The following is a 54,426-nucleotide window of genomic DNA, read 5'->3' on the forward strand; positions in this document are numbered from 1 at the left end:
AGTTCCACGTCCTCCACCAGCAGGATGTCGAGGGAGGGCATCTCTTCCTCCTGCTCCGGCAATAGGGGTTCGGCGCAGGCCACTTCCAGCTCGGCGGTAAAGCAGGAGCCCTCCCCCGGTTCGCTGTCCACATAGAGCTGACCACCCATGGCCTGCACCAGCTGACGGGATACCGCGAGGCCGATGCCGGTACCGGTGGCGTGTTTCTGACCCTGCACCTGATAGTACATGGCGAAGATCTTCTCCTGCTGGGCACGGGGGATGCCGACTCCGGTGTCTTCCACCTCGAAGTGCAGCGCCAGCTTGCCCGGTTCGTCCGCCGGATGGGAGAGGCAGCGCACCGTCACCCCCCCCTCATCGGTAAACTTGACCGCATTGCCCACCAGGTTCCACAGCACCTGACGTAGCCTGGTACCGTCTGCCATCACGAATTGCGGCATGTCTCCATCCCGATCGAAGTGGAGATAGAGCCCCTTCTGCTCCGCCTGGATACGCGATAGAGTCTCCAGCTCATCAAGGAAGGCGGGCAGGTCCAGACGGGCCGGGGCAATCTCCAGCCGACGTCGGTCCAGTTTGTCGAGATCTATGATGTCGTTGAAGATGTTGCCAAGGGTCACGGCGCTCAGGTGGATGGTCTTGAGCTGCTGATGCTGCTTGGGATCGAGCGGCGTATCCATCAGCATGCGGCTCAGGCCCACGATGCCGTTGAGCGGGGTGCGCAGCTCGTGGCTGATGGTGGAGATGAAGGTGGTCTTGTCGCGGCTCGCCTTCTCCAGCTTGTCCTGATACTGCTTGCGCTCGGTGATGTCACGACCAAAACCTAGCAGACCGAGCCGCTTGCCGAACCGGTCGAAGAAGGGCACCTTGCGCAGCTCGAAGTAGGCTTTGCGGCCATCGGGATACTCCAGCCACTGTTCGTAGGTGAGAGGCTCGTTGCTGGCGAAGACCAGCTTGTCGGTCTCCACCACCTTGTTGGCGATCTCCTGCTTGTAGACGTCGAACGGGGTCAGACCGATGAGCTCGGCCTCCGCCTTGCCGGTCAGCTCTTCCATGGCGCGGTTGCAGCCGGAGAACTGTTCGTCTTCGTTGCGGTAGTAGACCAGATCGGGGGAGCAGTCGATGAAGGAGCGCAGCAGGGCGGTGCGCTCCCCGAGATGAAGCTGGGCTTTTTCGCGCTGGAACACTTCGTTTTCCAGATCCTCAATGGCTTGCAGACGCAGGCTCTCGGCCCGGTTGGTCTCGGCAATCTGGGCGTTGAGACGACTGATGTTCTCTTGCAGCTGGCTGTTTAGCTCGAGATCCCGCTCGCGCATATCCTGCAGCTTGCGCACCATGCGGCTCAGCCGCTGACGGGAGTCCTCCAGCTGATCCACCACGATGGAGAGAAAATAGACGGCCCAGGGGGTGACCAGCAGGCCAAAAAAGACCGAACGGACAAAGTCGATGACATCGATATTGCCGCGCAAGAAGAGGGTAACCCCCATCTGGATGGCGACGGCCAGCACGATAATGCCGGCGGCCAGGAACATGCTGAAGCGCACCAGTCCCAGCTTGGTCATCAGGTCGACGTAATATTGTGCCCAGGATTTGATCTGTTTCATCTTATTGTTATCCCCCGATATGCGCGGTACAGAATACCAGCACAACCCGGTGAACTCTTCTTATCTCGCTCAATTAATTAATGATTCCCTGAATAAAGAAGTAGGCTAGGATATTTGACCCGATTCAGTCAGTTGCCATTAAGGCTGGGTTTCTATAATCCCCGCCACTTAATTAAAAATCGTTTAATTTGGGAGCTATTTGATGCGTAACACTAGCCTGCTCGGCCTGGGTCTACTGGTAGCCAACAGTGCGTATGCAGATCTCGGGACCATCCCCAAGGAGTCCGGCTGGTCCGGTTTCCTGCTCGGCGGGGTCAATGTCATCAACTACGAATCCAACTTCGCCAGCAGTGATGATGACCATCGTCGCATTCATGGTCTGGGCAGCGCCGACAGCACCCAGAGCGTCAACCCCTTGCTCAATGCCGATATTCGCTACACCTTTGCCGATACCCGCACCCAGGTGTTCCTCGGCAACCTGATCCAGGATGCCATCCGCTTCGACTTCACCCAGCAGCTTGGCATTCGCCAGGAGATGGGGGACAAGGGCATAGTGGCCGGCTCCGTGGTGTTCAACGTTCTGCCCATTGAGCAGTGGAGCGATCCCTTTGCCATCGGGGTGGATCGTCAATCCACCGACATCAAGTCCAAAGGTGTACGTTTTGCCTGGGACAACATCTGGAGCAGCAACTTCTACGGCAGCCTGACCACCCGCGAGATCGAGGTGGATGAAGAGCGCAGCGGCAGCCAGTATGGTGCCGATACCGCCGCCAAGCTGGATCGCAACGGCAAGATCCACGCCATGGAACTCTCCTACAAGTGGCACCTGGCGCCGGGCCAGATCCTCGAACCGGCCTTCATCTATCGTCAGGCCGATCTCGACGGCAGCGCCCAGAGCTACGAGAGCAACGGTCTGCAGCTGACCTATGGCAAGCGCGCAGCCCAATGGTCATTCGTCAGCAACCTCTATCTGGGTCAGACCAAGTATGACGAAGCCAACCCGATCTTTGGCCGCAGCGCCGATTCCGACGAGTTTGCCGTGAGCGGTACCTTCTTCTGGCATCGCCTGTTCGGTATCGAGCCACTCTCGGCGACCTTCACCGCCGGTTACTCCAAATCCGACTCCGATATCGACTTCTACGACAGCAATGCCGTGCTGTTCAACACCGGCCTGCTCTACAACTTCTGATAGCAAAGCCCGACAATGCAGAAGGCCACCCGAGGGTGGCCTTCTTGTTTTCTGGCTGGCACCGATTCAGATGCCGAGGGAGTCCAGCAGGTCATCATGATCGTTGCCGGCGGCTGGCGCCGGAGCAGATGCCGGTTTGGCAGCCCCCTGTTTGGCCTGGGCGATCAGGGCATCCGGATCCAGCTCCTCCTCATCCATGCCGTCGCTGTGGATACGGATGAACTCGGTTTTGTCCATCGCCAGCTCCAGATAGAAGATGTTATTGCGGGCGGTGAAGAAGGTTACCCGGCGCGATTCCGGGTTGTCGAGGTTGGTATCGACACTCAGCATCACCTGCTTGTTCAGGGCCAGCATCTTGGGCTGGTTCTGGGTGATGTGGGTCTGCATGTCGCGCCCTACCTTGACGGTGAAGCTGCCGACGATCTGGTTCATCAGCTCGCCCATCACGTTGCTCACCTCATCCGAGGTGTGGGAGATGGCGAGATCTTCCTTGGAGAGCCCCATGCTGAGCATGTAGCTCTCGTACAGCTCCATGGCGGCCGCGGCGGAGAAGTTGATCACCACCAGGCCGGAAAAACCGCCATCAAACAGCACGAAACAGCCGATATCCGGCTTGAGGCAGGTCTTGCTGATCCGTTGCACCATACCGGAAAACCGCACCTGGCTCATGGTCGCGGCACTCAAGACATCCGTTACCGAGTTGCACAGGCTGAGCAGCACATCCTCTGTGGTCAATACGGCATCGTCATCGGCTCTTGTTACTATCATGGGACCTTCCTGAACATCGAAAATGGGCTTATCTATACCATAACTCTAACAGATAGCGCTGGCCGGGGACTGAAATAGCGACGTGCCTCTCAGTTGACTCCGTTATCAGTAGTCAAAGGGGTAAAACCGGTCAGCCTGGCGAGTCGGGCACGCCATATATCGGCCTGTTGCTGCAAAACTTGTGGTTCATAAGGCACTGATGGGTGAGCTCCCCAAATAGGACCCGGCCAGGCCTTGTCGGTAGTGAAACGGGCGACATGGTGCACATGGAGTTGCGGTACCAGATTACCGAGTGCCCCTATGTTGATCTTGTCCGGATTGAGTGCCTGTTCCATCAGGCTCGCTACCGCGCAGGACTCCTGCATCAGCTGCTGTTGCTGCTCTGGCGCCAGGTGGTGGATCTCCCGCAGATTGGCCACACGGGGGACCAGAATAAGCCAGGGATACTGGCTGTCCTTGGCCAGCAGGACACGGCAGAGGGGCAGATCCCCGAGCTGCCGGGTATCCGCCACAAGGCGGGAATGCAGTTCAAACATGAAGACCTCGTTGCATAAGGAGGGGCGCAAGGCACGCCGCAAGCCCCTCACGTTACTGCAACGGGGGGCAAACTTAAAGCTGCGGCACGGCCCAGCCGATGAAGCGCTTGCGAAGGACCGGGTCGGCCTGCAGGAACAGCTGCTGCAATTGCCCTTCAAGCTCGCTCTGCGGGAGCACAGGCGCGCTCGCGGCCGTCGCTCCACCGGGGACAACAACAGCACCACCGGGCGCAGCAACACGCAGCGCCGCCTTGCCACCACTACGGTTGTACTCCACGAGTCTGGCGTTCCAGTCCATGCCGATCAGCATGCCACGGGTCACCAGCGCATCCTGCGCTATCTGCAGCGGCTGACCACCGGCCTGCAGCGCGATGACGGGCTCCCTGGCATAGACCTCCATCCCCTGCTCTTTGTCCGGCACCTTGGCGCTCAGTTGCAAGGACTGATTGTCGGCCCGATAGCGCAGGACCTGCGGCTCGGAGCGGATCTGGCGATCGTTCTCGCTGCTGTTTCGACTGGGGATAACCCCTTCGAAACGCACCAGCAATTGCTGTTCTCCATCGGCCAAGGTGGCGTGCTGCTCGTCGTGCAGCCTGCCCTCGCTCACCGCCAGGATCCGGAAATCCTCGGGTACCGTCACCTCAACCGCGGCCTGCACCGTCCCCGTTCCCACTACCACGCCCAGCAGCGCCAAATTACGCCTATTCTGATAGCCACTCATCTTCTTTCATCTTCCTTATCCCTACGATGGGCGCAGGGTAACAAGGAAAGATGACAAAAAAATAACCAGGCTGGCAGGTAGTAGCTTGTCGTCACGGCAATAAAAACGGGCCCCGCTCTGGGGCCCGTCGACTTGTTATATAGCTGCTTCATTTCGCCACCAGCAAACGTTTGTTTGTTGGCAGCAAAAAAAGAGCAAGACTCCTAGTCGATCAGACCGTACTGATCGCGCAGGACATCGATGATCTCCTGTTTCGGATTGGCAGCGCGCTCCAGCGGGTGGCCGATGACCTTCTCGGCAATCCCCACGTAGGTGTGGGAGATATCCATCATCACCTCGGTCGGCAGCTTGTTGTCACGGGCCAGGGCGAAACGTTCCGGCATGCGGTTCTTGTTGAGCAGGATATCCGGATCCGGGAAGTGGTTAAGCAGCCACTGGCGGAAACCCTCTTTGGACTTCTCGACGATCTGGCCGTCGCGCAGGGCGGGGCCATCCCAGATACGGGAGCTGTCGGGGGTACCTACTTCGTCCATGTAGATCAGCTTCTCGTGGCCAGCGGCATCCTGGACATAGCCAAACTCGAACTTGGTGTCGACGAAGACCTGATCCAGCTCGGCCAGGGCGTCACTGATCACGTTGAAGCCCTCTTTGAGCAGCACTTCGTAGCGATCGATGTCAGCCGGCGAGCGGAAGCCAAAGGCCTGGTAGTGGCGTTCGATGTCGGCACGGGAGACATTGACGTCGTCCGCTTCTGGCACGCCATCCAGGCCTTTCAGTATGCCTTTGGTGGAAGGGGTGATGAGAATTTCCGGCAGCTTCTGATCCTTCTCGAGCCCTTCCGGCAGAGTGATGCCGCAGAATTCGCGCTCGCCATCCTGGTAGGCACGCCACATGGAGCCTGTGATGTACTGACGGGCGATCGCCTCGATCAGCACGGGGCGGGCTTTTTGCACGATCCAGACGAACGGATGGGGAATATCCAGGATGTGGCTGTCGGCCAGCCCCTTCTCCTTGAACAACTTGAACCAGTGACTGGAGATGGCGTTGAGCGCAGCCCCCTTGCCCGGCACGCCGTTCAGCCCGTCCACACCTTGCCAGATGCAGTCGAAAGCCGAGATGCGATCACTGATCACCATGAGGGCGAGGGGCGCATCGGCGGGCACATCGTAGCCTTTTTCCTGAATGAGTCGGGCACTGTCTGCCGGGGTCAACCAGTAGACGCTGCGCACTTTGCCGGAATGGACAGGTTTATCGGTGCGGATCGGCAAATCGTCGTTCACCGCCAATACTTGATCTGCAAGACTCATGGCTAATAACACTTCCTGTTTGTGGGAGTAATGAAACAAGAGCGCCGGGCTCCTGCTTCCGGGGATTAACATATCAAGCGCTTCAGCCCCTGTATTGACAGGGGGATCAACCTAACAAAACAGGGGCACTAGGCCCCTGTTGTTATTCTGCGTTTGCAGCCTGGTCGGCCAAGCCCTTGGCAAAGGCCTCGGACAGGCTGATATACATCTGGGAGATGACACCGGACGACACCGGTTTCTTGTCCTTGTCGAACAGGGTGATGGAGGTCTTGCCCCCGGCCATCTCGCCCAGCTGGAAGCGGTACTTTTCCTCGTCCAGCTTGAACGGTTCGCTACCCTTGGCCTGCCAGAACTCGGCACCTGGTTCTTCATACTCGACATCGATCCAGCCCAGCGACTGCTGGGTATCCTTGATGATGAAACCGTACTTCGGCAGTACCTGATTGAGACGGCGCCATACCTGTTCAAAGGAACCGTTGGCGACCCAGGCAGCGAGTTCGTTGTTGTCCAGACCCAGCTCAAGCCCCATGCCATCACTGGCCTTGTGCTGTTCGCGAGCCTTGAGCTGGCTATCGTAGTAGAGGGAGAACTGGTTGAGCACCCGCGCGGCATAGCGCTGGGCCTCGGCCTCGCTCATCCGGTTGCTGGTCTCACCGTCGATGGTTTCTTCGTGATCCAGCACCCGTACCGACATGTTGACGGCATGGCGCTGCTCATCGTTGCGAACCGTGAACTGGTAGCGCTGACGGATTTTGAAGTCTTCGTCATCTTCAGCCCAGCCATCGAGGGCGACTGTGTTGTCAAACCAGCCGGTCTGCAACACGCCGGTCTGCTGATCCAGCTTCTCGGTGGAGACTTTGTACTTGGCCAGGAAGTTCATCAGGAACGACCAGGTATCGCGCTCCACGCTCTGGCCAGAGCTCAGGGCATAGTAGGCGATGGTGGGTTCGCTGGCATTGGGCACTACCTGGCTGCCCGGTACCACGGTCAGCAGCTGGGCAGGGGGACGCACGTCAACTTTGGCCCCGAGGGCGCCTTCACGGCTGCTTTCGGGAAGCGGCGGGATATCGAACTGGCTGTTGAAGGTGGGGGCACTCAATCCGGCGGGGATCAAGAAAGCACGGCCCTCGAGACGGGCATCTTCATATTCGAAACCACGGTTGGCCATCTTGCGATCCTGGGGGGTACTGCACCCCGCCAGCACGGCAACGGTCGCGACACTCAGCACCAGACGGGCTCTATTTCCCTTTCCATTTGATTTAAACACTCGCCATCAACTCCGCAGTGGTCAGTGCTTGCGCCATCGCTTGTTCGCCCTCGGCAGTGAGGTCAACCAGCGGCAGACGCAAGGTGGCCGTTGCAATCAGTCCCAGTCGGGCGCAGGCCCATTTCACCGGGGTCGGACTCGGTTCGCAGAACAGAGTCTTGTGCAACGGCATCAAGAGATTGTCGATGTCATGAGCCAGACCGGCATCACCGGCCAGCGCAGCACGACACATGTCGGCCATCCGGGCCGCTGCAATGTTGGTGGTGACTGAAATGACGCCATCGCCACCTTGCAGCATAAAATCACAACCAGTGGCATCGTCGCCACTGTAAAGCGCAAAATCCGGGCCACACAGTTCACGCAACAGCGGGGTGCGGCTCAAATCGCCAGTCGCCTCTTTCAAACCTATGATGCCGGGCACCCTGGCCAGACGGGCCACAGTCTCCGGCTTGAGATCACAACAGGTGCGACCGGGCACATTATAAAGAATTTGGGGCAGACCACTAGCCTCGGCGATCGCACAATAGTGGCGATAGAGACCCTCCTGGGTGGGCTTGTTGTAGTAAGGTGTCACCGATAGGCCCGCCACCACGCCGGTTTTGGCCAGCCGTTTGGCCAACTCGATGGCATGGGCGGTATTGTTGGAGCCACAACCGGCAATAACCGGGATGCGACCTGCGGCGTATTCAACGGTTTTTTCAACAACGGCGATGTGTTCCTGTTCGCTCAGGGTCACCGACTCCCCTGTCGTGCCAACTGCCACGATTGCGCTGGTACCTGCGCTGACATGATAGTCGACCAATCTGGCCAGGCTGGCCCAGTCAACTTCACCCGAAGTCAGCATGGGGGTAACGAGCGCAACAATACTACCGCGTAACATGGATAATTCTCCCGATTTTCAGGGGCGTAATGGTAAAGCTGCCCCCTTTGAAAAACAAGGGAGAGAGGGGGCGAGCCGTGTTACCATCCGGTTCCAAACGCCATGAACGAAAGCCGGCACCGCCTGTCAGGGAAGCGTCATTTGACCAGCGCATCGGTGGCCTAGCGGCGCTTTCGCAACATATAACGGACGAGAGAAGATTTATGACTCACTACCTGGTCGTAACGGCCATCGGCACGGACAGGCCCGGCATCGTCAATGAGGTCACCCGCCACGTCAGTGGCTGTGGTTGCAACATAGTGGATAGCCGCCTTGGCATCTTCGGCAATGAATTCACCTTTATCATGCTGCTGTCCGGTGACTGGAACAGCCTGATGCAGCTCGAGATAAGCCTGCCCCTGCGCAGTCAGGAGTGGGACCTCATCACCATGATGAAACGCACCGAACGTCATCAGTCACTGCAGTACGATGTTGGGGCCAACGCCGAGATCCTGATCCGTGACGAGCATGGCATCGTCAGCCAGTGCACCCAGTTTTTCAGCGACCACGGCTGGGATATCCAGGCGATGCAGACCATGACCCTGGAACAGCAGCCATTCAACCTGCTCAAAGCGAGTTTCCAACTCAATCTGGCCAAACAGGGAGAACCGGAAGGCTCCCAGGCGGCCTTCGCCGAATTCTGTCGTGAACTGGGTGCCGAGTCGTTCGAGTTTATCGTCAATCGCAAACACGCCTGAGGGCGTTTATTCGAGGAGATCCCATGCAACCCTTACAAGCAGGTAGCACCGCCCCCGATTTCACCCTGCCGGACCAGAATGGCAACCCGGTTCGCCTGGCCGATCTGCGCGGCAAGAAGGTGCTGATCTATTTCTATCCCAAGGCGATGACCCCGGGCTGTACCACCCAGGCTTGCAGCCTGCGCGACGTCAACGCCGAGCTGGCGGCTCTCAATGTGGTCGTGCTCGGCATCAGCCCGGACAGCGCCAAACGGTTGAAGAAATTTGAAGAGCGCGATCAGCTCAACTTCACCCTGCTGGCGGACGAAGATCATGCCGTGGCTGACGCCTTCGGCGTCTGGGGTCCGAAGAAATTCATGGGCAAGGAGTATGACGGCATCCATCGCCAGAGCTTCCTCATCGATGAAAAGGGCAAGGTTGCCCATCACTTCACCAAGTTCAAGACCAGCGATCACCATCAGGTGGTACTGGCATTCCTCAAGGGGTAATCCCCCCACTTCGGGGCCTGCAACCGCAGGCCTCATTGCTCTCGGCCGCCCCGGCATTTAGCACCGTTTTTCTCGCCAACTGCCCCGCCAGATCAAAAAATTCATTCTAGATATGGGTTAACGTGACCCCAGTGTCATCTTCCAGTGAGATATCCCATGAACATCAGTAATGCAGAGCGTTTGATCCTGAGCAACCAGTACGAAATCCTGGCCAAGCTCAATCCGGAAAAGGCGGCCTTCTATCAGCGTGCCAGCACCATCATTGAGCGCGGCTACTGCCTGCAACTCCTCGAGCTGGAAAAGCACTTCGGCTACCTGGATCAGGCCACCTGCCAGGAGGTGATCGACACCCTGGAACTGCATCACGCGCTGGCCATCTCCTGGGGCAACCTGGAGGCTGCCGAACAGGCCGAGATCGCGGCCAGCCGGCTGGAATTCAACGGCTACAGCCGAAGCCAGGAGCGTGAGCTGGCGGACTATGTCTGCTTCCTGCTGGAGGTGGACAAGCGCTTCCCCGAGCTCAAGTGCCCGTGCGACGAGCTCTCCAGCGACATCGCCATGCGCGGCAAATACCAGCGCATGCTGGTGGAGTGGCGCCAGTGCCCGCGCCAGTACAAGCTCTCCATCCAGGAGATCCGCAAGGTGCTGGCGGCCTGATGGTCGATATGCCCAACAAAAACAAAGGCGCCCTTGGCGCCTTTATTTTGCTTGCGGTGCATTATTCGTAGAGGAAGGATTTATCCAACTGCTGGAAGGCGGCCTTGAGAGTATCGGCCAGCTCTTCATAACGGGGTTGTGCAACCAGCTGGCGACGCCCGCCCTGCTCATTCATTTTGCCGTTGATCTCGCGATACCAACTGGCCAGCGAGGGGGGCAGACGAGTATCGGCGCGTTTGCCGAGCCAGTAGAAACCTTGCAATGGCAGGCTGAACAGAAACAGGACGGAAGTGATAACGGAAGGCCAGTAGTGCTGCTCGCCAAACTGGAACTGCAGCATGACGCTGAGCACTGCCAGCGCGGGGATGATCTTGAGGGCAAACTCGGTGGCCTTGATCACCCGATTTTCCGGAAACATCGAATTGAGCTCGGGACGACGGGGCCAAAGCGTCATATAATGGTGGCCTTGCTGTAACTTAGTTCCAAAAATGTTCATGCTCATACAACCTCCGAGCGCTTTTTGAACGCACTGACGGCAAAACCTCGACAATTTTTGATGCAAAGTAACAAAGGTTGAGGATGACTTTGTTATTTTTCAACAATCGGGTTATCCTTTGTACGCCCATTTTTGCGTCAACCGCATCTTGCTGTTGGCCTGTCAGGGACGTCTGGACTCCGGGTCTTGTATCACTATACAAGGGGCAAGCAACAGATTGCCAACCCTCATAAGGATAAGTTGAAAGTTTTTGGACGCCCTGCGCCCAACACCATCCGCCTACACAACCCAATCTGCGATAGGATTTATTCATGAGTAAGCTGGTTCTTGTTCTTAACTGTGGCAGCTCTTCCCTGAAGTTCGCCGTCATTGACGCAACCACCGGTGATGACCTGCTGTCCGGCCTGGCCGAATGCTTCAACCTCGACGATGCACGCATCAAGTGGAAACTGAACGGCGAGAAAGGCAATGCCGATCTGGGCGCCGGTGCTGCTCACCAGGAAGCGCTGGACTTCATCGTCAACAAGATCCTGCCGCTCAATCCGGAACTGGCCAAGAACCTGATCGCCATCGGTCACCGTGTAGTTCACGGTGGCGAGCGCTTCACCTCCTCCGTCGTGATCTGCGACGACGTGATCGCCGGCATCGAAGCCGCCGTACCGTACGCACCGCTGCACAACCCGGCGCACCTGATCGGTATTCGTGAAGCCCGTCGCGTGTTCCCGGCCCTGGCCGACAAGAACGTCGCCGTGTTCGACACCGCCTTCCACCAGACCATGCCGGAAGAAGCCTTCCTGTACGCCCTGCCGTACAAGCTCTACAAAGAGAACGGCATCCGTCGCTACGGCGCCCACGGCACCAGCCACTACTACATCAGCCTGGAAGCGGCCAAGCAGCTGAACAAGCCGGTGGAAGAGCTGAACATCATCAACTGCCACCTGGGCAACGGCGGCTCCGTCTGCGCCATCAAGAACGGCCAGTCCGTCGACACCTCCATGGGTCTGACCCCGCTGGAAGGCCTGGTGATGGGTACCCGCTCCGGCGATCTGGACCCGGCCATCATCTTCTTCCTGCATGACAAGCTGGGCATGAGCGTTGAGCAGATCAACACCATGCTGACCAAGGAATCCGGCCTGCTGGGCCTGACCGAAGTGACCTCCGACTGCCGTTTTGTTGAAGACAACTACGACAGCAAGGAAGAAGCCAAGCGCGCCATGGACGTCTACTGCTATCGCCTGGCCAAGTACATCGGTGCCTACGCCGCCGCCATGGACGGTCGTCTGGACGCTGTGGTCTTCACCGGTGGTATCGGTGAGAACTCCGCCCCGATCCGTGAAATCACCCTGGGCAAACTGGGCCTGCTGGGCTTTGACGTCGACCACGACGCCAACCTGGCCGCCCGTTTCGGCAAGGGTGGCGAGATCACCAAGGCTGGCTCCACCAAGGCTCTGGTTATCCCGACCAACGAAGAGTGGGTTATCGCCCACGATGCGCTGGAACTGGTCGGCGCCTAATTTCGCTGTAAAGCAAGGCCGCCCTCGGGCGGCCTTTTCCTGATCCCAAAAAATGAACAAGGGGTATAAAGTGGCACGCACTATTATGCTTATCCCGGTCGGCACTGGTGTCGGCGTAACGTCCGTGAGTCTTGGCGTGGTTCGCGCCATGGAACGTCATGGTGTCAATGTCAGCTTCTTCAAACCGGTTGCCCAGCCGCGTCCGGGTGAAACCGGTCCTGAGCGTTCTACCGCCGTTATCCGCGCCGCTGCCAACATCAATCCGCCCGAGCCGTTCGCCCTCTCCTACGCCGAGAACATGATCACCACCAGCAATACCGACATCCTGCTGGAAGAGATCGTGGCCCGCTTCGAAGAGCACGTGAAAGCGAGCGGGGCCGAAGTGCTGGTGGTCGAAGGCATGGTGCCGACCGACAAGCAGCCGTTTGCCAACAAGCTGAACTACGACGTGGCCAAAGCGCTGGACGCCGACATGGTGTTCGTGACCCACCCGGGCCACGATTCCAGCCAGAAGCTCAAAGAGCGCATCGAGCTGGCCTGCTCCAACTTCGGTGGTGTCAACAACCCGCGCATCGTGGGCTGTGTCATCAACAAGGTTGGCGCGCCGGTTGACGAGCACGGTGTGACCCGTCCCGACCTGACCGAGATGTTCGAAGCGCACCACCATGGCGCCGACACCGGCCACAACCTGGAAGTGCTGCAGGTCTTTGGCAAGAGCCCGCTGCGTATCCTGGGCTGCATCCCCTGGAATACCCAGCTGATTGCCCCGCGCGCCAAGGACCTCGCCAAGCACCTGGCCGCCAAGATCCTGCACCAGGGCGAACTGGACAGCCGTCGTCTGCAGACCGTGACTTTCTGTGCCCGCTCCATCCACAACATGATCGAGCACTTCCGCCCGGGCAGCCTGTTGGTGACCTCCGGCGACCGCTCCGATGTCATCGTCTCCGCCTGCCTGTCCGCCATGAACGGCGTCAAGCTGGGTGCCCTGCTGCTGACCGGCAACTACCATCCGGAACCCCAGGTGATGGCCCTGTGCCAACAGGCCATGGCCACCGGCCTGCCGATCATGATCACCGGTACCAACACCTGGCAGACCGCCGTCAGCCTGCAGAACTTCAACGTCGATATTCCGGAAGATGATCGCGAGCGTATCGAGCTGGTACAGGACTACGTGGCCGGCCACATCGACAAGCACTGGATCGAGTCTCTGACCGTCAGCTCCACCCGTTCCCGTCGCCTGAGCCCGCCGGCTTTCCGTTACCAGCTGACCGAGCTGGCCCGTCAGGCCAACAAGCGCGTCGTGCTGCCGGAAGGGGAAGAGCCGCGTACCATCAAGGCTGCCGCCATCTGTGCCGAACGTGGCATCGCCCGTCCGGTACTGCTGGGTAACCCGGAAGAGATCCGCCGTGTCGCCGAGCAGCAGGGCGTGGTACTGACCGACCGCGTCGAGATCATCGATCCGGTTGCCGTACGCGAGCGCTATGTGGCCCGTCTGGTCGAGCTGCGCAAGAACAAGGGTATGACCGAAGTGGTCGCCCGCGAACAGCTGGAAGACAACGTGGTACTGGGTACCATGATGCTGGAGCGCAACGAAGTCGACGGTCTGGTATCCGGCGCGGTGCACACCACTGCCAACACCATCCGTCCGCCGATGCAGATCATCAAGACCGCTCCGGGTTCTTCCCTGATCTCCTCCATCTTCTTCATGCTGCTGCCGGATCAGGTGCTGGTCTACGGTGACTGCGCGATCAACCCGGATCCCACTGCCGAGCAGCTGGCCGAGATCGCCATCCAGTCCGCCGACTCCGCTGCCGCCTTCGGCATCGAGCCGCGTGTGGCCATGATCTCCTACTCCACCGGTACCTCTGGCGCCGGCGCCGACGTAGAGAAAGTGCGTGAAGCGACCGAGCTGGCCAAGGCCAAGCGCCCCGACCTCATCATCGACGGCCCGCTGCAGTACGACGCGGCCATCATGGAGAACGTGGCCAAGTCCAAGGCGCCGAACTCCCCGGTTGCCGGCAAGGCCACCGTGTTTGTGTTCCCGGATCTGAACACCGGCAACACCACCTACAAGGCGGTACAGCGCTCCGCCGAGCTGGTCTCCATCGGCCCCATGCTGCAAGGCATGCGCAAGCCGGTCAACGACCTGTCCCGTGGCGCCCTGGTGGACGACATCGTCTACACCATCGCCCTGACCGGTATTCAGGCGGCTCAGGCCGAGTAATCGTCCGCCCTCTGAAAAAACCGATCATTAAGGCTGCTCACCCAAGGTGGGCAGCCTTTTTTATTGGTTCTCTTTTGACAACCAGTGAAAGATACCAACAACGCTTATTTCCACCAGTGAAACCCCGTATCTGCTGCCTCATGAATACTCGCAAGGGATTAATATGGATCCCAATAATTCAAATTCAAGAGCTTCAGTAAAAACAGATTGAAATTAGTCAGTTAAATCAATATCAGGCAACTTCCAGAACGCTTATAGCAAACCTTCAAAAAGGGTGCTGGATAACTCCGCTGTCATTTATCACAGTGACGCATTCTACTGCTGCGCTATCTATCAATATGCTGATACAAACAGTCATTGAAGGAAGAAGCAAAATGCAGATACACAAGTTCGCCGCCGTGATGTTGCTCTCAACCCTGCCCCTGTTCAGCCAGCCCTCGCTGGCAGCCGAACAGACGCAGACCAAGCAAACCACTACCACAACCGCCGCCAAGGAGAGTGGCAAACTCAACCTCAATACGGCCACCCTGGCCGAGCTCACTACCCTCAAGGGTATTGGCGAGAAGAAGGCTCAGGCCATCCTCGAATATCGTGAGAAACAGGGGAAATTTACCTCTGTAGATCAATTGGCAGATGTCACGGGGATCGGCCCGGCCACGCTGGAAGCCAACAGGGATATGATGATGGTCAAATAACGTCCGATGAAAAAGCTACAAACGGGGCGGCTTATGGCTGCCCCATTTTTCTTCGGGTATCATGACCCCACTTTATTCCTCCTGGACACCTCTCCATGAAAAAGACACCTCTCGTTGTTCGCAAGGCCGTGCTGCCGGTAGCCGGTCTGGGCACCCGCATGCTGCCAGCCACCAAGGCCATCCCGAAAGAGATGCTGCCGGTGGTCGACAAGCCCCTGATCCAGTACGTGGTACGTGAGGCGATCGCGGCCGGTATCAAGGAGATTGTGCTGGTCACCCACTCCAGCAAGAACTCCATCGAAAACCACTTCGACAAGAGCTTCGAACTGGAGGCGACCCTCGAGAAGCGGGTCAAGCGTCAACTGCTGGAAGAGGTGCAACAGATCTGTCCCAAGGACGTCACCATCATGCACGTGCGCCAGGGCGAGGCCAAAGGCCTGGGCCATGCAGTGCTCTGCGCCCGTCCGCTGATCGGAGACAACCCCTTCGCCGTGCTGTTGCCGGACGTGCTGATCGACGAGGCCGCCAGCGACCCGAAACAGGACAACCTGACCGAGATGGTGCACATGTTCGAAGAGAACCAGATCAGCCAGATCATGGTGGAAGCGGTTCCCGAAAGCGAAGTGGACAAATACGGCATCGCCGATATCAAGGGTGAAGAGCTGAGTGCTGGCATGTCACTGCCGATGCAGGCCATCGTCGAGAAACCGCCCCGTGACGAGGCCCCTTCCAACCTGGCCGTGGTCGGCCGTTATGTACTCTCTGCCAACATCTGGCCGCTGCTGGAAAAAACCCCGGCCGGTGCCGGCGACGAGATCCAGCTGACCGACGCCATCGCCATGCTGATGGAGCGCGAACAGGTCAACGCCTACTTCATGAAGGGCAAGAGCCACGATTGCGGCAGCAAATTGGGCTATATGAAGGCGAATGTGGAATATGCCGTACGCCATCACGAACTGGACGGCGAATTCATCGGCTGGCTGAAGCAGTTCGTCAAGCAGTTGTAATCGCTGATAAATCTCTTATCTACAGACAAATTAAAGGAGCATCAAACGATGCTCCTTTTTCATTTCAGCAACACTTTCTCAATCTTTGATAAATAAAACCCCATCAAATCATAATGTTGTAATTTATCTACGCATGTTCTATAAGGATTAAGGCGTGTTTCTCGCCCTTGCATAAAAAACTTAAAAAAATATAAGACACAGGTGGAAGTTCCAATGAATAACCCGTCAAAAGGGACCTTTTTAGGTCACCCTAAAGGGCTTTTTTTGCTCTTTAGTACCGAACTGTGGGAGAGATTCTCCTACTACGGCATGCGTGCCGTACTGGTACTCTATCTGACCGACCTGACTGCCAACGGTGGTCTGGGCTGGAATCAGGCAGATGCCCTCAAGCTCTACGGTATCTATACCGGTCTGGTTTATATCACTCCGCTCATCGGTGGCTGGCTGGCTGACACCTTCCTGGGGCAACGCCGCGCCATTCTGATCGGCGCCGTCCTGATGGCGCTCGGCCAATTCACGCTGGCACTGCCGCACAGCATGTTCCCGGATCAGGTGGTAACCGTCTTCTACGCCGGTCTGGCTCTGCTGATCATCGGTAACGGCCTGTTCAAGCCGAACATCTCCACCATGGTGGGCGACCTCTATGAAGAGGGCGATCACCGCCGTGATGGTGCCTTCACCATCTTCTACATGGGGATCAACCTGGGTTCCCTGCTGACCGGCGTGATCTGCGGTGCCGCTGCCACGGCCTATGGCTGGCAAGCTGCCTTCGTCGGCGCCGGTATCGGCATGCTGATCTCCCTAGTGTTGCAGGCAACCCTGGCCCAACGTTTCCTCGGCGATATCGGCCGCATCCCTGCCGCCAAGCGCGCAGCCGCCCTGCGCGACAAGGGCCAGAAGGCCCCGCTGACCAAGCAGGAAGTGGATCGCATCAAGGTTATCCTGGTGCTGGGCCTGTTCACCATCATCTTCTGGGCTGGCTTCGAGCAGGCTGGTGGTCTGATGAACCTCTACACCCAGGAGTACACTGACCGGATGATCGGCGGCTTCGAAGTGCCTACCGCCTGGTTCCAGTCCCTGAATCCCTTCTTCATCATCACCTTGGCACCGATCGTGGCAGCCATCTGGGTCAAGCTCGGCAAAAAAGAGCCGAACTCGCCGGTCAAATTTGCCATGGGTCTGTTGTTCCTGGCCATCGGCTTCCTGTTCATGGTGGGTGCCGTGTTGGAGCAGGGCGGAGATCAGAGCGTCAAGACCTCCATGTTCTGGCTGGTGGGCGCCTACCTGTTCCATACCCTGGGCGAGCTCTGCCTCTCTCCGATCGGCCTCTCCATGGTGACCAAGCTGGCTCCGCTGCGCCTAGCCTCCCTGATGATGGGAGCCTGGCTTGGCTTCATCGCGGTTGCCAACTACGCAGCCGGCCTTATCGGTTCCTTTATTGGCGAGTCCGGCCCCTTGGCCATCTTCGGTGGTATCGCGCTTGCTGCCATCATCAGTGCCCTGATCCTGCTGGCCATGGCCAACCGCCTGGTCTACTGGATGCATGGCGCCGAAGGTCCGGCCAAAGAGCCGCACACAAGCGACGAGAAACTGCAATCTGCCACTGCCTGACAGGCTGGCATCACGCATGTAAAGAGGGCGTCCCACGGGACGCCCTCTCTTATTGGAGCAAGCTCGCTTTCACTCAGTGATGATGAACCTGCACCAGGAGTGAGCAGCCACTCTCATTGCGAAATTGCAGCTCGAACGGTTCATGCCAGCTGCGCCTGTGCAAGGCATAGCGACTGCTGCGCATCAACCCCAGGGGCAAGCCGCCGGCTCGCATCAACCAATGAGGGGAGGTTAACCCGGCATTGGCAAAGACCAGACCATCTTCCTGATCGAACAGCAGGGCCGCCATGGCCAGCGAGTGGCGCAGGCCGGACTCCATCAGCTGGTGATTGAGGTAGTCGAGCAGCCTGTGTGGCTGCTCCAGCAACTGACTCTCCTCGCGCTGAAACTGGCGGTAAGGTACGTTCATCAAAGAACGCACCAGGGCGCCGCAAAACGCCGCATCCGCCCCCGCCACCGGCAATTCGATGATCAGCATCAGCAGCTTGTCCGCCACCTTGAAGGTATCGGAGAGAAACAGCGCCCCCCTCCCCTTGAATGTTACCTGCCAAGGGCCCCACTCCTGCACACCCGGCGACTTGAGACCCGCCAGCAGGCGGGTCGCCGCCCTGTCATGAGCCCGAAAATAGTCGACATGGTCCATCAGTTCCAGCTGTGGACTGCGTGCGACACTGCCGTGCAGACACTCGGAAATACTGCGCTCGAGCTGGACATAATTGTCGAGCGGCTTGATCAGATAATCCCGGGCACCGGCACGCAGGGCAGCAGCTACCGCCTCCATGGTGCTCTGGGCCGAGATCACGATCACCGGAATATCCGGGCTGCGAGCCGAGAGACAGGCGATCACCTCATGGCCATCCATATTCGGCATGTTCAGATCACAGAGCACCACATCGGGATGATAAAGCGCTGCAGCCGACAGCCCTTCGATACCATCCTCGGCCTGGAAAACGGTCGCCCCATCCCCCATGAGATAACTCACTAGCGAGTGGCGAAAAACGGCTTCGTCCTCCACCACCAGGATCCTTAGCCCGGCTGTTGACATTGTTATAAAATCCTTATTAGTCAATCTGTTATTTACTCAATAAGACTAGACCAAATCGGCAAAAACGCCGAAACGAGTTCGTCAGAAACGGTCGCAAATCCCGAGCTTGCTCACAAAAACCCTGTATTTGAAATGGTTTTGCCATTCAAGATAACGGCAGCTCATCTGGAAGCCTTTGAAGTGACACGGCCGTCGGGAGGAAGAGCCCGGATTCTCGGCCCTTCTATCAAGGATATCCTCTTCCCGCACCGGCCGGGCGAATTGTGCAAGCCCCCACCATGGGGGATAATGCCCCTTACTCCAGAGCATGAAGAAGACCATGACCCCAGCCGAATACAGCGCCCTCGCCCATCCCAGACTCTCCCACCCGGCCCGCAGCCTCTATACCCTGCAGCTGCGCAGACTGGTACTGGAAAATCAGCTGGCCCGGCTCAACTACCCCGAGCTTGGCCGGGCGCTGGCTGTGGTCGACCCGGGCGATCCTTGCGGCTTCTCCTATCAGGTCAATGCCCGCCAACTAACCGAGCTGTTTGACGAGCTGATGGAGGCTGGTCTCTTGCAGGTCGAGGCTCATGGCGAGAGTGAGCACTATCATCAGTGTCCGTTCCAGCTACCGCTGCTGGCCCAGAAGGTGCGCAGCCCGCTGCCTGATCGCCCGTTCCAGATGCACCTGCAATGGCGCCCTGACGAGGAGCTGCCCGCCCTCGCCCGCCTGTGCGGGGTGATCGACGCCAGTTACAGCGAAGAGGATCTGGGGGAGTTCATCGCCTACTGGCTGGGTCGCCCCGAGGTGTTCGATTCCCAGCACCAGTGGATGCTCAAGTTCATCCGCGCCCTCAAGACCCGCCGCTACGCCCGTCGCCAACCGACGGAGGTGAAGGGCTACCAACAGGTGAATGTAACTTCCTCCATTGATACTGAATCAAATAAACGTGCGTTAGAAATCTTGAAAGACGCACGCCGCCAACACGAAGCACAAAAGAATCAAAAAGATGAAAATTAAACCCATCTTTCAGTAAAGTTTCGCGAACATTGTAAGATATTGAGCTATGCGATCAGCATCCAAAAGGAGTGCCCAATGACCAAACCATATGAACCACACCTCCAGGATCTGAAAGAGATCGAAAATAAACTCCAAAAACAAACTCAAAACAAACAGGCTCAGCGGGTACATGACCCTGAACTAAGTAACCATGTTAGTGGGTTGCTAGAACGTATTCGCCGTCTACAAGCCCAGACAGGTGGCAGCCAGTATGACTACGAAACCCTGCGCAAGGAGTACGACGCCAAGGCCAATGCAGAGGTACGCGAGCTGCAAAAAGCGGCACGTCAGGAGCGGATCCAGAAGCTGATCACTCAAGCAGACCTAAATCCCAATTGGGTGTTTGATAAAATGGATACCACAGACCCAATCCTGCAAGACCCTATAGCAACAGCTCATCAATTCATCTTCGGCTTTGAACAGTGGGGAGGGAGTTGCATGCTAATCCATGGAGGCTATGGTACCGGCAAGTCTACTCTAGCGGGTGCCGTCGCTCACGAACTGATCGCCCGTCATCAGAAATCGGTGATCTTCCAGCAGTGGGCCTCCATCGTCGATCGCCTGTTCTTCAACGTGATCCCCGACCAAGAAGATCGCAACCAGTATCGCCGCGCCTTGGAAGAGGTGGATCTGCTGATCATCGACGAGGTAGCGGCCAACCGGGCCAAGATGGCGGAGAGCCAGTCCAGCTTCCTCGGCCACCTGCTGCGCCGACGTCGCAACCTGTCAAAGAGCGTCATTCTCATCACCAACCACACGCCCGAAACCTTGCATCAGGCGATCGGTGACTTTTGCTTTGAAGCCATTAAGGCATTCAGCCCTGCTGTAGCTATCCATATGAGCGGCCCCAGTAGGCGCACAAGCATCGGCAACTACAACGGCTGACGCCCTCTCAGTGCGTGCGAGTCGCTGGCGGCTCGCACTCTCTCCTTCCTGCCAGTCCACAAATAAAAACAGCTCTCATTTACATCGAAAGAGTCAGCCACTAGGCTAGTTCTTTCTTTGAAGGAACCCTCATCTATGCCGACCACACTCATCTTCGGAGCCAGCCGCGGGCTTGGCCGCGCCTTTACCGATCACGCCCTGCAAGCAGGCCACCGGGTGGTGGCGCTGGTACGCAGCCCCGAGATGGCCGCCGAGCTGCGCACACAGGGGGTCGACGTCGTCGAAGGGGATGCGCTGGATATGGGGGCCGTGGCACGAGCCTGCACGCAGGCTGGCAAGGATGCCCATGTTGTCTCCACCCTCGGCAGCTTTCGCCAGCACGAGCCCGTCGACTATCTCGGCAACCGCCATGTGATCGATGCCATGGAACAACAGGGCCTCAGGCGCCTGCTGCTGGTCACCTCCCTCGGCTGTGGCGACAGCTGGCAATATCTGCCAGAGCGGGCTCGCGCCGCCTTCGGTCACGAGGTGCGGCTCAAAAGCCTGGCGGAGAGCTGGCTGCAAACCAGCGAGCTGGCCTGGACCATAGTGCGCCCGGCGGGCCTGCAGGATGGCGAGGCCACCGGTCTTGCCGAATTGAGTCAGGGACGGGAAGTGCATGGCCTGGTACGCCGTGCCGATGTCGCCGCACAGGGGCTGCGGGTACTCTTCGATAAGGACGCTGTGGGCCAGATCTACGCCATCGCCGATCCCGCGCTCACGCGTACCTGAACCCAAAAAAACGGTCAGCCCGGGGGCTGACCGTTTCGTTATCCATCCGGCATCGTTTAGCCGCCGGTTGCGCCGCTCTCCGTGGTCGCCCCATGGGCAGCTCCGTGAGTGGCCAGCGGCAACTGGCGCTGGCGCCAGCGCAGCAGCAGGCAGGCCAGAATACCGTAGAGCAGCGCCAGTCCCCACAGCTGCCACCAGTAAGAGGCCACCTGCTCAAACCCCGTCCCCATCTGGTTGAGGCGCAGAAATCCTTCGATGGCCGCCGTACTCGGCACCCACTGGGCCAGCCAGTTGAGTGGCGCCGGTATCAGCTCCAACGGCCAGATAAAGCCCGCCAGAAAGACCAGCGGCAGGGAGGAGATGAGCACCACCTGGGTAGGCATGTCGCGTCGGGTAAAGAGGGCGCCAAGCACGATGCCCAGCCAGCAGGTTGCCAGCAAAAACGGCAGGGTGAAGAGCCACAACTGCGCCGGCTCGGCGTTGCGGGCGATGTTGTAGTAATCGAAGCAAAAACCAAAGAAGTAGCTCACCGGCAACAGGAACAGCCCCACCGTCACCAGGGTGCGCGCCAGCAGCAGAGGCAGCACGGGCGCACTCTGCCAGTAGCCGGTCTCGCCGCGAAGGCCCCGCTGGTTCTGGGTCGCTCCCATGATGCCGGCCCCCATCAGCAGGATCTGGTGAAGGATCAGCACGAACACCGCAGGCACCACATAGTTCACATAGCCCATGGTGGGGTTGAACACCGGCACCACGTTGAGGGCCACAGCGTTCCAGCCCATCCTTGCCTGGGGCAGCGCCTCGCCGTGGGTGAGCAGCCGCGTCACCTTCACCTGGGCCGCCAGGGTGCCACCCGCTTGAGCCAGCCCCTCGGCGATGGTGCCATAGACCAGGAAATAGGAGGCATCACCGGCATAGCTCAGGGTGACGCTCCGGCCCAGCATCAGATCCCGATAGAAGTGCCTGGGAATGTGCAGTATGCCGCTCCCCTTGCCCTCCAGCAGCAGCTGGCGCGCCCTCTCAAGGGAGCTGGCCTGCGCCACCAGCCTGACCTGGGAGGTGGCATCGGCCATGAACGCCAGCTGGCGCGAAAGCTGGCTGCCATCTTCGTCCACCAGCACCACCGCCTCTTCCCGCGGCAGCTGGTGCAGATAGGGCTGGGGATAGAGGAAGGAGTAGAAGAAGATCCCGCCAAACAGGGTGAGCATGATGGCGCGATCCGCCAGCAGGGTGCGCAGCTCAAGGCGCAGCAAATCCCGAAAACCCAGCATTACGGCGACTCCTTCTCGGCAGGTTGACGGGCAAGCTCGGCCTGCTGCCTGTATCGACGCACCACCAGAATGAGGGGCAAGAGAAACAGCAGCAGGGCCCCGAGCTGGGGCAGTGCGGCCTGCAGTGGCAGGCCGTAGTTGCTCTGGCCAATCTGCAGCTCCACATAGTGGGAAACCGGCAGCAGGTTGCGCCAGAAGCGGGCGAAATCCCCCATGGCGCTCACCGGGAAGGTAACACCCATGAAGGCGAAGCCGGGCGCTGTGTAGGCTCCCGCCAGCGACAGAGCGCGGGCCGGATCCCGGATGATGGCGTAGAAGAAGGCCCCCATAGTAACGCAGGCGGCCGAAGCGAGCCCGAGGCCCGCCACCAGCACGGCCCAGTTGCCGTGCATGGGATAGGCAAAGCCATTGAACAGCAGCCAGCTCCAGGCCAGCCCCCAGGCCCAGCCGATCAACACATGGGGCAACAGGGTGCGCCAGAGCCCGAACCAGACGCCGCGAGTGGTCCAGTCCAGTCCCAGCCGGTCGGTACGGGCCAGGGCATTAAGGCCGAACAGCACCACCAGGATCTGCCAGACCGCGGGCAGGATGGCGCTCAGCAGAAACTGGGCATAGCTGGAGTTGAGGTTGTAGAGCGCCGTCACCTGGCTGCTGATGGGCACCGCCTGCCCGAGCGCCCCGGGGGGCGCCTTGCCGTCGGCCATGGCGGAGAGCACGCCCACCTGACCGTTGAGGGTGCCCACCACCTGGGCCAGCGCCGAATTGACCAGCTTGGCGATCAGGATGAACTGGCCGTTGTTGAACACGGTGACCTGCGGCTGGGTGCCCTGACGGGCATCCCGCTCCAGATGGTTCGGGATCACCACCAGCGCATAGATGTCGCCACCACGCAGGGCGCGGGCGCCAGCATCGATGGAGTCAAACTGGCGTGCGATCTTGAGCCCAGCCGAGCCATCCAGCGAAAAGGCGAGCTGGCGCGAGAGGCTGCTCTGGTCCAGATCCACCAGCCCCACCTTGAGATCCCGGGCCAGCCCCGCCGAGAAGATCCAGCAGAGGATCCCCATCAACAGCAAGGGCACCCAGCTCATCAGGGCCCGGCTGAACGGATCCTGCCACAGCAGCCGAAGTTCGCGTCCCATCAGAGATCAACCAGCACGCTCATGCCGACCCGCAGCCCGTCGACCGGTTGCAGCGGACGCGCCTCCACCTGGAAACTCTTCATGTCGAACCCCTGACGGGTATCGGTGGCGCGCCAGGTGGCAAAATCTCCCATCACGGCCACATGAGTCACCTTGAAGCGTACCGTCTGATCCCCCAGACCCGGGATGCGGGCGTCGAACTCGGTGCCGACCGGGAAGCGGGGTAGCAGATCCTCGCGGATATGGAACTGGGCCCAGGCATCGTTCATGTCGAGCAGGGTCACCACAGGGAAGCCCTGAGGCGCCAGCTCGCCGCTGCGCAGCAGCACCTGGCTCACCTCGCCGGCATGGGGGCTGACAATGCGGGTGTCGGCCAGATAGGCCTCCACCTCGGCCACCGAGCCCGCCGCCATCTTGGCTTTCTCGCGGGCAGCAATCTTGGTCTCTTCCCGCGCCCCTTCCAACGCCATCTGGTATTGCTGCCAGGCCATCCCCTCGGTGTAGCGAGCGGCTTGCCAGGCGGTCCAGGCCTCATCGCGCTTTTGCAGCGGCATCACGCCATCGCGGTGCAGGTTGGCGATCCGTTCATAGGTCTTGCCCCGCAGCAGGGCGGCAGCCTTGGCCTTCTGCCACTGATCCTTGGCTGCGGCGATCTGCTGGGCACGGGCCCCCTTCTCCGCTTCCAACGCCAGGGCGCCAGCGGCGGCCTCGCCGGCCTTGGCCTGGCTCAGCTTGGCTTCAATCTCGGGGCTCGCCAGGGTGAACACCAGCTGATCCTTGGCAAGCTGATCCCCCTTCTTCACCAGCACCTCGTCGATGCGGCCCGGCACCTTGGAGGAGACCGAATACTGCTGCGCCTCAATCTGGCCCTGCAGATGGACCGGCTCGGGCTGATAGGCGAGCCAGAAGCGCCAACCGAGCCAGCCGACCAGGATCACCAGCACCAGCGGCAACAACAGCGGTTTACCCTGGCTCATCTTCTTCTTGATGGGGGGATGGCTCATCACTTCACCTCGACAATCTGGCGACCCTTGGCGGTCGAAACACGAACAAAGAGATCCACGGTCAACATCAGGTTCATGAGTTCACCTCGATCACCTGGCCGTGCTGATATTGGTTGAAACTGTTGATCTGGCCGGAGAGCGCCAGCAGGCGGGCCAGCGACACCACGTACTGATAGGCGGCTGCGGCGCGCTGGGTCTTGACCCCGGCCAGCTGGTTGCGAGCGTCCACCACATCCAGCGAGGTGGAGAGCCCCTGCCCGAATGCCTTGTCCCGCAGCAGCACGTTCTCTTCCGCCAGTGCCTGGGTGGAGGAGAGAGACTGATACTCCTCCAGTCCCTGAGCCGCCTCGCGCCAGGTCTTCTCCACCAGCAATTCCAGATCCTGGCGGGTCTTGGCCTGCAGCAGATTGACCTGCAGCTCGGCGCTCTTGGCGGCCTGCACCGTCTCGGAGCGGCCATCGCGGCTCACCAGCGGCATGCTGACGCCGACCCCCACCAGCCAGTCCGGGGTAGTCTTGGACGCCAGTGAGTCATCTTCATAGAGGTTGTAGTTGCCAAACAGGAACACCTCGGGGGCATACTTGCCCTTCTCCAGCCGGATCATCCCCTTGGCCTGCTCCTTCTTGGCGCTGAGCAGCTTGAGGCCGGGGTGTACTTCCAGAGTCTGGCTCACCAACCCTTCCAGACGCGGCAGCTCGCGGTTGACGAACAGGGCGCTGTCCGGGTTCGCCTGCTTGAGCTTGAGCATGTGGCCGAGGGCCAGCTGGGCGATCTCCAGGCTGTGTCGCGCCTTCTGGGTATCGATGCGTGCCCTGTCATAGGCTGACTGGGCGGAGAGGCGTTCGACCCGGGCGATCTGGCCCTGGGCCTCCAGCTTGTTGGCGTGATCGAGATGATGAGCCAGCCCGTCTTCGATCTCCTGCTTGGTCTGCACCACCTGGGCGGCCAGTACCACCCCGAAATAGGTCTGGGAGAGGCTCTCGAAGGTGGACTGCTGCTTAAGCACCAGCAGCTGCTGTGCCTCGCTCACCTGGGCTTCGCGAATGTCCTGCGCCGCATCGATGCGACCACCGGTGAACAGCGGCCACAGCATCTTGACCGAGCTGGTCACCACATTCTGTTTGGTGAGAGGAGTGACGAAATCATCCGGAGTGAGCCTGAAGGCCTGCATCAGGGGGGCCAACACCTTGCCAAGCTCGGGATGGTTGGCGATGGGATTGAGATCCATCATATCGAGCTCCATCGGCTGGTCGAGGTGGGTATAGCTGGCCCCCACATCCACCTTGGGCAGATACATGTCCCTTGCCGCCTCGCGCAGCTGTTTGGCGCGCTCCACCCCGGCCTGTTCGGCCGCCAGCCCCTCATCCTGCTGGATGACCCGGGTCCAGGCTTCGCTAAAGCTGATGGTCTGTGCCTGCGCCGACCCCAGCATGGCCCCCATCAGGCATGGCCAGAGTGATTTGATGAACCTTGACGTCATAGATCCCCAACCCGCATTGTTATGAAAATGTTTGGAGTATTTACTCTTTGGAAGCTCGCCATCATAACGCAAACAGGCCTCGCAAGTGGACTGACAATTATGCAAGGGAGCTCTCCCTATGGTACAGAGATCCTTGCCGTCCAATCTGGCCGTTTTTCAACAACTCCAGAATTTGCAAGCCTTGGCGCGACGTTTTTTTCAGAAAAAAATGGCTGACGCTCAAATACTAACCTTTTCTCCTGCCTAAAAAATGCGTAATATACGCCGCCCTAAGCCGATGGTAACCGTGGAATGCAGATAGGTCCCCACACGCTTGAAACTCCCCTGATCGTGGCTCCCATGGCCGGTGTAACAGACCGACCATTCCGTGAACTTTGTTTGCGGCTGGGTGCCGGCATGGCCGTTTCCGAGATGCTGCTGGCCAACCCGGATGTCTGGGATACCCAGAAAACCAGGATGAGAATGGATCACTCTGCTGAAGGTGGTTTGCGATCGGTCCAGATTGCCGGAGCCGATCCCGAGATGATGGCGTTTGCTGCCCGCTACAACGTGGAGCAGGGCGCACAGATCGTCGACATCAACATGGGGTGTCCGGCAAAAAAAGTGAATAAGAAGCTGGCAGGCTCAGCCCTGTTGCGTTACCCAGACCAAGTCAAAGCAATTTGCCGGGCCGTGGTGGACGCAGTGGAGGTTCCTGTCACCTTGAAGATCCGCACAGGATGGGATCCGGATAACCGCAATGGCGTGGAGATCGCCCGAATCGCCGAAGATTGCGGTATCGCGGCCCTTGCCGTGCATGGTCGCACCCGCGCCTGCCTCTACAAAGGCGAAGCGGAGTACGACACGATCAGGGCGATTAAGCAGGCCGTATCGATTCCTGTTGTCGCCAATGGCGACATCAACAGCCCGGAGAAAGCCCGGTATGTCCTCGACTATACCGGTGTCGATGCCGTGATGATCGGCCGCGCTGCGCAAGGACGACCCTGGATTTTCCGGGAAATCCGTCATTTTCTTGAGACGGGCACCAAGCTGCCGCCTCCCGAGAGGGAAGAGGTTCGCACCCTGATGAACGAGCATGTCACCAACCTGCACCGGTTTTATGGTGCATATCTGGGAGCGCGCATCGCCCGTAAACACGTGGGTTGGTACCTGGATGAAGAAGAGACGGGCCGAGAATTCCGTAAGCACTTCAATGCCCTGGATTGTGCAGACGCACAGCTCGAGGCACTCGAAGCGTATTTCGATGGATTAGGTTAACAAGATAACTAAAGAGCCGACCGAATATGTTCGAACAAACCCTGACTTCTGATGCATTGGTAACAACTACTCACAATCACGCTGCCGAGCCGACCCAGCGCCCCCTGCGTGACTCTGTGCAACAGGCCCTGCGTAACTACCTGGCCCAGTTGAACGGTCAGGAAGTGATTGATCTGTACGATATGGTTCTCTCCGAAGTCGAAGCTCCCATGCTGGACGTGATCATGCAGTACACCCGTGGTAACCAGACTCGCGCCGCCGTGATGATGGGTATCAACCGTGGCACCCTGCGCAAGAAGCTCAAGCGTTACGGCATGAACTGATTGCTGGCCGGGCATCGTGCAAGCGATGCCAGGCAGAGATGAAAGGCGCCGGGTAGCAATACCCGGCGCCTTTCCTTTATGCTCTCCCCTCCTGTTTCATCATGATGCCCTCTATGAACCGCGCTCCCCTGCTGCTGATGGTGCTGGTCACCCTGCTGGCCGCCGCCGGCTGGCTCTTCTCGAAAGAGGCGATCCGCGAACTCCCTCCCGCCGCCTTTATCGGCAGCCGTTTCCTGCTGGCCGCCCTCTTGCTGTTGCCGCTCGCCTGGCTGCGCGAGCCGCCCCCCAACCGTGGCCAGCTGATCCGCGCTGCGGGCTGCGGCACCCTGCTCGGCACCAGCCTGCTGCTCTGGGTCACCGCCATCAGCCAGAGCGATGCGCTGGGCAGCGGCGCCTTCATCATGAGCGTGGCCACCCTGATGGCGCCGCTCGCCGCCTGGGCTGCCTTCAAGGCCAGACCGGGTCGCCACTACTGGCTTACCTTGCCGCTCGCCATCGCCGGCCTGCTGCTGCTCTCCAGCAGCACCCAATGGGGCGTCTCTTTGTCGTTGTTCTGGTTTCTGGCAGCCGCCGCCACCCTCGGCATCCAGCTCGCGGTCCATCGCCACTTCGCCCAGTCCATTCCCCCCACCTGGCTCACCTGCATCCAGCTGGCGGTGACCGGCCTGCTTGGCACCCTGCTCTCCCTGCTGACCGAGCAGTGGCCCGCCAACATCAGCCACGGCATCTGGGGCTGGTTTGCCGCGAGCGTCCTGATCGCCACCACCCTGCGCTACTGGCTGCTCACCCACGCCCTGAGCAGGATGACCACGGCCCACGCCGCCCTGATGATGCTGCTGGAACCGGTCTGGACCCTAATCCTCAGCACCCTCTTCTATGACGAACCGCTCGGTGGCAGCAAACTGGCCGGCGCCGGGCTGGTGCTGGGTGCCCTGGTGCTCTACCAACTCCCCCTGCTGCTGCGCAGCACCCGGCTCAAGCCGCTCGAACGATAAGCCTCTCCCGTGGGCCATCCATCCGATGGCCCCCCCTCATTGTACCCACGCCTGTCACGCTGATGTGTCACTGGATTTAACCCTTGGTATCCAAAGGGTTAAAGGGCATACCCCATGAAAAAATGCCATATGGCCAGCTTGATGGCGGTCACATTCCTCGCCTCCCCCGCTCCCTATCATGCCTCCATCATCCGTCGGGCCCGCCCTGAGGATGGCCACACATGGGATAACAAGAGAAGAAGACTATGCAGCAAACCAGCCCCCTCAAGACGGTCACGGTCAGCATATTGGCAACCGCCATGCTGATCTTTGTGGCCCAGTACCTGATAGGCAAACAGGAGATAAAAATTGGCATCGCCATCATCCCCATCCTGCCCATGCTCTTTGCCGTCATCATCGGCATGATTGTCTCCGCCAAGCCGGTCAAGGAGCGCATCCCCGGCTGGCGCAAGCTCTTCTCCGAAAAAGAAGAAGGGTTCTGCGGCAAGATGGTGGGCTTCAGCCTGCTGATCCTGGGCACCCAGTATGCGGGGATGATCATCCCCAACCTGAAACTGATCCTGAGCGTCGGCGTACCGCTCTTTTTGCAGGAGATTGGCAACCTGCTGCCCATCCTCATCGCCATTCCGCTGGCGGTGAAGTTCGGCTTCGGCCGCCGCGCCATCGGGGCTTGCTCCTCCATCAGCCGTGAGCCCTCGGTCGCGGTCATTCAGGGCAAGTTCGGCACTGGGTCCCAGGAGTACATAGGCGTGCTCGCCATCTACCTGTGCGGCTCAGTCATCGGCACCCTCTGGTTCAGCGTGCTCGGCAGCATAGCGCCGCTCACCGGCCTGCATCCGCTGGCGCTGGCCGCCGGCTCGGGGGTGGGCTCAGGCTCCATGCTGAGCGCCGCCTCCGGGGCGCTGATCAACGGCCTCGACGAAGCGCTGGCCCAGCAGGTGCTGAGCATCGCAGCCGCATCGAACCTGCTCTCGTCGGCGCTGGGCGCCCTCTCCCTCACTTACCTGGGTCTGCCCCTTGCCGAGAAGATCTTTGCCCTGACTGCGAAAGGAGAGAAAGCATGAAAAGCATCGTAATGGATATGCGGTTCGTCTTTCTGGCGATCCTGCTGGCCATGTTTACCCAGACTCTGACCACTGGCCTGCCGATCTGGCAGATGGGTGACAGCTTCGTGGCCATGTCGCTGGTGGTGTTTGCCTCTCTGGTGGCCAAGCACTATCTGCCCTCCTCCCTGCCGGCGTTTGCCTATGCCACCATCATCGGCATTCTCATCTGCCTGCCGGACACTCCGGTGCGCGGCCTCTTCATCGATGCCGTGGCCAAGATCTCCTTCCTCTCCTGCTGCGTGCCGCTGCTGGCCTTCGCCGGCCTCTCGGTGGGCGGTCAGCTGGAGGAGCTGAAGAAGATGTCGTGGAAGGTGATCCTGATCTTCATGATCGTCTCCACCAGCTGCTTCTTCGGCGCGTCGCTGGTTGCCCAGCTTGGCTTCTCCATTCAAGGGATCATCTGATGAACCACTATCACATTGAACCGGCCCTGCTGGCCTTGCGCGATTTCAGCCAGCAAGTGCGCCACCACCTGCACACCATCCCCGAGGCTTCCGGCGTCGAGTTCAAGACCTCGGCCTACTGCCGCGAACTGATGCAAGGCTTTGGCTACCGCCTCACTGACTACCCGGGCTTCACCGGCTTTCACGGGGATCTGGTGATAGACCCGAGCCTGCCCACCATCGCCTTCCGTGCCGACATGGACGGCCTCGAGATGCACGACATGAGCGAGGTGGCGTTCAAATCAACCCACGAGGGGATGGCCCACAACTGCGGTCACGACTCCCATATGGCGATCGCCCTGACCACGGCGAAATTTCTGGCGGAGCATAAAGAGCGGCTGACCCACAATGTGCGCGTCATCTTCCAGATGGCGGAGGAAGACATGCGGGTGCCGGGCGCCGAGAAGATGGTGGAGCTGGGCTGCATGGCGGGGGTGGACGAGGTCTACGCCCTGCACAACGACGGCGCCATGGAGACAGGCACCATCAAGTTCAACAGCGGCGTCATGTCCTCCTGGGGTTCGGCCTGGACCCTGGAAGTGCACGGGGTCTCGGCCCACGGCTCCACTCCCCACAAGGGACTGGACGCCATCCGCGAGGCGGTGCGCATCATTGAGGACATGGACTATATCGTCGCCAAACGCACCAGTCCGTTCAGTCCGGCAGTGTTCGGCTGCGGCATGATCAACGGCGGCACCATCCCCAACGCCATCGCCGACCATGTGCAGGCGCGCGGCACCATCCGCGCCATGGACGCCGAAACCGACCAGATCCTGAAAAACAGCTTCAGGGAGATAGTGGCCCAGAGTGAGCTGCGCGGCTTCAAGACCAGCATGGTCTATGCCGGTTATCCGGCGGTAGAGAACCACCAGGAGGCGTGCGAGCGCCTGCTGCAGGCCGCCGCCGACGTGCTGCCAGCAGAAGGGATCAACGCCCAGGGTCAGCCGATGACCGGCAGCGAGGATTTCAGCTACATGGTCAACGCCTGCCGTGGCCGCAAGGGCGCCATGTTCTTCCTTGGTAGCGGCTGCCAGGCCAAGGGGATTTGCAACTATCTGCACGCGAATCCCTACTATCTGGATGACGATTGCCTGCTGATCGGGGCCCAGATCTTTATCAATCTGGCGACCCGTCGCCCTTAAAGTCCCATCCCCTGAAACAAAAGAGAGGCAAGCGCCTCTCTTTTTTATGTCTGCGATTCAAATCCATATGACTGACATGGCGTCATAGCCAGGGCAGCTCCGCCATATTGATGGCTGGCGGCTGGTTCATCAGGTGACGCTGTACCGTCTCCCGGCTGATATGAGGGGCGTAGAGGTGAATGAAGTCATACATGTAATCGCGCAGGTGCACATGCTTGCGCAGGCAGACATGGGTAGCGCTCGAGGCGATCAGATGATCGATGTTGAGGCAGACCAGATCCTCCCTGTCCCCCTCGTCAAAGGCGACGCTGGCGATCACTCCGACCCCCATGCCGAGCCGCACATAATGCTTGATGACATCGGTGTCGGTGGCTGTCAGCACGATTTTCGGGGAGAGGCCGTGGCGACCGAAGGCCTTGTCCATCTTGGAACGGCCGGTGAAACCGAACACATAGGTGATCAGAGGGTAACGGGCCAGATCGGCCATGGACAAGGGCTGGCACTCAAGGAGCGGGTGGCCATGGGGCACCACCACGCTGCGCCCCCAGCGATGACAGGGCACGGCGGCCAGCTCGTCGAACAGGTACATGGACTCGGTGGCAATGGCCATCTCCACGTCACCGCTTTGCACCATCTGGGCCAGCTGGGCGGGCGCCCCCTGATGAAGATGGATCGCCACCTCGGGATAGCGGCGGTGAAACTCGGTAATCACTGCGGGCAGCTTGTAGCGGGCCTGGGTGTGGGTAGTGGCGATGCGCAGTACCCCGCTGGTAGCGAGCTGCTCGCCCAGGGACAGCTGGTTAATCTGCTCCACCTGGGCCACTACTCCCTTGGCCAGCTCCATCACCTGCTCACCGGCAGGGGTCAGACCGATGAGGTTCTTGCCCTTGCGGGTGAAGAGGGCCAGCCCCAGCTCGTCTTCCAGCATCTTCATCTGCTTGCTGAGAGTGGGTTGGGAGGTGTAGAGCTTCTCCGCCGTCGCCGAGATGTTGAAGTTGTTCTTCACTATCTCGGTAAAATTCTTGAGCCGGGCGATGTTCATCTGTGCTAGTGGGTCTCGATTGTCGGCGGCCTGCAGGCCGTGGCCGCGAATGGAAATACCCAGCGACCATATCACAGGGTCGCCGGGGATAACCTGCCCCAGGTCAGGAAGTGGCGGACTATTCGCTCGCCAGCTTGACCCCGAGCCCGACAAAGAGGGTGCCGATCCCCCGGTTGAGCCAGCGGCCAATCCTGGTCGGCAGCTTCACCTTGTTGCTGGCATAGGCGGTGCTGAAGACCAGAAAATGGCACCAGATCATGCCGTTCAGGTTGAAGATGCAGCCGAGCAGGATAAAGGCGAGGGCCTTGTCGGGGGAATCCGGCGCGATGAACTGGGGCACGAAGGCGAGAAAGAAGAGCGCCACCTTGGGGTTGAGCACATTGGTCAACACCCCCTGCCAGTAGATGCGGCCATAGGAGAGCGCCGGCAGGCTCACTCCCGCGCTGTCGACCCGGGCCGATTTCTGGCGAAACAGCGAGATCCCCAGATAGATGAGATAGAGAGCCCCCACCAGCTTGATCACGGCGAACAGCTCGGCCGAGGCGCTGAGCAGGGCCGAGAGACCAAGGGCGGCCCCCAGCACATGGATCATGGTGCCGGTTCCTATCCCCAGGGCCGCCGCCGAACCGGCCCGCCATCCATGCGAACCGCTGCGCAGTATGATGAGCAGGGAGTCCGGCCCCGGCATCATGTTGAGCAGCAGACCCGATACCACAAACAGCGCCAAATCGTGGATCCCGAACATCTCTCCTCCTCTACTTCCTGATTGCCAAAAGCAGAGGGCTCCGCAGAGCCCCCTGTATCATGGATGTCTTTCTCTTGTCCTGCGGACTTGCACCTGCATCAGGGACGCAGCGCCTTGTCGGCGCGGGAGATGCCGCAGACACCGGAGCGCACCACTTCGATGATCTCGTTGGTCTGGGCCGCGGTCTTGATGAAGGCATCCAGCTTTTCGCTGGTGCCCACCAGCTGCACCGTGTATTGCTCCGGGGTCACATCGACGATCTGACCACGGAAGATATCCGCCAGGCGCTTGAGCTCGTCGCGACCACCACCGGCGGCGCGCGCCTTCACCAGCGCGATCTCCCGTTCGATGTGCTCCCCTTCGCTCAAATCGCACACCTTGAGCACGTCCACCAGCTTGTGCAATTGCTTCTGGATCTGCTCCAGCACCCGCTCGTCCCCCATGGTGACGATGGTCATGCGCGACAGGGTGGGATCCTCGGTGGGCGCCACGGTCAGGGTCTCGATGTTGTAGCCGCGCTGGGAGAAGAGGCCCACCACCCGGCTCAGGGCGCCGGATTCGTTCTCCAGCAGAACGGAAATTATATGTCTCATCAGGTTCTCTCCGTCTTGCTCAGCCACATCTCGTCCATGGCACCAAACTTGATCTGCATCGGATAGACGTGCTCATCCGGGTCGACCGAGATGTCCATGAACACCAGCCGATCCTTCATGGCAAACGCCTTCTCCATGGCGCTCTCCAGCTCCGCCGGATCGCTCACCGCGATACCGACATGGCCGTAGGCTTCCGCCAGCTTGACGAAGTCCGGCAGGGATTCCATGTAGGAGTGGCTGTGGCGACCACCGTAGAACATCTTCTGCCACTGCTTGACCATGCCAAGGGCGCGGTTGTTGATGGAGATGATCTTGATGGGCACCCCGTACTGCATGCAGGTGGAGAGCTCCTGAATGTTCATCTGCACCGAGCCGTCGCCAGTGACGCAGCAGACCACCGCATCCGGGTTGGCAAACTGGGCCCCCATGGCGGCCGGAATGCCAAAGCCCATGGTGCCGAGGCCGCCGGAGTTAATCCACTGGCGCGGCTTGGCGAACGGGTAGTAGAGGGCGGCAAACATCTGGTGCTGGCCCACGTCGGAGGCGACGAACGCCTGGCCCTGAGTCACCTTGTAGAGGGTCTCTATCACCTGCTGCGGCTTGATCTGGGTGGGCGAGGTCTCGTAGGCGAGGCAGTGACGGGAGCGCCACTGGTTGATCTGCTCCCACCAGTCCGCCATCACCTGCTTGTCGTTGTCAAAGCCGTTCTCGCGGATCACTTCCAGCATCTGCTCCAGCACGGTTTCCACCGAGCCGACGATGGGTACATGGGCCTGCACCGTCTTGGAGATGGAGGTGGGATCGATGTCGATATGCACCACGGTGGCGTTGGGACAGAACTTGGCCACGTTGTTGGTAACGCGGTCATCGAAGCGGGCACCCACGGCGAAGATGAGATCCGAGTTGTGCATGGTCTTGTTCGCTTCGAAGGTGCCGTGCATCCCCAGCATGCCGATGAACTGCGGATGGGTACCCGGGAAGGCCCCCAGCCCCATCAGGGTGGTGGTCACCGGCAGGTTCAACAGCTCGGCCAGCTTGGTCACCAGATGATCCGCATTGGCGTTGATGGCACCGCCCCCCACGTACATCACGGGGCGCTGCGCCTCCACCAGCAGTTTGGCGGCGCGCTTGATCTGGCCCTTGTGACCGGACTTGGTCGGGTTGTAGGAGCGCAGGGAGACCGTCTCCGGATACTGGTAGGGGAATTTCTCTTTCGGGTTCTGTACGTCTTTGGGCAGATCCACCACCACGGGCCCCGGGCGGCCGCTGGCGGCAATGTAGTAGGCCTTCTTGATGGCCTCGGGAATGTCGCTCGCCTTCTTGCACAGGAAACTGTGCTTCACCACCGGGCGGGAGATGCCGATCATGTCGGTCTCCTGGAACGCATCCTCGCCGATCATGCTGGTCGGCACCTGGCCGGAGAGGATCACCAGCGGAATGGAATCCATGTAGGCGGTGGCAATACCGGTAATGCAGTTGGTCGCGCCAGGGCCAGAGGTCACCAGTACGGTTCCCACCTTGCCGGTGGAACGGGCGTAACCATCAGCCATGTGCACAGCGGCTTGCTCGTGCCGCACCAGAACATGCTCCATCTTGCCGTTTTCGAAGAGAGCGTCGTAGATGTCGAGCACCGAACCACCCGGGTAGCCAAATACGTGTTCGACTCCCTGATCCTCCAGCGCTCTAACCACCATCTGGGCGCCTGATAACATCTCCATGATAAAGCCCTCCAGGCTTTGCTCCGTTTAGCGAATCCCGTCGACAGCACCGTGCTTCCCGGCACAGCCCAATCCGTTTCTTGTTGTTATTTGAATGCAGATCGGGCCAATTCAGCCCCGCCGACAGCAGAAAAAAAGGATTTTTCCATCATTGACCCGAGAATCGGGTGAAAAACCAACTTAACCTGCCCGTGAACGCTTGTCCACGGCTTTGTCTGACCGAAACAGTCATAGATTTCAACCGACTATTAACATTCAATGGTTTGCTACCATGGCGGTAACACAAACGGGAAGTAAGTCGATGAAAAGCCAGCGGATCATCCCGATAAGGGCAGTGACGGCCATAAAAAAGCCCACCGATTGATCGGTGGGCTTTATCGTTGCGGGTGACTCAGTGATCCTGTTCCGGCTCGGCCAGCCAGATTTGTTGATCCGGATCCGTCTCCTCGCTGACAGAGATACTGACGCCCATGTCCAGCAGTTCGTGCAATGTCAGGTTGTCTGCCAGATCCATGGTTTCGCCATTTTCATTGGTAAAGCGCATTACTTCCCTCCTCTTCGCATCTTGCCGGCTCGCCTTTCAGTCTAGTTGACAACACTGACTTGCGATAACCAGCAACCGGACAAACTCTCGCCCCCTTCCAGCTCGCTCAGGCGATCGCTGACCTCTTCCGGAAACAGAGTACGGGCCCAGAGCCGCCGTGACAGGGCGGGCACGCTCTCTTCGGCCCCTGCCGCCAGCCAGCGTGCCACCTCGCCCGCCACATCCGGGTAACTGATCACTCCCGGGGCAGCGCTGTCGAGCCAGTGGCGAACCTGGTTGGCGTCGAGGCAATCCATCAGGGTCGCCAGTCCCATCATCTCCAGCGTCTTGCCGTTGGTCAACTGCTCGAACTGGCCGTGCAGCGGCTTGACCAGCAGCTTCTTGCCAAGAGACAAGGCCTCGCTCGCCAGCTCGAATCCGGCGTTGGAGATGACTCCGCGGCTGCCACGCAGCTCCTCAAGGAAGCCCTCACGGGAGGGAGGCTCGAAGCGCAGGTTGCGCCATTGGCTGACGTTGCGGATCGCCGGGTGAAAGCAGACGAAGCGTTGCTGGCTGAAACGCGACAACAGAGCAGCAATCGCCTCGGTCTGCTCGAAGGGGAGATAGACCAGGATGTTGCCGTTGTCGGGCGCCGCAACCAGAGGGTCGATCACCGGTGGCAACAGGGGTTGTCCGAAGTGAAACCAGTGCAATCCGAGCGGCCGGGAAACGGGGGCGAAGTGGCGCATCAGCTGGCGGCTCAGGCCATCTTCTCCCCAGCGGGGGATGGGCCAGTTGAAACTGGCCTGATGGCTGATGGTGAGACTCGGCTTGTGATAACGGCGGGCGGCGTGGGCGGTGAGCGGCTCAAAATCACTCACCACCAGGTCATATTCGCGACAATCAAGGGCGCGCAGATCCTGCCAGAAGGTGAGCGGCGATGCCGCCAGCAGGGTGCGCCAGGGAGACACCTTGCCCTCATGAGTGACAAAGGTGAGCCCGGAGAAAGCGCGATAGGCGCCAAACTCCGCCATGTCGAAGTAGCCATCAGCGGGACGGCCGCTGAACAGATAATCCACTTCGACCCCGGCGCCGCGCAGAGCCTGGGCCAGGGTTCTGCTGCGACTGATATGGCCATTGCCGGTGCCCTGCACCCCGAACAGTATTCTCATCCCTGACTCCAGAGCAGTACCAGCATGGCGCAGCCACCGCCGAGCAGGGCGCCGGCCACCAGATCGCTGAGATAATGCACCCCGAGCAACAATCGGGATGCCCCCACCAGGGCGGCCCAGCCGAACAGCAGAGGTGCCCAGAGCGGAAACGCCGTGGCCAGCAGGGTGGCCATCAGAAAGGCGGCGGCGGTATGACCGGAGGGCAGGCTGTAACGATCGGAGGGAGTGATGAAGACCGGCAGCCCCACCGGGCGCTGTCGCTTGAGGCTGTTTTTCAGCAGCAGATAGAGTGGCAGCTCTAGGGCAAAGGCGAGCAATACCTGCCCTACCAGTTCCCGCTCCCCCTGCCACCAGAGCAAGACCCCCAGCACGCCATAAAGCGGGCCATCACCGGTACGGGAAATCAGCCGACTAACTCTTGCCTGTGGCCGGTTGTAGGCATGCAGCAGGCAGACCCGGCATACCTGCAGATCCCATTGCTGGAGCTTGTTCATAACCCCTCCTTCCTTGAGCTTTCATGGCAGGGTAGGAAAAGAGGATGACAGGGTGTTGAACGGGGGATAACAGATTTATGAAAAAAGGGCCAAAGGGCCCTTTTGATGACTGCCAGGCGGTGTGCCTCGGCGTATTTAGTTCAGGCTGCCACGCAGACCGTTTTCCATCAGACGGCAGTTGTGATCCGCCAGACGGGCCATGAAGTGCTCATCCACCTTCAGGCCGAACACCTGCTCGTAGAGATCCTTCATCACGAACGGCTGCCACATCATGCTGAGGAAGGAGACCTTCAGCATCTCGGGATCCAGGTTGTCACCCAGTTCACCGTTGGACTTCATGGATTCCAGCAGCGCATCGAACTGGGGCAGCTGGCGCTCCAGCAGACGACTCAGCACAAAATCCCGTCCCGGGCTTTTCTCGGTCGACAATGCGCTGGAGATGGCGGAGGTCAACTCGCTGTTCGGCGCCATCACCTGGTAGTAGGTGTTGAGCAACTCGTTGAGACTGTGGTTGCTGTGCTCATCCTGCCAAGCGTGTTCCAGTGGCTCGGCCACATCTCCCAGCACCGCCTTGTAGAGGCCCTCTTTGCTGCCGAAGTAGTAGTGGATCATCGCCAGATTGGAGCCGGCCAGCTCGGCGATTTCGCGGGTAGTGACCTTGCTGTAGGGAGTGGAGAGAAAGCGCTCGCGAGCGGCTGCCAGCAGTTTGTCACGAATGTCAGAACGCCCGACCGGACGACCAGGTCTACGTTTTTCCATTTAACACCTCAGATAATTCAGCCAATGCTGATAAGTCGATCTGGTTGTGCAAAGAATCGAGTACAGCAGGAATGACCGAATAATCAGTCATGGGCCGAATATGGGACAAGGAAATTTGCAATCCTTTACAATCCGATTAAATACGTCAGCAGATTGCCCCTGGCCGCCCGTGTTGACACAGCATAAAAATCTCGATATTGGTAAAGGTGTTACCGACAGGAAGGAATAACACCGTCATGCACATTGCCACCCCGCTACTACTAATCTCCCTAATCGCGTTGACTCGCGCGGGATCCTTGTAGCCGGGCTCAGGTATAGCCGGAATTTACAAAAACCCGTGCACCCTGCACGGGTTTTTTTATGCCGCCGCAGGATGCACGTCACCGAACTTAGGAAGAGGGAAGTCACATGTCAGATCGGGTCATCATATTCGACACCACCTTGCGTGATGGTGAACAGGCTCTGGCCGCCAGTTTGACGGTCAAGGAGAAGCTGCAGATAGCCCAGGCCCTGGAGCGGCTCGGTGTCGATGTCATGGAGGTGGGATTCCCGGTCTCCTCCCCCGGCGACTTTCAATCGGTGCAGACCATCGCCCGCCACATCAAGAACAGCCGGGTCTGTGCCCTCGCCCGGGCTCTGCAAAAAGACATCGATGCCGCCGGTGAGGCGCTCAAAGTCGCCGAGGCGTTTCGCATCCACACCTTTATCTCCACCTCCTCCATCCACGTGGAGAGCAAGCTCAAGAAGAGCTTCGAGGACGTGCTGGAGATGGGGATCGGCGCCATCAAGCACGCCCGCCGCTACACCGATGACGTGGAGTTCTCCTGCGAGGATGCGGGCCGCACCCCGATCGATAACCTCTGCTGCATGGTGGAAGCAGCCATCAAGGCCGGAGCCCGCACCATCAACATTCCGGACACCGTGGGCTATACGGTCCCGGCCGAGTTCTCCGGCATCATCCAGACCCTGTTCAACCGGGTACCCAACATCGACCAGGCCATCATCTCGGTGCACTGCCACGACGATCTGGGGCTCTCGGTGGCCAACTCCATCGGTGCCGTGCAGATGGGCGCTCGCCAGATCGAGTGCACCATCAACGGCATCGGCGAGCGGGCTGGCAACTGTTCGCTGGAAGAGGTGGCGATGATCCTCAAAACACGCGCCGACCTGCTCGGGGTGCACACCAACATCCGCCACGGCGAGATCCATCGCACCAGCACGCTGGTCAGCCAGTTGTGCAACATGCCGGTGCAGCCCAACAAGGCCATCGTCGGTGCCAACGCCTTCTCCCATAGCTCCGGCATCCATCAGGATGGCGTGCTCAAGGCGAAAAACACCTATGAAATCATCACCCCCGAGAGCATCGGCCTCACCCAGAACAACCTCAACATGACCTCCCGCTCCGGCCGCCACGTCATCAAGCACCGGATGGAGTCCATGGGCTACGCCGAGAGCAGTTACAGCCTCGACGATCTCTACGCCAAGTTCCTGACCCTGGCCGACAAGAAGGGGCAGGTGTTCGATTACGATCTGGAGGCGCTCGCCTTCTTCAGCCAGATCCACGAAGAGCCGGAGCACTTCAAGCTGGAGTACCTCGGCGTGCAGAGCGGCAGCTCGGTGCTCGCCACTGCCTCGGTCAAGCTCAAGGTGGGGCAGGAGCTGGTCTGCGAGGCGGCCACCGGCAATGGTCCGGTGGATGCGGTTTACCAGTGCATCAACCGCATCACGGGTTACGAGATCCGCATCGACAAATACGCCCTCAAGAGCAAGGGGGAAGGGGAAGATGCCCTCGGCCAGGTCGATATCGTCGCCGAGTACAAGGGACGCAAATTCCATGGCATGGGGCTGGCCACCGACATCATCGAATCATCAGCCCATGCCCTGCTGCACGTGATCAACAGCATCTGGCGCGCCGACCAGGTCGCCGAACAGATGGAACGCAATAACAATATCAAGACGGAGACAGTATGAGCAGTTATCGGATCGCAGTATTGCCGGGTGACGGCATTGGCCCGGAAGTGATGGCCGAGGCCGTCAAGGTGCTGGAAAAAGTGCAGGCCAAGTTCGGCTTCAATCTCGAGTATGATCACCATGACGTCGGCGGCATCGCCATCGACAACCACGGCACTCCGCTGCCCCAGAGCACGATCAAAGGCTGCGAAGCCGCCGACGCCGTGCTGTTCGGCTCGGTCGGTGGCCCCAAGTGGGAGCACCTGCCCCCCAACGATCAGCCGGAGCGCGGTGCCCTGCTGCCCCTGCGCGCCCACTTCAAGCTGTTCTGCAACCTGCGTCCGGCTCGCATCTACACCGGTCTGGAGCAGTTCTCGCCGCTGCGGGCCGACATCTCTGATCGCGGTTTTGACATCGCCTGCGTGCGCGAGCTGACCGGCGGCATCTACTTCGGCCAGCCCAAGGGGCGTGAAGGGGAAGGCCCCACCGAGAAGGCATTCGACACCGAGGTGTACCATCGCTTCGAGATCGAGCGCATCGCCAAGATTGCCTTCGAGTCCGCCCGGGTACGCAAGGCCAAGGTAACCTCCATCGACAAGGCCAACGTCCTCGCCTCCTCCATCCTGTGGCGCGAGGTGGTGACACAAGTCGCCAAGTCCTATCCGGACGTGGCGCTGAATCACATGTACATCGACAACGCCACCATGCAGCTCATCAAGGATCCGTCCCAGTTCGACGTGCTGCTCTGCTCCAACCTGTTTGGTGACATCCTCTCCGACGAATGCGCCATGATCACCGGCTCCATGGGGCTGCTCCCCTCCGCCAGCCTGAACGAATCCGGTTTCGGCCTGTTCGAACCGGCCGGTGGCTCGGCGCCGGACATCGCTGGTAAGGGCATCGCCAACCCCATCGCCCAGATCCTCTCCGCGGCCCTGATGCTGCGCTATAGCCTGGGCCAGGAAGCTGCCGCCCAAGCCATCGAGCAGGCCGTGGCCCAGACCCTGGCTGAAGGCTACTTCACCGCCGATCTGCACCAGGCCAGCGCCAAGCACCCGGTACAGAGCACCGCCGCCATGGGTGACCAGATCGCCGCCCGCATCTGACGCCACGGAATCGATAACAAGGAAACTGAGCAATGGCCAAGACCCTCTATCAGAAAGTATTCGACGCCCACGTGGTGCGGGAAGTGGAAGGCGAAACGCCCCTCATCTACATCGACCGCCACCTGGTGCATGAAGTGACCAGCCCGCAGGCCTTCGACGGCCTGCGCGCCATGAACCGCCAGCTGCGCCGCCCGGATCTGACCTGGGCCACCATGGATCACAACGTCTCCACCACCACCAAGGACATCGCCGCCTCCGGCGAGATGGCCCGCATCCAGATGGAGACCCTGGCCCATAACTGCAAAGAGTTCGGGGTTCGCCTCTATGACTTGAACCACAAGTACCAGGGGATCGTCCACGTGATGGGTCCCGAGCTCGGCATCACCCTGCCCGGCACCACCATCGTCTGCGGTGACTCCCACACCGCCACCCACGGCGCCTTCGGATCGCTGGCATTTGGCATCGGCACTTCCGAGGTAGAGCACGTGATGGCCACCCAGACCCTGAAGCAGGGCCGCGCCAAGACCATGCGCATCAGCGTACGCGGCAAGCTGGCCGAGGGGATCAGCGCCAAGGACGTGGTGCTCGCCATCATTGGCAAGGTCGGCCACGCCGGCGGTACCGGCTACGTGGTGGAGTTCGCCGGTGAGGCCATCGAAGGGCTCACCATGGAAGGGCGGATGACGGTGTGCAACATGGCCATTGAGCTCGGTGCCAAGGCGGGCATGATTGCCCCCGATCAAACCACCATCGACTATATCCGTGGCAAGGAGTTTGCACCCAAAGGTGAGGCACTGGAACAGGCCATCACCTACTGGCAAAGCCTCAAGAGCGACGAAGGCGCCAAGTTCGACGCCGAAGTGGTGCTGGAAGCCGCCGATATCGCCCCGCAAGTGACCTGGGGCACCAACCCGGGTCAGGTGATCGACGTCAATGCCCCCATCCCCTCCCCCGAGAGCTTTGCCGATCTCATCGAGCAGCAATCCGCCCGCAAGGCGCTGGAATACATGGGGCTCAATGCCGGCCAGAAGCTCACCGAGGTCGCCATCGACAAGGTGTTTATCGGTTCCTGCACCAATAGCCGCATCGAGGATCTGCGCGCCGCCGCCGCCATTGCCCGTGGCCGCAAGGTCGCCGCCGGGGTACAGGCGCTGGTGGTGCCGGGCTCCGAGCAGGTGAAAGCCCAGGCCGAAGCCGAGGGGCTGGACAAGATCTTCATCGAGGCCGGCTTTGAGTGGCGCCTGCCGGGCTGCTCCATGTGCCTGGCCATGAACAACGATCGCCTGCAGCCAGGCGAGCGCTGCGCATCCACCAGCAACCGCAACTTCGAGGGGCGCCAGGGCCGTGCCGGCCGTACCCACCTGGTGAGCCCGGCCATGGCCGCCGCCGCTGCCGTTACCGGCCGTTTCGCCGACATTCGCGCGCTGTAATTACGAGGAGAACAAGATGACAGGCTTCAAGCAACACAAAGGGATTGTCGTCCCCCTCGACAGCGCCAACGTCGACACCGACGCCATCATTCCGAAGCAGTTTTTGCAGAAGGTAAACCGCACCGGCTTTGGCAAGCACCTGTTCCACGACTGGCGCTTTCTGGACGATGCGGGCCAGCAGCCCAACCCCGAGTTCGTGCTGAACCAGCCACAGTTCGCCGGCGCCAGCATCCTCTTGGCTCGCGAGAACTTCGGCTGCGGCTCGAGCCGCGAGCACGCCCCTTGGGCGCTGGCGGATTACGGCTTCAAGACCATGATCGCCTCAAGCTTTGCCGATATCTTCTACGGCAACGCCATCAACAACGGCATGGTGCCGGTTCGCCTGAAGGAGGAGGAGGTCGACGCCCTGTTCCAGCTGGTCGCCACCCAGCCGGGCATCGAGATCGAAGTGGATCTGGAGGCCAATCAGGTGCGAGCCGGTGAACTCACCTTCAGTTTCGAGATCGACGAGTTCCGCCGTTACTGCCTGCTCAACGGGCTGGATGCCATCGGCCTGACTCTGCAGCACGAGGCCGCCATCAGCGCCTTCGAAGCAAAACAGCCGTGCTGGATTTGACGCGCTGATTGCAATAAAACGAGTAGAATCAACGGGGAGCCTTGGCTCCCCGTTTTATTGTCCGGTCATGGGTGCCAGGGAGTGCGCACCTGCAAAGGAGTCTCGATGAAAGCCATGCCAGTTCCGCTGCTCGCCGCCCTGCTGTTTGCGCTGCCGGCCAGCGCCGAACAAACCTATTTCAATGTCAGTGGTGGCCAGAACAATGTCGGCTGGCAAGACAGCAAGGGAGAACGTCAGCAGCTCACCTACCGGCTGGAAGCGGGCAAGCTGCCTCCCCTCATCGCTTACCGCCCGGCACGAATGCAGGAAGAGGTGCTGCAGGGATTGCTGCGCCAGGTACGCCAGCAATACCCGGAGGTACAATTTACCCTGGCCCGCCCCTCACTCGAGCTGCACATGAAGAGCCGCAATCCGGACAAGGCCGGCGAGGCGATGGCCTGGCTGGAAGCCGAGCGCAACAAGGCCGAAGAGGCCTGGCTGCACAAGCACTACTTTCAATACTTCACCCCGCCCGATGGACAGCTGGCCGTCAAACAGGATCATGTGCGCATCGCGCTGGAGAGCCGTGGCGAGCTGGCCCCCCTGGCCGCCCAGCTCAAGCAGGAGGGTGCCACCGAAGTGGAGGCGCGCCAGAAAACGGCGGCCCATATGCTCACCTTCATCCAGAGCATTCCCTATCTGCAGCTGGACAATCTGGGGGGACGGCTGGGCAAGGGCTTTCTCACCCCACGCCAGGTGCTGATGCAAAATCGCGGCGACTGCGACAGCAAGGTGACCCTGATGGCAGCCATGCTGGCCCAGCTCTTTCCCGAGCTCAAACAGGCCATGGTCTTCGTGCCGGGTCATGCGCTGCTGGCCGTCGACCTGCCCGCCCAACCAGGGGATGAGACCATCAGCTGGCAGGGGCAGAATTATCTGCTGCTGGAACCCACGGGGCCGGCGGAGCTCCCTCCCGGCCAGATAGCCCCCACCAGCAAGACGCTGATCGACAGCGGGCAACTGAGCGTCCAGCCGGTGCAGGCAACCCCCTGACAGAGGACAAAATGAAATCGACCGGCGGGTTGCCGGTCGATTCATGGGTCATATCAACAAGGGCTCAGCCGAGGGGGTGAAACTCGACGGCCAGCAGCAGCCCCTCTTCCTCTTCCAGTACCCGTATGATGCGGGCCTGGGCTTCGAAGGGGGGCAATAGGTTGTTGTTGGTGGCAAGGCTCACCCGGATGGGCTGATTTACATCCAGCCGGTGTTCGGCAATGGCGATCCCCATGCCGTTGGCACTGAGGTCCCGGCAGATCCCCTCCAGCACCTGTTGTTGCTGAAAGATGGTAACGGGAGCATTGATGATCATGCGCTGGAAGGCGCGTCTTTCCTTGGTATTGGTTATCACGCGAGCATCCTCTGTTGTACTGGCGCCATCTCGACGGCCTGCAGAAACATAGTGCTGGCCTCCCCCCAAGAACGTTAATACAATGCGGTTCGTTTCTCAAACGGGGTGCGGCTTGCCGCTGAGATTATACCCGTATACCTGATCCAGATAATGCTGGCGGAGGAATTTGAGGCATGGCTCCCGTTGCGGGCGCCCTCATCCGCTGGTACTTCACAACCCCAGATGTGCCATCGCCAAACACCATACCGATGGCACCTCGTGACTCACAGGGAGTGCCCTCGATGAAAACCCTGCTGCTGGTTGCCACCAGCCTGCTCTCGGCCAGCGCCTTCGCGGCCGATACCCTCACCGTTTACACCTACAGCTCCTTCGCCGCCGAATGGGGGCCTGGTCCCAAGATCAAGCAGGCCTTCGAGAAGGAGTGCGGCTGCAACCTCAATCTGGTGGCGCTGGAAGATGGCGTCGCCATCCTCAACCGGCTGCGACTGGAAGGCAAACACAGCAAGGCCGATCTGGTGCTGGGGCTGGATGATGCCCTGCTGAGTGAAGCCAAGCAGAGCGACCTGTTCGCCCCCCACACCATCAAGCTGGATAGTCTGAAGGTGCCGGGCGGCTGGCAGGATGACACCTTCGTGCCCTATGACTACGGCTACTTCGCCTTCGTCTACGACAAGGAGAAGCTCAAGCAACCGCCTAAAAGCCTGAAAGAGCTGGTAGCGCGCCCCGATATCAAGGTGATCTACCAGGATCCGCGCACTTCCACCCCGGGTCAGGGGTTAATGCTGTGGATGAAGAGCGTCTATGGCGACCAGGCTCCTGCCGCCTGGGCCGAGCTTGCCAAGAAGACGGTCACTGTCACCAAGGGGTGGTCAGAGGCCTATGGCATGTTCCTCGATGGCGAGGCGGACATGGTGCTCTCCTACACCACCTCCCCGGCCTATCACCTCATCGCCGAGAGCAAGCCCCAGTATCAGGCAGCCGCGTTCGAAGAGGGGCACTATCGCCAAGTGGAAGTGGCGGCCAAACTCAAGAGCACGGCGCAGGACAAGCTGGCCAACCAGTTCCTGCAATTCATGGTGAGCCCCGCCTTCCAGCAGGAGATCCCCACCGGCAACTGGATGTATCCGGTGACAGACATGCCGTTGCCCAAAGGATTCGAGCAGATGATCACTGTCAGCAAGCCGCTGGCCTTCACTGCCGATGAGGTCGCCACCCATCGCAAGGAGTGGATCCGCGAGTGGTTGCAAGCCGTCACCCAGTGAGCCGTCTCTTCGTGCAACCAGGGGGCCGCCCTCTCTGGTGGCTGCCAGGCAGTGCAGCCACCCTTCTGATCCTGCTGTTGTCCCTGGGGCCGCTCGCGGCCCTGTTGTGGCAGGCTGGGGGGCTCGCCCCTCGCACCCTGCTGGCCGATCCCTACCTGCGCCACGTACTGGGTTTCAGCCTGGGGCAGGCGCTGCTCTCCACCATGCTGAGCCTCGGGCTCGCCATCCCGGTCGCCCGCGCCATGGCCCGGCGCCGTTTTACCGGTCGCCGCCTGCTGCTCAAGCTGTTTGGCCTCTCCCTGGTGCTGCCTGTCATCATCGCCATCTTCGGCATCGTCGCGGTGCACGGCAAGCAGGGCTGGCTACCACAGTTGCTGCGCTCCCTCGGGCTGGATCCCGGCAACTACCTCTACGGTCTGTTCGGCATCCTGCTGGCCCACGTCTTCTTCAACATGCCGCTGGCGGCGCGCCTCATCCTGCAGAGCATAGAGAGCATCCCAGAATCCTCCTGGCGCCTCGCCAGTCAGCTCGGTATGCGATCGTTCCACATCTTCAGACTGCTGGAGTGGCCGCTGATCCGGGCCCAGCTACCGGGTCTGGCGAGCCTCATCTTCATGCTCTGCTTCACCAGCTTCACGACCGTACTGGCCCTCGGTGGCGGCCCCAAGTCCACCACCCTGGAGGTGGCCGTCTATCAGGCTCTGCGCTTTGATTTCGATCTCGCCACCGCCGGCGGACTGGCGCTGGTGCAGTTGTTGCTGACCGCCGCCCTGCTCCTGCTGCAGCACAAGCTGCAAACCACACCGGCCAACCGCCTGAGCTCACGCCGCCCCTGCTTGCGCCCGGACCGCCACCAGCCTGGCACGCTCGCGGTCGATACTCTGGCACTGCTCAGCGGGCTCGTCATCTTCCTGCCGCCACTGCTGGCCATCGTCGTGGCCGGTTTTCACCCCGGCCTGCTGACGGTGTTGAGCTCGAACCGGCTATGGCAGGCCAGTGGCCAGTCGATCCTGATCGCGCTCGCGGCAGGTACCCTGGCCACCCTGCTCGGGGCCGCCCTGCAGCTCACCAGTCGTCACCTCAAGGTACGTGAACACAAGCGCCGGGCCGCCGCCCTGTGGGAAGCCAGCGGCTCCATGATCCTGATGATCCCGGCCGTGGTGCTCTCCACCGGCCTGTTCATCATGTTCATGCCCTTCACCGACGTGTTTGCTCTCGGTCCCTGGCTGGTGGTGCTGGTCAACGCCCTGATGGCACTGCCCTATGTGCTACGCACTCTCTCCGCTCCCATGCAGCTGGTGGTACGCCAGTATGACCGGCTGGCCGACAGCCTGGGGGTACACGGCCTGCATCGCCTGCGTCTGGTGGAGTGGCCCCTGCTGCGCCGCCCGCTGGCCCAGGCGGCGGCGCTCTCCATGATCCTCTCGCTGGGGGATCTTGGCGCCATCGCCATGTTTGGTAGCCAGGAGCTCACCACCCTGCCCTGGCTGCTCTACCAGCAACTCGGCAGCTATCGCCTGACCGAGGCGGCCGCCACTGCCCTGCTGCTGCTGATGCTCTGTTTTTCCCTGTTCTGGCTGGTCGAGCGGGGACTTGGAGGAAAACATGTCGAGCATTGAGCGACAAAGGAGCTTGCTCTCCTGCGTTACCGTTTCTGGGGCTGTTCTGGCTGGTCGAACTGACCCCTTGAGGAAGAAAGAATGCTGAACATTGATACCCTCGTCACCAGCTACCCTGATTGGCGCGTGAGCTTCACGGCAACGCTGCCGAAGGGGGAGATCACCGCGCTGATTGGCCCGAGCGGCGCGGGCAAGTCGACCCTGCTCGGGATGATCGCCGGTTTCGTGTCGGTGGAGTCTGGCGCTCTCAGCTTCGACGGCCAGGATCTGCTGCCGCTGGGGCCGGCCGAACGACCGGTCACCACCCTATTTCAGGATCACAACCTGTTCCTGCACCTCTCGGTGTTCGACAACATCGCCATCGGCCTGCACCCAGGCCTGAGACTGGCCCCTGCCCAGCGGGAACAGGTGAGAGATGCCGCTGCACGAGTGGGCCTTGGCGAGATGCTGACACGTCTGCCGGAGCAGCTCTCCGGTGGGCAGCAACAACGTGTGGGGCTTGCCCGTGCCTTGGTGCGGGGCAAGCCTCTGCTGCTGCTGGATGAGCCCTTCTCGGCGCTCGATCCCGCCCTGCGCCGGGAGATGCTGGCCGAAGTCGCCCGCCTTGCCTGCGAACAGGGCATCACAGTGTTGATGGTTTCCCACAATCCGGAAGATGCCCAGCTTATCGCCGATCAGGTGCTCTTTATCGACGAGGGACGCATCGCCCTGCAAGGCACACCGGCCATCCTGCAGCAGAGCGGTCACCCCGGGCTGCTGCGCTACCTTGGCTGTACTCCCGCACCATAAAGGAACAATTAACAGCGATGGTTTCCCCCTCATTGCCCTGAAGAGGCTCAGCTTATCGCCGATCAGGTGCTCTTTATCGACGAGGGACGCATCGCTTTGCAAGGCACACCGGCCATCCTGCAACAGAGCGATCATCCCGGGCTGCTGCGCTATCTGGGGCAATAAACCAGCGATGAGATTAAAAAGGGGAAGCCGGCTGGCTTCCCCTTTTGCATGGGCAGAGATCGCCTGCAATCAGAGGTTTTCCTCGGCAAAGGAGGCGAGCTTGCTGCGCATTACCCCATTCAGGAAGATGTTGGCACTGCCATCGAAGTCCTTGAATCGCTCGACTATGTAAGTCAGACCCGAGGTCACCGGGCTCAGGTAGTTGGAGTCGATCTGCGCCAGGTTGCCGGAGCAGACGATCTTGGTCCCCTCGCCGCAGCGGGTGATGATGGTCTTGATCTGGGAGGCAGTCAGGTTCTGGCACTCATCCAGCAGCACGAAAGTGTTCTGGATGCTGCGCCCGCGCATGAAGTTGACCGATTTGAACTGGATGTTGGCCTTCTCCATGATGTAGCTCAGCGACCCGCTCATGTTCTCGTCCTGCTTGTGCAGCACCTCCAGGGTATCCGTGATGGCTGCCAGCCAGGGCATCATCTTCTCTTCTTCAGTGCCGGGCAGGAAGCCGATGCTCTCGGCGATTTCGGGGGTGTTACGGGTGACGATCACCTTGTCGTAGATCCCCTTCTCGATCACCAGCTCCAGGGCCGCCGCCATGGCCAGCAGGGTCTTGCCGCAGCCGGCCGGGCCGGTCAGGATCACCAGATCGATGTGGGGATCGAGCAGGGCGTCCAGCGCCATGCCTTGATAGACGTTCTTGGGATGTACGCCCCAGGCTTTGCGCGACAGCAGGCGCTCACGCCCCAGATCCTTGAGGCGGATCTTGTGGCCATCGTGGCTCAGCACCCGGGCCGCGAAGAAGTTCTCTTCATCGATCAGGTACTGGTTGACGTGGACGCCGTCCAGCAGCTTGTCATCAATGACGTGAATGGTGTCGCGGCCGTGGGTCTCGCTCTCGCACTCCCCCACCCGCTCCCAGAAACTGCCTGGCACTACCTGAAAGCCCTTGGCCAGCAGCCGGATGTCGTCGATCAGCTGGTCGCTGCGATAATCCTCCACATGCGCCAGCCCGGCCCCCTTGGCCTTGAGGCGCATGTTGATATCCTTGGTCACCAGCACCACCTGGCGCTTCATCTCATGCTTTTGCAGATAGAGGGCGGCGTTGATGATGCGGTTGTCCGCCTCCTTGTCAGTGAACACCTCGGCATCCTGGGGCAGATGGTGATCGCTGAAGATGCAGATATGGCCACTGGCCTCACCGGCCAGAGGAACGCCCTGGGTGATCTCGTCGGTCGAGGCATCGCGAAACACATCCTCAAGTGCCCGGATAGCCACCCGGGCGTCACGGCTGACATCCTTGTGGCGATCCTTGATGTTGTCGAGCTCCTCCAGCACCGTCATGGGGATCAGTACGTCGTGCTCTTTGAAGGAGTAGATGGCGAGGGGTTCGTGAAGCAGAACGTTGGTATCCAGGATAAACAGCTTTCGGTCAGCATTGTCCATAAGCATCCTCCTTGGCACTGAAGGTGCCACGTGTGTGAATCTCAGATGTCATTGAAACCACACGGCCGTGACAGTTTTATTACTTTCAACGCTACGCCCGATTTTACCATCGCGCAACAAATCGCTTGTTCACCCCGATCGTTTGCGCATAAAAGCAGCAAAAAAAAGACCGGCACTGTGGCCGGTCGCTTTGCTGGTTCATCTACTTAACCGCACTTGGAATCGCCGCAGTTGAGGCAAGTCATGCAGCCATCCTTCAGTACCAGCGCCTTGGTGTGGCACTTGTAGCAGAGCGCGGCATTGGCCGGGAAGCCATTGCCGGCCGACTGCGCTTCCTCGTTCTGCTCAGCCTGGAGTTCCGCCTGCTTCTCGGCCAGAAACGCCTGCTGGTGTTCATCCAGCCCGGGGGCCTTGAGCATGCCAATCTCGGTGAGGTGGGTCTCGATCACGTTGCCAATTTCGGCGATGAGGGAGGGAACATACTTGCCCTTGTTCCAGTAACCTCCCTTGGGATCGAACACGGAGCGCAGCTCCTCCACCAGGAAAGTAACATCCCCGCCCTTGCGAAACACCGCCGAGATGATGCGGGTCAGCGCCACGATCCACTGGTAGTGTTCCAGGCTCTTGGAGTTGATGAAGATCTCGAACGGACGGCGGGTCTCATGAACAGTGCCTTCGTTGAGGATAATGTCGTTGATGGTGATGAACAGCGAGTGCTCGGAGACATGTTCCGGCGTCTTCAGCTTGTAGGTAGTGCCCATCAGCCGCTCCGGGCGCAGCACGGTCTCGTGCATGTGTACCACGTCGTCCTGCGGGGCCAGATCTTCTTGTGGCTCATCCCGGGTGTGCACCTTGTAGGCGACGATTTTCTTGTCGATCTTCTTGACCATGATGTCGTTCTCAGAATTTACCGTAATAGCCTTCTTTCAAGGCGTCATAGAGGTTGGCAGCGGTGTGCAGCTCGCCGTCGTATTCGATCTCTTCATTGCCCCTGGCGGTGATAACGGAGCCATCTTCCAGAGTGAACTCGTATTGAGTGTTCTCCAGATCCTTCTCCTTCACCAGCACGCCCTGGAAGGCCTCCGGGTTGAAGCGGAAGGTGGTGCAGCCCTTGAGGCCGGAGTCCGAGGCATACATGTAGATGTCCTTGAACTGCTCGAACGGAAAATCGGTCGGCACATTGGCGGTTTTGGAGATAGATGAGTCGATCCAGCGCTGGGCTGCGGCCTGAATATCCACATGCTGGGCCGGCGTGATGTCATCGGCGGTGATGAAGTAGTCCGGCAGCCGGCTCGCCTCAGCCTCGGCATGGGGCATAGCAGCCGGATTCACCAGCTCACGGTAGGCCAGCAGCTCGAAGGAGTAGACATCCACGCTCTCCTTGCTCTTCTTGCCCGGCTTGATGACGTTGCGGCAATAGTGATGGGCAAAGCTCGGCTCGATGCCATTGCTGGCGTTGTTGGCCAGCGACAGCGAGATGGTACCGGTCGGCGCAATGCTGCTGTGGTGAGTAAAGCGGCCACCCACTTCGGCCAGTTCGGCAACGAGCGCGGGATCCACCTCGGCCACCTGTTGCATGTAACGGCTGTAGCGCGCGTGCAGCACCTTGCCCTTCACCTTGTCACCCAGCTTGATGCCATCGGCAGCCATCTCGGGGCGCAGTCGCAGCATCTTGCCGGTCACCTCGAACTCCTGCTCCATGATGGGAGCCGGGCCCTTCTCCTTTGCCAGCCGCAGAGACTCCTGCCAGCCAGTCATGGCCAACTCCTGGGAAACCTGCTCGGTAAAGGCGACAGAGGCGGCAGAGCCATACTTGATCTGCAGCATGGTGAGGGTCGAGCCCAGGCCAAGGAAGCCCATGCCGTGACGACGCTTGTTTACGAGCTCCTCGCGCTGCTTGGCCAGCGGCAGCTGGTTGATCTCCACCACGTTGTCGAGCATGCGGGTGAAGATGGTCACCACCTTGCGAAACGCGGGCCAGTCGAAGGCGGCCTGTTCGGTGAAGGGATCGCGCACGAAGCGGGTCAGGTTGACCGAACCCAGCAGGCAGGCGCCATAAGGTGGTAGAGGCTGCTCGCCACAAGGGTTGGTAGCGCGGATCTCTTCGCAGAACCAGTTGTTGTTCATCTGATTGACCTTGTCGATCAGGATGAAACCGGGCTCCGCATAGTCGTAGGTGGAGGTCATAATGACATTCCACAGCTTACGGGCAGGCAGGGTCTTGTAGACCTTGCAGGCGACCTGCCCCAGCTCGTTGAAAACCCCCCCTTCCTTGTTGGGCCAGTCGGCCCAGACCACCTGCTCCGGGTCGTCGAGCGCTATGCCATCCAGCTCCACCTCTTTGGCGGTGTAGGGGAAGATAAGCGACCAGGGAGCATCCTCCTTCACCGCCTTGACGAAGTCTTCGGTGATGAGCAGGGAGAGGTTGAACTGGCGTAGGCGGCCATCTTCCCGCTTGGCCTGGATGAACTCGATCACATCGGGATGACGGATATCCATGGTGCCCATCTGGGCGCCACGACGACCACCGGCAGACGACACGGTGAAACACATCTTGTCATAGATATCCATGAAAGAGAGCGGACCCGAGGTGTAGGCACCGGCGCCGGAGACAAAAGCACCGCGCGGACGCAGGGTCGAGAAGTCATAGCCAATGCCGCAGCCGGCCTTCAGGGTCAGGCCTGCCTCATGGACCTTGCCGAGGATATCGTCCATCGAATCTTCGATGGTGCCGGAGACGGTGCAGTTGATGGTCGAGGTTGCCGGCTTGTGCTCGAAGGCCCCCGCGTTGGAGGTGATGCGGCCAGCCGGAATGGCACCATTGCGCAGCGCCCACAAGAAGGGCTCATACCAGGCCGCCGGATCCTGCTCCTGCTCGGCCAAAGCTCGGGCCACCCGCTGGTAGGTGTCATCAATGCTGCCATCGACGGGCGCACCATCCTTGCTCTTGAGGCGATACTTGCTATCCCAGATTTCGAGAGAGGTCTCTTGCAAAGGGATAAGGCGAGAGCCGGTTTCGCTCGCCAGTACCGGTTCGGATTTAGCCATATTCAATCAACCTTATATGAATGCACCTAGGTCACCGTGCGGCAGAAAACACAACCAATAGTGACATTAAATAAAAATGACACAATATATAGTACACCTGCCGCCATGAGGGCGCTGATTCTATCCTAAAAAAACGCCCCGGCCAGCAGATTTCTGGACCGGGGCATTTAACTGGTTCATTTCCTGAAAGATTTAACGTTCAGACTGAACTCAGGGCTGTTTGACATATACGGTCGGCGTCTCGCCGGCCATATTCAGATAGAACTCGTAGACCCCATCCACCTCGGGTGAAAACTTCATGTCTTCGTACTTGGAGCAGGGATTGACCGGCACCGCCTCACCACCCAGCACCGCAATGCCGTCACTCGGGCTCTTGTAGCCGAAGTTGGTGCCGCAGCTCCAGCTTGAGTCAGCAAATTTGAACTTATAGGGGGCCCACTCTTTCTTGAGCGTGCCCTTGGCCATGTAGAGCTTGTCGGCCACCTTGACCACCTTGCTCTCATCGGTTGCCATCCAGTCGTTCATCTCCCCGCGCAGATAGATGGACTTGCCACCGAAATCGCCGTTGTCGGCCGACGAGTCTGCACCACCATCGGATGCACAACCGCCCAATACCAGGGTTCCCGCCGCCAGTATTATCGTTACTGTTCTTTTGAACATGTGTCCATTCCGCAAATTATTGTGATTCCTTGGTCCATCGTGGTGGACTGATGAATTAAACCAGAGCGGGGATCACAAGAAAGGTGGAGGCATCACATTCTGTGCTTTTTATATCCAGCCAAGACATGCCGTGAATAGATATCGAACGAATGAGGCGGGCATCAGAAACCCTGAATTTCAGGCAATAAAAAACCCCGCTCGATGAGCGGGGTTTTCATGTTGGGTGCCTGGCAGTGTCCTACTCTCGCATGGCGAATGCCACACTACCATCGGCGCTACCGCGTTTCACTTCTGAGTTCGGCATGGGTTCAGG

The 54,426-nt window shown here is 60.0% G+C and carries 52 protein-coding genes, 1 pseudogene and 1 riboswitch (1 of these 54 running past the window's edge); of the genes and pseudogenes, 27 read left to right on the forward strand and 26 right to left on the reverse strand.

The features are described 5' to 3' along the window. Window positions 1-1,601, reverse strand: partial view of an aerobic respiration two-component sensor histidine kinase ArcB gene (gene arcB / locus ACB028_RS16115; protein WP_342018111.1) — the 5' portion only. 712 nt of this gene lie to the left of the window's left edge; 1,601 of the gene's 2,313 nt are visible here — the first part of the coding sequence; it begins with the start codon at window positions 1,599-1,601; the stop codon falls past the left edge of the window. Between the two features lie 202 nt (window positions 1,602-1,803). On the opposite strand from arcB, the gene ACB028_RS16120 reads away from it, so the two are divergent. Continuing rightward, on the forward strand, window positions 1,804-2,790 hold the full coding sequence (locus ACB028_RS16120) for a DUF2860 family protein (RefSeq protein ID WP_371144719.1): 987 nt from the start codon (window positions 1,804-1,806) through the stop codon (window positions 2,788-2,790). Between the two features lie 66 nt (window positions 2,791-2,856). On the opposite strand, the gene ACB028_RS16125 is transcribed toward ACB028_RS16120, so the two are convergent. From ACB028_RS16125 to dapA, 6 genes are all read right to left on the reverse strand, one after another. Beyond that, a complete protein-coding gene (locus ACB028_RS16125) occupies window positions 2,857-3,558 on the reverse strand; it encodes a DUF3334 family protein (protein ID WP_042028786.1) in 702 nt (233 codons plus the stop codon). An 89-nt stretch (window positions 3,559-3,647) separates the two neighbouring features. Then, window positions 3,648-4,094: an HIT domain-containing protein gene (locus ACB028_RS16130; protein ID WP_371144720.1), complete on the reverse strand. Its 447-nt coding sequence runs from the start codon at window positions 4,092-4,094 to the stop codon at window positions 3,648-3,650. A 73-nt stretch (window positions 4,095-4,167) separates the two neighbouring features. After that, window positions 4,168-4,815, reverse strand: a complete 648-nt coding sequence (locus tag ACB028_RS16135) for a DUF2057 domain-containing protein (protein WP_371144721.1) — start codon at window positions 4,813-4,815, stop codon at window positions 4,168-4,170. Window positions 4,816-5,018: 203 nt separating this feature from the next. Beyond that, window positions 5,019-6,122, reverse strand: coding sequence for a phosphoribosylaminoimidazolesuccinocarboxamide synthase (locus tag ACB028_RS16140; RefSeq protein ID WP_371144722.1), 1,104 nt, complete (start codon window positions 6,120-6,122; stop codon window positions 5,019-5,021). A gap of 142 nt (window positions 6,123-6,264) precedes the next feature. Next, window positions 6,265-7,389, reverse strand: a complete 1,125-nt coding sequence (gene bamC, locus ACB028_RS16145) for an outer membrane protein assembly factor BamC (protein ID WP_371144723.1) — start codon at window positions 7,387-7,389, stop codon at window positions 6,265-6,267. After that, window positions 7,382-8,269: a 4-hydroxy-tetrahydrodipicolinate synthase gene (dapA, locus tag ACB028_RS16150; RefSeq protein ID WP_026455876.1), complete on the reverse strand. Its 888-nt coding sequence runs from the start codon at window positions 8,267-8,269 to the stop codon at window positions 7,382-7,384. The genes bamC and dapA overlap by 8 nt, the downstream gene beginning before the upstream one ends. Before the next feature lie 203 nt (window positions 8,270-8,472). Between dapA and ACB028_RS16155 the strand changes: the two genes are divergently transcribed. The 3 genes from ACB028_RS16155 (at window position 8,473) to ACB028_RS16165 (ending at window position 10,151) form a co-directional block, all read left to right on the forward strand. After that, on the forward strand, window positions 8,473-9,006 hold the full coding sequence (locus tag ACB028_RS16155; RefSeq protein WP_026455877.1) for a glycine cleavage system protein R: 534 nt from the start codon (window positions 8,473-8,475) through the stop codon (window positions 9,004-9,006). 23 nt (window positions 9,007-9,029) lie between these two features. Next, a complete protein-coding gene (gene bcp, locus ACB028_RS16160; protein WP_371144724.1) occupies window positions 9,030-9,494 on the forward strand; it encodes a thioredoxin-dependent thiol peroxidase in 465 nt (154 codons plus the stop codon). A 156-nt stretch (window positions 9,495-9,650) separates the two neighbouring features. Next, the gene (locus ACB028_RS16165) at window positions 9,651-10,151 is read left to right on the forward strand and encodes a YfbU family protein (RefSeq protein ID WP_371144725.1); all 501 of its coding nucleotides are present in this window, start codon (window positions 9,651-9,653) and stop codon (window positions 10,149-10,151) included. A 61-nt stretch (window positions 10,152-10,212) separates the two neighbouring features. Here ACB028_RS16165 and yfbV read toward each other — a convergent pair whose 3' ends face one another. Continuing rightward, window positions 10,213-10,653 carry a terminus macrodomain insulation protein YfbV gene (gene yfbV / locus ACB028_RS16170; protein ID WP_026455880.1) on the reverse strand — a complete coding sequence of 147 codons (441 nt, stop codon included), beginning with the start codon at window positions 10,651-10,653 and terminating at the stop codon, window positions 10,213-10,215. A 305-nt stretch (window positions 10,654-10,958) separates the two neighbouring features. Between yfbV and ACB028_RS16175 the strand changes: the two genes are divergently transcribed. The 5 genes from ACB028_RS16175 (at window position 10,959) to ACB028_RS16195 (ending at window position 17,698) form a co-directional block, all read left to right on the forward strand. Further along, window positions 10,959-12,161 carry an acetate kinase gene (locus tag ACB028_RS16175; RefSeq protein WP_371144726.1) on the forward strand — a complete coding sequence of 401 codons (1,203 nt, stop codon included), beginning with the start codon at window positions 10,959-10,961 and terminating at the stop codon, window positions 12,159-12,161. A 52-nt stretch (window positions 12,162-12,213) separates the two neighbouring features. Continuing rightward, complete coding sequence (gene pta, locus ACB028_RS16180; RefSeq protein WP_268856046.1) at window positions 12,214-14,385, forward strand: phosphate acetyltransferase; 2,172 nt, start codon at window positions 12,214-12,216, stop codon at window positions 14,383-14,385. Window positions 14,386-14,759: 374 nt separating this feature from the next. Then, window positions 14,760-15,080, forward strand: a complete 321-nt coding sequence (locus ACB028_RS16185; RefSeq protein WP_026455883.1) for a ComEA family DNA-binding protein — start codon at window positions 14,760-14,762, stop codon at window positions 15,078-15,080. A 95-nt stretch (window positions 15,081-15,175) separates the two neighbouring features. Further along, window positions 15,176-16,087: a UTP--glucose-1-phosphate uridylyltransferase GalU gene (galU, locus tag ACB028_RS16190; protein ID WP_042028773.1), complete on the forward strand. Its 912-nt coding sequence runs from the start codon at window positions 15,176-15,178 to the stop codon at window positions 16,085-16,087. A gap of 213 nt (window positions 16,088-16,300) precedes the next feature. After that, the gene (locus tag ACB028_RS16195) at window positions 16,301-17,698 is read left to right on the forward strand and encodes a peptide MFS transporter (protein ID WP_042028771.1); all 1,398 of its coding nucleotides are present in this window, start codon (window positions 16,301-16,303) and stop codon (window positions 17,696-17,698) included. 73 nt (window positions 17,699-17,771) lie between these two features. Here the strand turns inward: ACB028_RS16195 and ACB028_RS16200 are convergent, their stop codons facing one another. Continuing rightward, a complete protein-coding gene (locus tag ACB028_RS16200; RefSeq protein WP_371144727.1) occupies window positions 17,772-18,743 on the reverse strand; it encodes a response regulator in 972 nt (323 codons plus the stop codon). 319 nt (window positions 18,744-19,062) lie between these two features. Here ACB028_RS16200 and ACB028_RS16205 point away from each other — a divergent pair, with 319 nt between their 5' ends. The 3 genes from ACB028_RS16205 (at window position 19,063) to ACB028_RS16215 (ending at window position 21,441) form a co-directional block, all read left to right on the forward strand. Continuing rightward, on the forward strand, window positions 19,063-19,746 hold the full coding sequence (locus tag ACB028_RS16205) for a DnaT-like ssDNA-binding domain-containing protein (RefSeq protein ID WP_371144728.1): 684 nt from the start codon (window positions 19,063-19,065) through the stop codon (window positions 19,744-19,746). Window positions 19,747-19,821: 75 nt separating this feature from the next. Beyond that, window positions 19,822-20,670, forward strand: a complete 849-nt coding sequence (locus tag ACB028_RS16210) for a DnaA ATPase domain-containing protein (protein ID WP_371144729.1) — start codon at window positions 19,822-19,824, stop codon at window positions 20,668-20,670. Between the two features lie 135 nt (window positions 20,671-20,805). Next, the gene (locus ACB028_RS16215) at window positions 20,806-21,441 is read left to right on the forward strand and encodes an NAD(P)-dependent oxidoreductase (RefSeq protein ID WP_371144730.1); all 636 of its coding nucleotides are present in this window, start codon (window positions 20,806-20,808) and stop codon (window positions 21,439-21,441) included. A gap of 56 nt (window positions 21,442-21,497) precedes the next feature. Here the strand turns inward: ACB028_RS16215 and ACB028_RS16220 are convergent, their stop codons facing one another. The 4 genes from ACB028_RS16220 to ACB028_RS16235 form a co-directional block, all read right to left on the reverse strand. Then, window positions 21,498-22,709 (reverse strand): ABC transporter permease, encoded by a 1,212-nt coding sequence (locus ACB028_RS16220; RefSeq protein WP_371144731.1) that lies wholly within the window; start codon window positions 22,707-22,709, stop codon window positions 21,498-21,500. After that, window positions 22,709-23,848, reverse strand: a complete 1,140-nt coding sequence (locus ACB028_RS16225) for an ABC transporter permease (RefSeq protein WP_371144732.1) — start codon at window positions 23,846-23,848, stop codon at window positions 22,709-22,711. Before ACB028_RS16225 ends, ACB028_RS16220 begins: the two co-directional genes overlap by 1 nt. After that, a complete protein-coding gene (locus ACB028_RS16230; protein WP_371144733.1) occupies window positions 23,848-24,852 on the reverse strand; it encodes an HlyD family secretion protein in 1,005 nt (334 codons plus the stop codon). Before ACB028_RS16230 ends, ACB028_RS16225 begins: the two co-directional genes overlap by 1 nt. A gap of 73 nt (window positions 24,853-24,925) precedes the next feature. Further along, window positions 24,926-26,332, reverse strand: a complete 1,407-nt coding sequence (locus tag ACB028_RS16235; protein WP_371144734.1) for a TolC family protein — start codon at window positions 26,330-26,332, stop codon at window positions 24,926-24,928. A gap of 291 nt (window positions 26,333-26,623) precedes the next feature. Between ACB028_RS16235 and dusB the strand changes: the two genes are divergently transcribed. From dusB to ACB028_RS16265, 6 genes are all read left to right on the forward strand, one after another. Continuing rightward, complete coding sequence (gene dusB / locus ACB028_RS16240) at window positions 26,624-27,589, forward strand: tRNA dihydrouridine synthase DusB (RefSeq protein ID WP_026458041.1); 966 nt, start codon at window positions 26,624-26,626, stop codon at window positions 27,587-27,589. A 26-nt stretch (window positions 27,590-27,615) separates the two neighbouring features. Continuing rightward, a complete protein-coding gene (fis, locus tag ACB028_RS16245; RefSeq protein WP_005309538.1) occupies window positions 27,616-27,912 on the forward strand; it encodes a DNA-binding transcriptional regulator Fis in 297 nt (98 codons plus the stop codon). 113 nt (window positions 27,913-28,025) lie between these two features. Further along, window positions 28,026-28,907, forward strand: a complete 882-nt coding sequence (locus ACB028_RS16250) for a DMT family transporter (protein ID WP_371144735.1) — start codon at window positions 28,026-28,028, stop codon at window positions 28,905-28,907. 245 nt (window positions 28,908-29,152) lie between these two features. After that, on the forward strand, window positions 29,153-29,971 hold the full coding sequence (locus ACB028_RS16255; protein ID WP_124238602.1) for a DUF3100 domain-containing protein: 819 nt from the start codon (window positions 29,153-29,155) through the stop codon (window positions 29,969-29,971). Next, window positions 29,968-30,417, forward strand: coding sequence for a hypothetical protein (locus tag ACB028_RS16260; RefSeq protein WP_042028750.1), 450 nt, complete (start codon window positions 29,968-29,970; stop codon window positions 30,415-30,417). Before ACB028_RS16255 ends, ACB028_RS16260 begins: the two co-directional genes overlap by 4 nt. Continuing rightward, entirely contained in the window at window positions 30,417-31,598 is a 1,182-nt protein-coding gene (locus ACB028_RS16265) for a M20 family metallopeptidase (RefSeq protein ID WP_371144736.1), read from the forward strand. Before ACB028_RS16260 ends, ACB028_RS16265 begins: the two co-directional genes overlap by 1 nt. Before the next feature lie 82 nt (window positions 31,599-31,680). Here the strand turns inward: ACB028_RS16265 and ACB028_RS16270 are convergent, their stop codons facing one another. The 8 genes from ACB028_RS16270 to ACB028_RS16305 form a co-directional block, all read right to left on the reverse strand. Beyond that, window positions 31,681-32,715 carry a LysR substrate-binding domain-containing protein gene (locus ACB028_RS16270; RefSeq protein WP_371144737.1) on the reverse strand — a complete coding sequence of 345 codons (1,035 nt, stop codon included), beginning with the start codon at window positions 32,713-32,715 and terminating at the stop codon, window positions 31,681-31,683. Between the two features lie 43 nt (window positions 32,716-32,758). After that, window positions 32,759-33,385, reverse strand: a complete 627-nt coding sequence (locus tag ACB028_RS16275) for a LysE family translocator (protein WP_371144738.1) — start codon at window positions 33,383-33,385, stop codon at window positions 32,759-32,761. Between the two features lie 98 nt (window positions 33,386-33,483). Further along, window positions 33,484-33,978 (reverse strand): acetolactate synthase small subunit, encoded by a 495-nt coding sequence (gene ilvN / locus ACB028_RS16280; protein WP_026458423.1) that lies wholly within the window; start codon window positions 33,976-33,978, stop codon window positions 33,484-33,486. Continuing rightward, the gene (locus ACB028_RS16285; protein ID WP_042028738.1) at window positions 33,978-35,696 is read right to left on the reverse strand and encodes an acetolactate synthase 3 large subunit; all 1,719 of its coding nucleotides are present in this window, start codon (window positions 35,694-35,696) and stop codon (window positions 33,978-33,980) included. Before ACB028_RS16285 ends, ilvN begins: the two co-directional genes overlap by 1 nt. A 391-nt stretch (window positions 35,697-36,087) precedes the next feature. Beyond that, the gene (locus ACB028_RS16290; RefSeq protein ID WP_156130703.1) at window positions 36,088-36,240 is read right to left on the reverse strand and encodes a hypothetical protein; all 153 of its coding nucleotides are present in this window, start codon (window positions 36,238-36,240) and stop codon (window positions 36,088-36,090) included. 41 nt (window positions 36,241-36,281) lie between these two features. Beyond that, entirely contained in the window at window positions 36,282-37,391 is a 1,110-nt protein-coding gene (locus tag ACB028_RS16295; protein WP_371144739.1) for an MJ1255/VC2487 family glycosyltransferase, read from the reverse strand. Next, entirely contained in the window at window positions 37,388-37,885 is a 498-nt protein-coding gene (locus ACB028_RS16300) for a phosphatase PAP2 family protein (RefSeq protein WP_026455915.1), read from the reverse strand. The genes ACB028_RS16295 and ACB028_RS16300 overlap by 4 nt, the downstream gene beginning before the upstream one ends. Before the next feature lie 135 nt (window positions 37,886-38,020). Beyond that, the gene (locus ACB028_RS16305; protein ID WP_026455914.1) at window positions 38,021-38,644 is read right to left on the reverse strand and encodes a TetR/AcrR family transcriptional regulator; all 624 of its coding nucleotides are present in this window, start codon (window positions 38,642-38,644) and stop codon (window positions 38,021-38,023) included. A gap of 408 nt (window positions 38,645-39,052) precedes the next feature. Between ACB028_RS16305 and leuA the strand changes: the two genes are divergently transcribed. From leuA to ACB028_RS16330, 5 genes are all read left to right on the forward strand, one after another. After that, window positions 39,053-40,615, forward strand: coding sequence for a 2-isopropylmalate synthase (gene leuA, locus ACB028_RS16310; RefSeq protein ID WP_371144740.1), 1,563 nt, complete (start codon window positions 39,053-39,055; stop codon window positions 40,613-40,615). Continuing rightward, a complete protein-coding gene (gene leuB / locus ACB028_RS16315) occupies window positions 40,612-41,697 on the forward strand; it encodes a 3-isopropylmalate dehydrogenase (RefSeq protein WP_224211044.1) in 1,086 nt (361 codons plus the stop codon). Before leuA ends, leuB begins: the two co-directional genes overlap by 4 nt. Before the next feature lie 32 nt (window positions 41,698-41,729). Then, complete coding sequence (gene leuC, locus ACB028_RS16320) at window positions 41,730-43,127, forward strand: 3-isopropylmalate dehydratase large subunit (RefSeq protein ID WP_371144741.1); 1,398 nt, start codon at window positions 41,730-41,732, stop codon at window positions 43,125-43,127. Window positions 43,128-43,143: 16 nt separating this feature from the next. Continuing rightward, the gene (leuD, locus tag ACB028_RS16325) at window positions 43,144-43,743 is read left to right on the forward strand and encodes a 3-isopropylmalate dehydratase small subunit (protein WP_371144742.1); all 600 of its coding nucleotides are present in this window, start codon (window positions 43,144-43,146) and stop codon (window positions 43,741-43,743) included. A gap of 105 nt (window positions 43,744-43,848) precedes the next feature. Next, window positions 43,849-44,775, forward strand: coding sequence for a transglutaminase domain-containing protein (locus ACB028_RS16330; protein ID WP_342013895.1), 927 nt, complete (start codon window positions 43,849-43,851; stop codon window positions 44,773-44,775). Window positions 44,776-44,839: 64 nt separating this feature from the next. Here the strand turns inward: ACB028_RS16330 and ACB028_RS16335 are convergent, their stop codons facing one another. Then, window positions 44,840-45,130, reverse strand: a complete 291-nt coding sequence (locus ACB028_RS16335) for a PilZ domain-containing protein (RefSeq protein WP_224211040.1) — start codon at window positions 45,128-45,130, stop codon at window positions 44,840-44,842. A 91-nt stretch (window positions 45,131-45,221) separates the two neighbouring features. Further along, window positions 45,222-45,312, forward strand: a riboswitch (TPP riboswitch). A 99-nt stretch (window positions 45,313-45,411) separates the two neighbouring features. Between ACB028_RS16335 and thiB the strand changes: the two genes are divergently transcribed. The 4 genes and pseudogenes from thiB to ACB028_RS16355 all read left to right on the forward strand — a co-directional run. Beyond that, window positions 45,412-46,392, forward strand: a complete 981-nt coding sequence (gene thiB / locus ACB028_RS16340) for a thiamine ABC transporter substrate binding subunit (RefSeq protein WP_371144743.1) — start codon at window positions 45,412-45,414, stop codon at window positions 46,390-46,392. Further along, on the forward strand, window positions 46,389-48,011 hold the full coding sequence (thiP, locus tag ACB028_RS16345; RefSeq protein WP_371144749.1) for a thiamine/thiamine pyrophosphate ABC transporter permease: 1,623 nt from the start codon (window positions 46,389-46,391) through the stop codon (window positions 48,009-48,011). The genes thiB and thiP overlap by 4 nt, the downstream gene beginning before the upstream one ends. An 81-nt stretch (window positions 48,012-48,092) precedes the next feature. Then, on the forward strand, window positions 48,093-48,800 hold the full coding sequence (gene thiQ, locus ACB028_RS16350; RefSeq protein ID WP_371144744.1) for a thiamine ABC transporter ATP-binding protein: 708 nt from the start codon (window positions 48,093-48,095) through the stop codon (window positions 48,798-48,800). A 45-nt stretch (window positions 48,801-48,845) separates the two neighbouring features. Continuing rightward, window positions 48,846-48,965: pseudogene (locus tag ACB028_RS16355) on the forward strand (thiamine ABC transporter ATP-binding protein); the annotation flags it as partial. Between the two features lie 69 nt (window positions 48,966-49,034). Here the strand turns inward: ACB028_RS16355 and ACB028_RS16360 are convergent. From ACB028_RS16360 to ACB028_RS16375, 4 genes are all read right to left on the reverse strand, one after another. Further along, window positions 49,035-50,405 (reverse strand): PhoH family protein, encoded by a 1,371-nt coding sequence (locus ACB028_RS16360; RefSeq protein WP_026455906.1) that lies wholly within the window; start codon window positions 50,403-50,405, stop codon window positions 49,035-49,037. Window positions 50,406-50,611: 206 nt separating this feature from the next. Next, window positions 50,612-51,295, reverse strand: a complete 684-nt coding sequence (locus tag ACB028_RS16365) for an NrdJb (RefSeq protein WP_026455905.1) — start codon at window positions 51,293-51,295, stop codon at window positions 50,612-50,614. Window positions 51,296-51,305: 10 nt separating this feature from the next. Then, complete coding sequence (locus tag ACB028_RS16370; RefSeq protein ID WP_371144745.1) at window positions 51,306-53,453, reverse strand: adenosylcobalamin-dependent ribonucleoside-diphosphate reductase; 2,148 nt, start codon at window positions 53,451-53,453, stop codon at window positions 51,306-51,308. Window positions 53,454-53,663: 210 nt separating this feature from the next. Then, window positions 53,664-54,113, reverse strand: coding sequence for a pullulanase (locus tag ACB028_RS16375; RefSeq protein WP_371144746.1), 450 nt, complete (start codon window positions 54,111-54,113; stop codon window positions 53,664-53,666). Window positions 54,114-54,426: the final 313 nt, after the last annotated feature.

Origin of the sequence: Aeromonas sp. S9(2024), from assembly GCF_041403185.1 — a bacterium.
In the GTDB taxonomy this organism is placed as follows: domain Bacteria; phylum Pseudomonadota; class Gammaproteobacteria; order Enterobacterales; family Aeromonadaceae; genus Aeromonas; species Aeromonas enteropelogenes.

Bases quoted from the DNA above. Each gene is read 5' to 3' on its own strand.
- ACB028_RS16120 (WP_371144719.1), top strand. From the start codon at position 1,804: ATGCGTAACACTAGCCTGCTCGGCCTGGGTCTACTGGTAGCCAACAGT.
- ACB028_RS16125 (WP_042028786.1), bottom strand. From the start codon at position 3,558: ATGATAGTAACAAGAGCCGATGACGATGCCGTATTGACCACAGAGGAT.
- ACB028_RS16130 (WP_371144720.1), bottom strand. From the start codon at position 4,094: ATGTTTGAACTGCATTCCCGCCTTGTGGCGGATACCCGGCAGCTCGGG.
- ACB028_RS16135 (WP_371144721.1), bottom strand. From the start codon at position 4,815: ATGAGTGGCTATCAGAATAGGCGTAATTTGGCGCTGCTGGGCGTGGTA.
- ACB028_RS16140 (WP_371144722.1), bottom strand. From the start codon at position 6,122: ATGAGTCTTGCAGATCAAGTATTGGCGGTGAACGACGATTTGCCGATC.
- dapA (WP_026455876.1), bottom strand. From the start codon at position 8,269: ATGTTACGCGGTAGTATTGTTGCGCTCGTTACCCCCATGCTGACTTCG.
- ACB028_RS16155 (WP_026455877.1), top strand. From the start codon at position 8,473: ATGACTCACTACCTGGTCGTAACGGCCATCGGCACGGACAGGCCCGGC.
- bcp (WP_371144724.1), top strand. From the start codon at position 9,030: ATGCAACCCTTACAAGCAGGTAGCACCGCCCCCGATTTCACCCTGCCG.
- ACB028_RS16165 (WP_371144725.1), top strand. From the start codon at position 9,651: ATGAACATCAGTAATGCAGAGCGTTTGATCCTGAGCAACCAGTACGAA.
- yfbV (WP_026455880.1), bottom strand. From the start codon at position 10,653: ATGAGCATGAACATTTTTGGAACTAAGTTACAGCAAGGCCACCATTAT.
- ACB028_RS16175 (WP_371144726.1), top strand. From the start codon at position 10,959: ATGAGTAAGCTGGTTCTTGTTCTTAACTGTGGCAGCTCTTCCCTGAAG.
- pta (WP_268856046.1), top strand. From the start codon at position 12,214: ATGAACAAGGGGTATAAAGTGGCACGCACTATTATGCTTATCCCGGTC.
- ACB028_RS16185 (WP_026455883.1), top strand. From the start codon at position 14,760: ATGCAGATACACAAGTTCGCCGCCGTGATGTTGCTCTCAACCCTGCCC.
- galU (WP_042028773.1), top strand. From the start codon at position 15,176: ATGAAAAAGACACCTCTCGTTGTTCGCAAGGCCGTGCTGCCGGTAGCC.
- ACB028_RS16195 (WP_042028771.1), top strand. From the start codon at position 16,301: ATGAATAACCCGTCAAAAGGGACCTTTTTAGGTCACCCTAAAGGGCTT.
- ACB028_RS16200 (WP_371144727.1), bottom strand. From the start codon at position 18,743: ATGTCAACAGCCGGGCTAAGGATCCTGGTGGTGGAGGACGAAGCCGTT.
- ACB028_RS16205 (WP_371144728.1), top strand. From the start codon at position 19,063: ATGACCCCAGCCGAATACAGCGCCCTCGCCCATCCCAGACTCTCCCAC.
- ACB028_RS16210 (WP_371144729.1), top strand. From the start codon at position 19,822: ATGACCAAACCATATGAACCACACCTCCAGGATCTGAAAGAGATCGAA.
- ACB028_RS16215 (WP_371144730.1), top strand. From the start codon at position 20,806: ATGCCGACCACACTCATCTTCGGAGCCAGCCGCGGGCTTGGCCGCGCC.
- ACB028_RS16220 (WP_371144731.1), bottom strand. From the start codon at position 22,709: ATGCTGGGTTTTCGGGATTTGCTGCGCCTTGAGCTGCGCACCCTGCTG.
- ACB028_RS16225 (WP_371144732.1), bottom strand. From the start codon at position 23,848: ATGGGACGCGAACTTCGGCTGCTGTGGCAGGATCCGTTCAGCCGGGCC.
- ACB028_RS16230 (WP_371144733.1), bottom strand. From the start codon at position 24,852: ATGAGCCATCCCCCCATCAAGAAGAAGATGAGCCAGGGTAAACCGCTG.
- ACB028_RS16235 (WP_371144734.1), bottom strand. From the start codon at position 26,332: ATGACGTCAAGGTTCATCAAATCACTCTGGCCATGCCTGATGGGGGCC.
- dusB (WP_026458041.1), top strand. From the start codon at position 26,624: ATGCAGATAGGTCCCCACACGCTTGAAACTCCCCTGATCGTGGCTCCC.
- fis (WP_005309538.1), top strand. From the start codon at position 27,616: ATGTTCGAACAAACCCTGACTTCTGATGCATTGGTAACAACTACTCAC.
- ACB028_RS16250 (WP_371144735.1), top strand. From the start codon at position 28,026: ATGAACCGCGCTCCCCTGCTGCTGATGGTGCTGGTCACCCTGCTGGCC.
- ACB028_RS16255 (WP_124238602.1), top strand. From the start codon at position 29,153: ATGCAGCAAACCAGCCCCCTCAAGACGGTCACGGTCAGCATATTGGCA.
- ACB028_RS16260 (WP_042028750.1), top strand. From the start codon at position 29,968: ATGAAAAGCATCGTAATGGATATGCGGTTCGTCTTTCTGGCGATCCTG.
- ACB028_RS16265 (WP_371144736.1), top strand. From the start codon at position 30,417: ATGAACCACTATCACATTGAACCGGCCCTGCTGGCCTTGCGCGATTTC.
- ACB028_RS16275 (WP_371144738.1), bottom strand. From the start codon at position 33,385: ATGTTCGGGATCCACGATTTGGCGCTGTTTGTGGTATCGGGTCTGCTG.
- ilvN (WP_026458423.1), bottom strand. From the start codon at position 33,978: ATGAGACATATAATTTCCGTTCTGCTGGAGAACGAATCCGGCGCCCTG.
- ACB028_RS16285 (WP_042028738.1), bottom strand. From the start codon at position 35,696: ATGGAGATGTTATCAGGCGCCCAGATGGTGGTTAGAGCGCTGGAGGAT.
- ACB028_RS16290 (WP_156130703.1), bottom strand. From the start codon at position 36,240: ATGCGCTTTACCAATGAAAATGGCGAAACCATGGATCTGGCAGACAAC.
- ACB028_RS16295 (WP_371144739.1), bottom strand. From the start codon at position 37,391: ATGAGAATACTGTTCGGGGTGCAGGGCACCGGCAATGGCCATATCAGT.
- ACB028_RS16300 (WP_026455915.1), bottom strand. From the start codon at position 37,885: ATGAACAAGCTCCAGCAATGGGATCTGCAGGTATGCCGGGTCTGCCTG.
- ACB028_RS16305 (WP_026455914.1), bottom strand. From the start codon at position 38,644: ATGGAAAAACGTAGACCTGGTCGTCCGGTCGGGCGTTCTGACATTCGT.
- leuA (WP_371144740.1), top strand. From the start codon at position 39,053: ATGTCAGATCGGGTCATCATATTCGACACCACCTTGCGTGATGGTGAA.
- leuB (WP_224211044.1), top strand. From the start codon at position 40,612: ATGAGCAGTTATCGGATCGCAGTATTGCCGGGTGACGGCATTGGCCCG.
- leuC (WP_371144741.1), top strand. From the start codon at position 41,730: ATGGCCAAGACCCTCTATCAGAAAGTATTCGACGCCCACGTGGTGCGG.
- leuD (WP_371144742.1), top strand. From the start codon at position 43,144: ATGACAGGCTTCAAGCAACACAAAGGGATTGTCGTCCCCCTCGACAGC.
- ACB028_RS16330 (WP_342013895.1), top strand. From the start codon at position 43,849: ATGAAAGCCATGCCAGTTCCGCTGCTCGCCGCCCTGCTGTTTGCGCTG.
- thiB (WP_371144743.1), top strand. From the start codon at position 45,412: ATGAAAACCCTGCTGCTGGTTGCCACCAGCCTGCTCTCGGCCAGCGCC.
- thiQ (WP_371144744.1), top strand. From the start codon at position 48,093: ATGCTGAACATTGATACCCTCGTCACCAGCTACCCTGATTGGCGCGTG.
- ACB028_RS16360 (WP_026455906.1), bottom strand. From the start codon at position 50,405: ATGGACAATGCTGACCGAAAGCTGTTTATCCTGGATACCAACGTTCTG.
- ACB028_RS16365 (WP_026455905.1), bottom strand. From the start codon at position 51,295: ATGGTCAAGAAGATCGACAAGAAAATCGTCGCCTACAAGGTGCACACC.
- ACB028_RS16370 (WP_371144745.1), bottom strand. From the start codon at position 53,453: ATGGCTAAATCCGAACCGGTACTGGCGAGCGAAACCGGCTCTCGCCTT.
- ACB028_RS16375 (WP_371144746.1), bottom strand. From the start codon at position 54,113: ATGTTCAAAAGAACAGTAACGATAATACTGGCGGCGGGAACCCTGGTA.